Origin of the sequence: Bradyrhizobium zhengyangense (assembly GCF_022012435.1) — a bacterium.
GTDB classification, from domain to species: Bacteria; Pseudomonadota; Alphaproteobacteria; order Rhizobiales; family Xanthobacteraceae; genus Bradyrhizobium; species Bradyrhizobium zhengyangense.
The window spans coordinates 1,294,278-1,350,813 of sequence record NZ_JAKLUA010000001.1 but is presented as its reverse complement, the minus strand read 5'-3'; the positions used below and the strand labels follow the sequence as shown (position 1 = coordinate 1,350,813).

53 protein-coding genes and 1 pseudogene (2 of these 54 only partly in view) are annotated in these 56,536 nt (G+C 62.5%); 37 read left to right on the top strand and 17 right to left on the bottom strand.

The genetic code is table 11. From position 1 onward, the window contains the following. Positions 1-395 carry the start of a ferritin family protein gene (locus L6637_RS06585; RefSeq protein ID WP_237869668.1) on the bottom strand. The gene continues 481 nt to the left of window position 1, outside the view, so the window shows 395 of its 876 coding nt (coding positions 1-395); it begins with the start codon at positions 393-395; the stop codon falls past the left edge of the window. Positions 396-559: 164 nt separating this feature from the next. Here L6637_RS06585 and L6637_RS06580 point away from each other — a divergent pair, with 164 nt between their 5' ends. From L6637_RS06580 to L6637_RS06550, 7 genes are read left to right on the top strand one after another with little or no spacing between them, the layout of a single operon-like run. Then, a complete protein-coding gene (locus L6637_RS06580) occupies positions 560-2,821 on the top strand; it encodes a NosR/NirI family protein (RefSeq protein WP_237859425.1) in 2,262 nt (753 codons plus the stop codon). Between the two features lie 17 nt (positions 2,822-2,838). Continuing rightward, positions 2,839-4,788, top strand: coding sequence for a TAT-dependent nitrous-oxide reductase (nosZ, locus tag L6637_RS06575; protein ID WP_237858894.1), 1,950 nt, complete (start codon positions 2,839-2,841; stop codon positions 4,786-4,788). A gap of 13 nt (positions 4,789-4,801) precedes the next feature. Continuing rightward, entirely contained in the window at positions 4,802-6,163 is a 1,362-nt protein-coding gene (locus L6637_RS06570; protein WP_237858893.1) for a nitrous oxide reductase family maturation protein NosD, read from the top strand. After that, entirely contained in the window at positions 6,160-7,071 is a 912-nt protein-coding gene (locus L6637_RS06565) for an ABC transporter ATP-binding protein (RefSeq protein ID WP_237858892.1), read from the top strand. The genes L6637_RS06570 and L6637_RS06565 overlap by 4 nt, the downstream gene beginning before the upstream one ends. After that, entirely contained in the window at positions 7,068-7,895 is an 828-nt protein-coding gene (locus L6637_RS06560; protein WP_237858891.1) for an ABC transporter permease subunit, read from the top strand. The genes L6637_RS06565 and L6637_RS06560 overlap by 4 nt, the downstream gene beginning before the upstream one ends. A 20-nt stretch (positions 7,896-7,915) precedes the next feature. Further along, a complete protein-coding gene (locus L6637_RS06555; protein WP_377802685.1) occupies positions 7,916-8,443 on the top strand; it encodes a nitrous oxide reductase accessory protein NosL in 528 nt (175 codons plus the stop codon). A gap of 11 nt (positions 8,444-8,454) precedes the next feature. Then, on the top strand, positions 8,455-9,453 hold the full coding sequence (locus L6637_RS06550; RefSeq protein WP_237859423.1) for an FAD:protein FMN transferase: 999 nt from the start codon (positions 8,455-8,457) through the stop codon (positions 9,451-9,453). A gap of 58 nt (positions 9,454-9,511) precedes the next feature. Here the strand turns inward: L6637_RS06550 and L6637_RS06545 are convergent, their stop codons facing one another. Together L6637_RS06545 and L6637_RS06540 are read right to left on the bottom strand one after the other, a co-directional pair. Next, the gene (locus L6637_RS06545) at positions 9,512-10,387 is read right to left on the bottom strand and encodes a polysaccharide deacetylase family protein (RefSeq protein ID WP_237869667.1); all 876 of its coding nucleotides are present in this window, start codon (positions 10,385-10,387) and stop codon (positions 9,512-9,514) included. 5 nt (positions 10,388-10,392) lie between these two features. Continuing rightward, a complete protein-coding gene (locus L6637_RS06540) occupies positions 10,393-11,499 on the bottom strand; it encodes an LLM class flavin-dependent oxidoreductase (protein ID WP_237858886.1) in 1,107 nt (368 codons plus the stop codon). A gap of 171 nt (positions 11,500-11,670) precedes the next feature. Between L6637_RS06540 and L6637_RS06535 the strand changes: the two genes are divergently transcribed. The 8 genes from L6637_RS06535 (at position 11,671) to L6637_RS06500 (ending at position 20,184) form a co-directional block, all read left to right on the top strand. Then, a complete protein-coding gene (locus L6637_RS06535) occupies positions 11,671-12,552 on the top strand; it encodes an FAD binding domain-containing protein (protein ID WP_237858885.1) in 882 nt (293 codons plus the stop codon). After that, positions 12,549-13,034, top strand: a complete 486-nt coding sequence (locus tag L6637_RS06530) for a (2Fe-2S)-binding protein (protein WP_237858884.1) — start codon at positions 12,549-12,551, stop codon at positions 13,032-13,034. Before L6637_RS06535 ends, L6637_RS06530 begins: the two co-directional genes overlap by 4 nt. Continuing rightward, positions 13,031-15,424 carry a xanthine dehydrogenase family protein molybdopterin-binding subunit gene (locus L6637_RS06525; protein WP_237858883.1) on the top strand — a complete coding sequence of 798 codons (2,394 nt, stop codon included), beginning with the start codon at positions 13,031-13,033 and terminating at the stop codon, positions 15,422-15,424. Before L6637_RS06530 ends, L6637_RS06525 begins: the two co-directional genes overlap by 4 nt. Positions 15,425-15,488: 64 nt before the next feature. Then, on the top strand, positions 15,489-16,772 hold the full coding sequence (locus tag L6637_RS06520) for an amino acid ABC transporter substrate-binding protein (protein WP_237869666.1): 1,284 nt from the start codon (positions 15,489-15,491) through the stop codon (positions 16,770-16,772). Positions 16,773-16,882: 110 nt separating this feature from the next. Continuing rightward, positions 16,883-17,764: a branched-chain amino acid ABC transporter permease gene (locus tag L6637_RS06515; RefSeq protein ID WP_237869665.1), complete on the top strand. Its 882-nt coding sequence runs from the start codon at positions 16,883-16,885 to the stop codon at positions 17,762-17,764. Beyond that, positions 17,761-18,720: a branched-chain amino acid ABC transporter permease gene (locus L6637_RS06510; RefSeq protein WP_237858879.1), complete on the top strand. Its 960-nt coding sequence runs from the start codon at positions 17,761-17,763 to the stop codon at positions 18,718-18,720. Before L6637_RS06515 ends, L6637_RS06510 begins: the two co-directional genes overlap by 4 nt. Then, positions 18,717-19,457, top strand: coding sequence for an ABC transporter ATP-binding protein (locus tag L6637_RS06505; RefSeq protein WP_237858878.1), 741 nt, complete (start codon positions 18,717-18,719; stop codon positions 19,455-19,457). The genes L6637_RS06510 and L6637_RS06505 overlap by 4 nt, the downstream gene beginning before the upstream one ends. Continuing rightward, positions 19,447-20,184, top strand: a complete 738-nt coding sequence (locus L6637_RS06500; protein ID WP_237858877.1) for an ABC transporter ATP-binding protein — start codon at positions 19,447-19,449, stop codon at positions 20,182-20,184. The genes L6637_RS06505 and L6637_RS06500 overlap by 11 nt, the downstream gene beginning before the upstream one ends. 169 nt (positions 20,185-20,353) lie before the next feature. Here L6637_RS06500 and L6637_RS06495 read toward each other — a convergent pair whose 3' ends face one another. The 4 genes from L6637_RS06495 to L6637_RS06480 all read right to left on the bottom strand — a co-directional run bounded on the left by L6637_RS06495 (position 20,354) and on the right by L6637_RS06480 (position 26,091). Then, positions 20,354-22,894, bottom strand: a complete 2,541-nt coding sequence (locus L6637_RS06495; RefSeq protein ID WP_237858876.1) for a branched-chain amino acid ABC transporter ATP-binding protein/permease — start codon at positions 22,892-22,894, stop codon at positions 20,354-20,356. Continuing rightward, positions 22,891-23,766 (bottom strand): branched-chain amino acid ABC transporter permease, encoded by an 876-nt coding sequence (locus tag L6637_RS06490; protein ID WP_237858875.1) that lies wholly within the window; start codon positions 23,764-23,766, stop codon positions 22,891-22,893. The genes L6637_RS06495 and L6637_RS06490 overlap by 4 nt, the downstream gene beginning before the upstream one ends. A 27-nt stretch (positions 23,767-23,793) precedes the next feature. Continuing rightward, entirely contained in the window at positions 23,794-25,038 is a 1,245-nt protein-coding gene (locus tag L6637_RS06485; protein ID WP_237858874.1) for an ABC transporter substrate-binding protein, read from the bottom strand. Positions 25,039-25,179: 141 nt separating this feature from the next. Next, entirely contained in the window at positions 25,180-26,091 is a 912-nt protein-coding gene (locus L6637_RS06480; protein ID WP_237858873.1) for an IclR family transcriptional regulator, read from the bottom strand. Positions 26,092-26,319: 228 nt separating this feature from the next. On the opposite strand from L6637_RS06480, the gene L6637_RS06475 reads away from it, so the two are divergent. Genes L6637_RS06475 through L6637_RS06465 form a run of 3 tightly spaced genes read left to right on the top strand, consistent with a single transcriptional unit; the run spans position 26,320 to position 29,261 of the window. Further along, positions 26,320-28,119, top strand: a complete 1,800-nt coding sequence (locus L6637_RS06475; RefSeq protein WP_237858872.1) for a thiamine pyrophosphate-binding protein — start codon at positions 26,320-26,322, stop codon at positions 28,117-28,119. Positions 28,120-28,161: 42 nt separating this feature from the next. After that, entirely contained in the window at positions 28,162-28,866 is a 705-nt protein-coding gene (locus L6637_RS06470) for an SDR family oxidoreductase (protein ID WP_237858870.1), read from the top strand. An 11-nt stretch (positions 28,867-28,877) separates the two neighbouring features. Next, complete coding sequence (locus tag L6637_RS06465) at positions 28,878-29,261, top strand: cupin domain-containing protein (protein ID WP_237858869.1); 384 nt, start codon at positions 28,878-28,880, stop codon at positions 29,259-29,261. Positions 29,262-29,465: 204 nt separating this feature from the next. On the opposite strand, the gene L6637_RS06460 is transcribed toward L6637_RS06465, so the two are convergent. Further along, on the bottom strand, positions 29,466-30,131 hold the full coding sequence (locus tag L6637_RS06460) for an RraA family protein (protein ID WP_237858868.1): 666 nt from the start codon (positions 30,129-30,131) through the stop codon (positions 29,466-29,468). Positions 30,132-30,152: 21 nt separating this feature from the next. Then, complete coding sequence (locus tag L6637_RS06455; RefSeq protein ID WP_237858867.1) at positions 30,153-31,361, bottom strand: aspartate transaminase; 1,209 nt, start codon at positions 31,359-31,361, stop codon at positions 30,153-30,155. Between the two features lie 142 nt (positions 31,362-31,503). Between L6637_RS06455 and nac the strand changes: the two genes are divergently transcribed. The 12 genes from nac to L6637_RS06395 all read left to right on the top strand — a co-directional run bounded on the left by nac (position 31,504) and on the right by L6637_RS06395 (position 41,182). Further along, positions 31,504-32,442 (top strand): nitrogen assimilation transcriptional regulator NAC, encoded by a 939-nt coding sequence (nac, locus tag L6637_RS06450; protein WP_237858866.1) that lies wholly within the window; start codon positions 31,504-31,506, stop codon positions 32,440-32,442. A 112-nt stretch (positions 32,443-32,554) separates the two neighbouring features. Next, entirely contained in the window at positions 32,555-32,995 is a 441-nt protein-coding gene (locus tag L6637_RS06445; RefSeq protein ID WP_237858865.1) for an acetyl-CoA carboxylase biotin carboxyl carrier protein, read from the top strand. 4 nt (positions 32,996-32,999) lie between these two features. Continuing rightward, the gene (accC, locus tag L6637_RS06440) at positions 33,000-34,352 is read left to right on the top strand and encodes an acetyl-CoA carboxylase biotin carboxylase subunit (RefSeq protein WP_237858864.1); all 1,353 of its coding nucleotides are present in this window, start codon (positions 33,000-33,002) and stop codon (positions 34,350-34,352) included. Next, positions 34,349-35,008, top strand: coding sequence for a 5-oxoprolinase subunit PxpB (gene pxpB, locus L6637_RS06435; protein WP_237858862.1), 660 nt, complete (start codon positions 34,349-34,351; stop codon positions 35,006-35,008). The genes accC and pxpB overlap by 4 nt, the downstream gene beginning before the upstream one ends. Next, on the top strand, positions 35,005-35,991 hold the full coding sequence (locus tag L6637_RS06430) for a 5-oxoprolinase subunit C family protein (RefSeq protein ID WP_237858860.1): 987 nt from the start codon (positions 35,005-35,007) through the stop codon (positions 35,989-35,991). Before pxpB ends, L6637_RS06430 begins: the two co-directional genes overlap by 4 nt. Next, entirely contained in the window at positions 35,988-36,404 is a 417-nt protein-coding gene (locus tag L6637_RS06425) for a hypothetical protein (protein ID WP_237858858.1), read from the top strand. Before L6637_RS06430 ends, L6637_RS06425 begins: the two co-directional genes overlap by 4 nt. Next, complete coding sequence (locus tag L6637_RS06420) at positions 36,401-37,189, top strand: LamB/YcsF family protein (RefSeq protein ID WP_237858857.1); 789 nt, start codon at positions 36,401-36,403, stop codon at positions 37,187-37,189. Before L6637_RS06425 ends, L6637_RS06420 begins: the two co-directional genes overlap by 4 nt. An 89-nt stretch (positions 37,190-37,278) precedes the next feature. Beyond that, positions 37,279-38,046 (top strand): SDR family oxidoreductase, encoded by a 768-nt coding sequence (locus L6637_RS06415; RefSeq protein ID WP_237858856.1) that lies wholly within the window; start codon positions 37,279-37,281, stop codon positions 38,044-38,046. 14 nt (positions 38,047-38,060) lie between these two features. After that, positions 38,061-38,762 carry an amino acid ABC transporter permease gene (locus L6637_RS06410; RefSeq protein ID WP_237858855.1) on the top strand — a complete coding sequence of 234 codons (702 nt, stop codon included), beginning with the start codon at positions 38,061-38,063 and terminating at the stop codon, positions 38,760-38,762. 2 nt (positions 38,763-38,764) lie between these two features. After that, positions 38,765-39,523: an amino acid ABC transporter permease gene (locus L6637_RS06405; RefSeq protein WP_377802674.1), complete on the top strand. Its 759-nt coding sequence runs from the start codon at positions 38,765-38,767 to the stop codon at positions 39,521-39,523. Next, positions 39,520-40,296, top strand: coding sequence for an amino acid ABC transporter ATP-binding protein (locus L6637_RS06400; protein ID WP_377802673.1), 777 nt, complete (start codon positions 39,520-39,522; stop codon positions 40,294-40,296). The genes L6637_RS06405 and L6637_RS06400 overlap by 4 nt, the downstream gene beginning before the upstream one ends. 40 nt (positions 40,297-40,336) lie before the next feature. Further along, positions 40,337-41,182: an ABC transporter substrate-binding protein gene (locus L6637_RS06395; protein WP_237869664.1), complete on the top strand. Its 846-nt coding sequence runs from the start codon at positions 40,337-40,339 to the stop codon at positions 41,180-41,182. A gap of 49 nt (positions 41,183-41,231) precedes the next feature. Here the strand turns inward: L6637_RS06395 and L6637_RS06390 are convergent, their stop codons facing one another. Continuing rightward, the gene (locus tag L6637_RS06390) at positions 41,232-41,402 is read right to left on the bottom strand and encodes a hypothetical protein (protein ID WP_237858853.1); all 171 of its coding nucleotides are present in this window, start codon (positions 41,400-41,402) and stop codon (positions 41,232-41,234) included. A gap of 386 nt (positions 41,403-41,788) precedes the next feature. On the opposite strand from L6637_RS06390, the gene dusA reads away from it, so the two are divergent. Then, on the top strand, positions 41,789-42,784 hold the full coding sequence (dusA, locus tag L6637_RS06385) for a tRNA dihydrouridine(20/20a) synthase DusA (RefSeq protein WP_276575722.1): 996 nt from the start codon (positions 41,789-41,791) through the stop codon (positions 42,782-42,784). A gap of 4 nt (positions 42,785-42,788) precedes the next feature. Here dusA and L6637_RS06380 read toward each other — a convergent pair whose 3' ends face one another. The 6 genes and pseudogenes from L6637_RS06380 to L6637_RS06355 form a co-directional block, all read right to left on the bottom strand. Beyond that, the gene (locus L6637_RS06380) at positions 42,789-43,343 is read right to left on the bottom strand and encodes a TIGR02281 family clan AA aspartic protease (RefSeq protein ID WP_237869662.1); all 555 of its coding nucleotides are present in this window, start codon (positions 43,341-43,343) and stop codon (positions 42,789-42,791) included. 28 nt (positions 43,344-43,371) lie between these two features. Beyond that, positions 43,372-43,575 (bottom strand): DUF1289 domain-containing protein, encoded by a 204-nt coding sequence (locus L6637_RS06375; protein WP_237869660.1) that lies wholly within the window; start codon positions 43,573-43,575, stop codon positions 43,372-43,374. 45 nt (positions 43,576-43,620) lie between these two features. Beyond that, entirely contained in the window at positions 43,621-45,216 is a 1,596-nt protein-coding gene (locus tag L6637_RS06370) for a sensor histidine kinase (protein WP_237869659.1), read from the bottom strand. A 266-nt stretch (positions 45,217-45,482) separates the two neighbouring features. Beyond that, entirely contained in the window at positions 45,483-45,638 is a 156-nt protein-coding gene (locus tag L6637_RS06365) for a hypothetical protein (protein ID WP_237858845.1), read from the bottom strand. Positions 45,639-45,762: 124 nt separating this feature from the next. After that, positions 45,763-47,001, bottom strand: a complete 1,239-nt coding sequence (locus tag L6637_RS06360; protein WP_237858843.1) for a cation:proton antiporter — start codon at positions 46,999-47,001, stop codon at positions 45,763-45,765. Positions 47,002-47,193: 192 nt separating this feature from the next. Beyond that, positions 47,194-48,090: pseudogene (locus L6637_RS06355) on the bottom strand (NAD(P)-dependent oxidoreductase); the annotation flags it as partial. A gap of 165 nt (positions 48,091-48,255) precedes the next feature. Here L6637_RS06355 and L6637_RS06350 point away from each other — a divergent pair. From L6637_RS06350 to L6637_RS06335, 4 genes are all read left to right on the top strand, one after another. Continuing rightward, positions 48,256-48,693, top strand: a complete 438-nt coding sequence (locus L6637_RS06350) for a VOC family protein (RefSeq protein WP_237869655.1) — start codon at positions 48,256-48,258, stop codon at positions 48,691-48,693. Between the two features lie 108 nt (positions 48,694-48,801). Next, a complete protein-coding gene (locus L6637_RS06345) occupies positions 48,802-49,944 on the top strand; it encodes an Mrp/NBP35 family ATP-binding protein (protein ID WP_237858837.1) in 1,143 nt (380 codons plus the stop codon). A gap of 194 nt (positions 49,945-50,138) precedes the next feature. Beyond that, entirely contained in the window at positions 50,139-51,230 is a 1,092-nt protein-coding gene (locus L6637_RS06340; protein WP_237869653.1) for a TRAP transporter substrate-binding protein, read from the top strand. Between the two features lie 784 nt (positions 51,231-52,014). Next, positions 52,015-53,103, top strand: a complete 1,089-nt coding sequence (locus L6637_RS06335; RefSeq protein WP_237858835.1) for a TRAP transporter substrate-binding protein — start codon at positions 52,015-52,017, stop codon at positions 53,101-53,103. Positions 53,104-53,330: 227 nt separating this feature from the next. Here L6637_RS06335 and L6637_RS06330 read toward each other — a convergent pair whose 3' ends face one another. Then, positions 53,331-54,320: an alpha/beta hydrolase family protein gene (locus L6637_RS06330; RefSeq protein WP_237869651.1), complete on the bottom strand. Its 990-nt coding sequence runs from the start codon at positions 54,318-54,320 to the stop codon at positions 53,331-53,333. Between the two features lie 286 nt (positions 54,321-54,606). Between L6637_RS06330 and L6637_RS06325 the strand changes: the two genes are divergently transcribed. Further along, positions 54,607-55,281, top strand: a complete 675-nt coding sequence (locus L6637_RS06325; RefSeq protein WP_237858833.1) for a response regulator transcription factor — start codon at positions 54,607-54,609, stop codon at positions 55,279-55,281. Between the two features lies 1 nt (position 55,282). Further along, positions 55,283-56,536, top strand: the 5' portion of a protein-coding gene (locus tag L6637_RS06320; RefSeq protein WP_237869650.1) for a sensor histidine kinase. The gene runs 129 nt beyond the window's last position; 1,254 of the gene's 1,383 nt are visible here — the first part of the coding sequence; it begins with the start codon at positions 55,283-55,285; its stop codon lies off the right edge, out of view.

Sequence of the window (56,536 nt, the reverse complement as noted above, 5' to 3'; positions counted from 1 at the left end):
GCTGCAATATAAGTCCAAAATATGAAGGCACGTTCGCGGTGCCGGACCGCCAGGGCCCATGCGCCATAGGCGGCCGAGAGAAGCGAGTTCTCGATGTCTGAAAGCTCTTCCGCGAGAACCAGCTCCATCGGCATCCAGCGGAGATCGGCCTGAGCCGGCGCGCGTCCGATAGCCGCGATACAGGCTTTTTCGATTGCTTCGGCGCGTTCCTCTTCGCGTTGACTCAACGCTTCGAACACGCGACGGACGGGCGCGAAGGCCTCGTCGCTGGCTGCGGCGAGCTTGCCATAACGCTGCGCAGCTCTTTCGGTCAGTGTAAGTGCGATCGAATAGAGTTCGCCGATGTTCCGGACGGGAGCGGGCGGTTCTATTGCCAATAGGGGTTCGCTGCGCATCTTCAGTTCCAATCAGATTGTAAAGTTTGACCTGATCTGGATCGCGTCAGTTTGAGATAGCTCAAAATCGAGCCCAGTCGCGCTTGTTAGAAGGAGTGGGACTCAGAACAACGGCGTTCTGCTAACTGAAAGCAGCGCCCTTGCGTGAATTCTTCAACATCCGTCTGTTCTTAGGGTTTGCCTTGGCCATTGTTGGCTGGATCGGCTTCGGCTGTCCGGCTCACGCCGCTGGTAGGTTGAGCGACTATCTGTCGAAGGCGCAGCCGGGCGAACTGGTTCCCGGTGCGAACAGGCTGGGAGCGATGCAGGGCGATCCGGCGATCGCACCGGCATACAAAGATGACCTGCTTCTCGGGTTCGTCTACCTGAATTCGGACTTCGCCAACGCAATCGGGTATTCCGGCAAACCGATTCAGCTCCTGATCGGGATCAACCCGAGGGGTGTCCTGACCGGCCTGAAGCTGGTTGAGCACAAGGAGCCCATCGTCCTAGTGGGCATTCCGGAAAAGCGCATCCTGGAAGCCGTCAACAAATTGATCGGCACCGACATGGAACCTGTCGTGCGCGGGGCGGTCCCCGCGCCGCAGGTCGATATTGTGAGTGGCGCGACGGTCACTGTTCTGGTGATGGGGGACAGCATCGTCCGCTCCGCGACGAAGCTCATCAAGAGCGGTCGTCTCGGTACACAAGGCAATGCGCAGGCCGGCACTGCGCCCCAGTCTACCAAGACGATTGATCCCGGTAAGAGCGAGACCCGAGACTGGCAAGGCTTGCTCGGTGACGGCTCAGTTCGCCGCCTGACCATGACCCTTGCCGATGTCAACCAGGCCTTCGAGAAATCCGGCAACGCGGGCGCGGTGGCCCATCCCGAAGAGGGAGATCCTGGCAACATCTTCATCGACCTCTATGTTGCCGACGTCGCGGTGCCGACGATCGGCCGCAGCCTGCTCGGCAAAGATGGATACGAGCGCCTGACTGCAAGGCTCAAGCCGGGCCAGCAGGCTCTCGTCGTTGCTGGGACAGGCCGCTACTCCTTCAAGGGAGCCGCCTACGTGCGCGGTGGGATATTCGATCGGATCGAGTTGATCCAGGAGACCAACAGCACCCGATTTCGCGATCGCGACCACACCCGGCTGGGGAGCCTCGAAGCCGAGGGCGCACCCGACCTTCCGGAGATCGCCCTTTTCGTCGTGCCGGCTGAGTTCAATTTCGATCCAACCGAACCATGGACGCTGCAACTGCTCGTGCAGCGCGTGGTGGGCACGCGTGACAAGGCATGGGTAACCTTTGAACTGGGATATGCGCTGCCCGACGCCTACGTAAAGCGCGAGCCGGTGGCGCAACCGCCCGCCGCATCGCCGGCAAAGATACCGGAAGCGACTGCAAATCGGCGCGGTGCTGCTCCTCCGCCTGCCGAAGACGAGCCGCTGTGGATGAAGATCTGGCGAGGCAACATCGTCAAGATCGGCGTGACGGTCTTCGCGCTGGGCGCGCTCACGCTGATCTTCTTCTTTCAGAATCAACTCGTGCGGCGCCCAAACGTCTACACCTGGGTGCGCCGGGCCTACCTCGCGTTCATCCTGGTTTGGCTGGGCTGGTATGCGAATGCTCAGCTGTCGGTTGTCAACGTTCTGACGTTCGCCAATTCACTGTTGACAGGCTTCAGCTGGGAATACTTCCTCTCCGCACCGCTGATCTTCCTGCTGTGGTGCTCGGTCGCTGCCGGCCTTCTGTTCTGGGGGCGCGGTCCATTCTGTGGCTGGCTGTGTCCGTTCGGCGCGTTGCAGGAACTAATCAACAACGTCGCACAAGCGCTGAAGATACCGCAATATCGATTGCCATGGGGTCTTCATGAGCGGCTGTGGCCACTCAAGTACATCATCTTCCTCGCCCTTTTCGGCATGTCGTTGTATTCGACCGCATTCGCCGAGCAGCTTGCGGAGGTCGAGCCCTTCAAGACGGCGATCATCCTGAAGTTCGCGCGCGAATGGCCGTTCGTCATCTACGCCCTGACACTTCTGTCGGCCGGATTGTTCGTCGAGCGCTTTTTCTGCCGCTACATGTGCCCGCTTGGTGCGGCACTGGCGATTCCGGGGCGTATCCGCATGTTCGAATGGCTGCGCCGCTGGCCTGAATGCGGCTCGCCCTGTCAGCGCTGCGCCAACGACTGCCCGGTGCAGGCGATCCATCCTGAAGGGCATATCAACGTCAATGAATGCATCTACTGCATGCACTGCCAGGAACTCTACTTCGACGACCACCGCTGCCCGCACATGATCCAGGTGCGGCTGAAGCGCGAGAAGCGCGAAGCACTCTCGTCTCAGTCGATGCGCAGTGGCGGCAAAGGCCCGAGCACGATCATCACCGCGGGCGGCAAGCCGGTCGAGCTGCCGCGCGTGGAAGCTATCACCCCACCGCCAACTTGATGACCCAGGAGGCTATCATGAGTGAGAACAAGAATGGAAAATCCGTCAGCCGACGCACGTTGTTGGGGACCACGGCTGCGGCTGCCGGTGTAGGCATTGCAGGCGGGGTCGGCCTGTCGAGCGACGGCCGCGGCCTCGTTGCGGCTGCGGACGCGCAGACCAACGCGGCACCAAGGGCGCCGGCGGCGCGGACCGCGGTGCAAAAGACCGAGGTGGCGCCAGGCGAATTGGACGAATACTACGTGTTCTTTTCCAGCGGCCAATCCGGCGAAATGCGCATCGTTGGCTTGCCCTCGATGCGCGAACTGATGCGCGTTCCCGTGTTCAATCGCTGCAGCGCTACGGGATGGGGACTGACCAATGAAAGTCTGAAGGTGCTGACTGAAGGGTTGCAGCCAACGACCCGCGAATTGCTCAAGAACCGCGGCGGCACGTTCATGAACGGCGATCTGCATCACCCGCATATCTCGTTTACCGATGGTACCTATGACGGCCGATACGCCTTTATGAACGACAAGGCCAATACCCGGGTCGCGCGTGTGCGCCTTGACGTGATGAAGTGCGACAAAATCATTGAGCTGCCTAACCAGCATACCGTCCATGGTCTTCGAGTGCAAAAGTATCCCCGCACAGGATACGTGTTCTGCAACGGTGAGGACGGCGTACCGCTCCCGAACGACGGCAAGGTGCTCGACAAGCCGAAGGAATACCATGCGATCTTCACGGCTCTGGACGGCGATACCATGAAAGTGGCCTGGCAGGTGATCGTCGACGGCAATCTCGACAACGTCGATGCCGACTACCAGGGCAAATACGCATTCTCGACTTGCTACAATTCGGAGGAAGGCGTGAATCTGGCCGAGATGACGGCCAAGGAGCAGGATTGGGTCGTTATCTTCAACCTCAAGCGGATCGAAGAGGGCGTAAAAAAGGGCGACTTCAAGGAAATGAACGGCGTTCCGGTGCTCGATGGCCGCAAGGGCTCGCCCTACACGCGCTACGTCCCGGTCTCGAACAATCCGCACGGCATGAACACCGCGCCCGATGGTATCCATATCGTCGCGGCTGGAAAGCTGTCGCCGACCGTCACGGTGATGGACGTCCGGCTGTTCGATCAGTTGTTCGACGACAAGATCAAGCCGCGCGACGTCGTCGTGGCCGAACCAGAACTTGGCCTCGGACCACTGCATACCGCCTATGATGGCAAAGGCAACGCCTACACGACGCTGTTCCTCGACAGCCAAGTCTGCAAGTGGAACATCGACCTCGCAAAACGCGCCTTCAAGGGCGAGAAGGTCGATCCCATCATCCAGAAGCTCGACGTTCACTATCAGCCTGGTCACAACCACTCCTCCATGGGCCAGACCAAGGAAGCCGACGGAAAGTGGCTCATCTCCCTGAACAAGTTCTCCAAGGACCGCTTTCTCAATGTCGGTCCGCTGAAGCCGGAGAACGATCAGCTGATCGACATATCGGGTGACAAGATGATTCTCGTCCACGACGGTCCGAGCTTCGCCGAGCCGCACGATGCAACGATCGTTCATCGCTCCAAGATCAACCCGATCTCGATCTGGGACCGAGCCGATCCGATGTTCGCGGATGCGGTGAGGCAGGCGAAGGCCGACGGGGTCGATCTCGAAGCTGACTCCAAGGTGGTCCGCGACGGCAACAAGGTCCGTGTCTACATGACGTCGACCGCGCCCGCGTTCGGCCTCGAGACCTTCCAGGTCAAGCAGGGCGATCAGGTGACCGTCTATGTCACCAACATCGACGCCGTAGAGGACCTGACTCACGGCTTCTGCATCGTGAACTACGGCATCCAGATGGAGGTTGCGCCGATGGCGACAGCCTCGGTCTCGTTCACCGCGGATAGGCCCGGCGTGTACTGGTATTACTGCTCCTGGTTCTGTCATGCCATGCATATGGAGATGAAGGGCCGGATGTTTGTCGAACCCAAGATGGTCTGAACGAGGACAGAACGTGCGCCTCCTGCAACGACTCATTCCGGCGGCTATCGTTGCCGCCGGGGTTCTTGGTTCCGCCACCGCGGCGGAGCTGAAAGCTGTCGCGGACCAGCCGCTCCAGGCGGTGCTGGACCGCGCGCAGGAAGGCGACGTCGTCAAGCTAGAGCCCGGCCTTTACAAGGGTGGGATCACGATTGACCGTCGGCTCGTCTTGACTGGAGGATCTGATGCCGTACTCAGTGGTGTCGGTTCCGGCAATGTCATTACTGTGGCCGCACCGGAAGTCACCATCCGCGGCATCACCATCAGGGACTCCGGCCGCGATCTTCAGGCCATGAATTCAGGGATATTTCTCGAGAAGACCGCAGAGCGTGCGGTGATCGAAAACAACCGCCTGGAAGGAAACCTGTTCGGCATCTATGTTCACGGCGCAGCAGGCTCTCGCGTCGAGCGCAACGTCATCGAAGGATTGCGCGAGGGCCGCCGCAGCGAGAGCGGGAATGGCGTGTCGCTCTGGAACGCGCCTGACGTCACCATCGCGGAAAACACCTTCCGTTATGGCCGAGACGGCATCTTCACGATCAGCAGCCGCAAGGACCATTTCATCAACAACCGTTTCGAGCAGGTGCGCTTCGCGGTGCACTACATGTACACCAACGACAGCGAGGTCCTCGGCAACGTTTCCATCCGTAATACCGTGGGCTATGCCATCATGTATTCGAACCGACTGGTGATCCGGAACAACATCTCGGATCGCGACCGGGACTACGGGATACTGTTCAACTACGCCAACTACGCCGAGATCGACGGCAACCGAGTCGTTGGCGGACCGCTGGAAAATAATGTTGCAGTCAGCAGCGAAGGTGCGCCAGATGAAAAGGAGATGGTCCTCGACATAACGCCGACGCGTGACGTCCGCAGCGGGCCGGAAAAGTGTGTGTTCATCTACAACACCAACCACAACAAGTTCCGCAATAACTGGTTCGAACACTGCGGCATCGGCGTCCACTTCACCGCCGGCTCGGAAGGTAACGAGATTTCCGGCAATGCCTTCGTCGGCAATCGCAACCAGGTGAAATACGTCGGTACGCGCGATCTCGACTGGTCAAAGGGTGGTCGTGGCAATTACTGGAGCGACAACCCGGCGTTCGACCTGAACGGTGACGGGATTGCCGACACCGCTTATCGGCCCAATGATCTGGTCGATCGCGTGCTGTGGACGGCGCCGTCCGCCAAAGTCTTGATCAACAGCCCGGCGGTGCAGGTCTTGCGCTGGGCGCAGGCGCAGTTCCCGGCTCTTTATCCCGGCGGTGTCGTCGATAGCCATCCGCTGGTCGCGCCGCCACCGAAGCCCTCGCCCGAACGGAGTCCCAGATGACCGCTACCGTGTCGGTGACCGGTGTCGACAAAAGCTATCGCAACGTGCGTGCGCTCCGCGACGTCTCGTTCGCTCTCGTCCCCGGGCGGCTGAGTGCGCTTGTGGGCCACAATGGCGCTGGCAAGACCACGCTGATCAAATTGATGCTCGGTTTGATCCGCTCCGACCGCGGCGAAATTCGCGTGATGGGGCAGGATCCAGCGGCGGGCGAGTTTTCGGCACGCCAGCTTCTAGGCTATCTTCCTGAGAACGTCGCGTTCAACGCGGCCCTCACGGGGCGCGAGACGCTGGCGTTCTATGCGCGTCTGAAGCGGATCAGGCCGGCCTCGGCATGGGCGCTGCTCGACCGCGTCGGATTGAGTGATGCCGCCGATCGTCGTGTCGGAACCTATTCTAAGGGCATGCGGCAGCGATTAGGTCTGGCCCAAGCGCTGCTCGGGCAGCCACGCGTGCTGCTGCTCGATGAGCCGACCACGGGGCTCGATCCGGCACTGCGGCAGACATTTTACGAGATTCTGAGCGAATTGCGGGACGGGGGCGCCACCGTCCTGATTTCGTCTCATGCGCTCAACGAACTCGAAGATCGCGCGGAGCATGTTCTAATCATGAACCGCGGCCGGCTGGTCGTGCAAGGCACATTGGCGGAGCTTCGCTCGCTCTCGCAGTTGCCGATCCGGGTCTCGCTCGATCTAGCAGCCGGCACCGATAACGCAATTGCCGCTCCGATTGGGGACAAAACCATTTCAGCCGCGGGCCGCAGGACCGTGCTGGTGGCTGACGAAAAGGGGAAGATGGATCTGTTGCGCGCGGTTGCGAACGATCCTCGTGTCAAAGATATCGAAATTGCGGTGCCGACCCTCGATGATCTCTACGCACACTTTCTCAAGACGCAGGAGCGGGCCGCATGAGGACGGTCGCAATCATCGCTTTCAAGGAGATCCAGGAAGGCCTGCGGAACCGCTGGGTATTGGCGACCACGCTGCTACTGGCCGCTCTTGCCTTATCGCTGACGTTTCTCGGCAGCGCTCCGACCGGCAATGTAGGCGCCGGCGCCCTCGACGTGGTGGTTGTCAGCCTGTCCAGCCTGACGATCTTTCTGTTGCCGCTTATCGCACTTCTAATCTCGCACGATGCAGTGGTCGGCGAAATGGAGCGGGGCACGATGATCCTGCTGCTGAGCTACCCGGTAGGTCGCGGCCAGGTCATTCTCGGCAAATTCTGCGGCCATGTTCTGATCCTCGCCTTCGCGACGATCCTCGGTTACGGCGCGGCCGCAGCCGCGCTCGCGATCACCGGCGCCTCTGTACTAGCGGCAAGCTGGTACGCCTTCGCTTCGATGCTTGGAACATCGATCATGCTTGGGGCCGTATTCGTGGCGATAGGATATCTGATCAGCAGTCTGGTCCGTGACCGCGGCACCGCCGCGGGCCTGTCGGTCGGAATCTGGCTTTTGATGGTGTTGGTGTTCGACATGGCGCTGCTTGGCATCCTGGTGATCGACCAGGGACAGAGTATCTCGGCAACGGTCCTGGAATGGCTTCTGTTTCTCAATCCTACTGATCTTTATCGTCTGGCGAATCTCACCGGCTTCAATGTGAGCCAGTTTTCCGGCATGGCCGGGCTGTCTGGATCGGCGACTACCGGCATTACGGCGCTGTTGCTCGGGCTGCTGGTCTGGATCGTGGCGCCGCTCGGACTTGCGACAACCTTCTTCGCACGGAGGGAATTATGACCCGAAGATCCGTGGGTGCGATGATCGTCGCTGCGCTGCTTCTCGTTGGCTGCAATCGGGACGCGGGCAACACCAGCATGCCGGCACCATTCCCCCTGACCCGTGATGCGATGGGCGTCTTTTGCGGCATGAACCTGATGGAGCATCCCGGACCTAAGGGGCAGATCATCACGGCGGGTCGCATCGATCCGTTTTGGTTCACCTCCGTTCGCGATACCGTGGCGTTCACGTTGATGCCGGATCAGCCGCGTGACATCCGGGCGATCTACGTCTCGGACATGGGCCACGCGGCGAGTTGGGACGACCCCGGCGCGACGAACTGGATCGACGCGCGGAAAGCGTTTTTCGTGATCCAAAGCCACAAGCAAGGCGGCATGGGTGCGGCGGAGGCGGTGCCGTTCGGCAACCGTTCGGCAGCCGATGGGTTCGCTGCCGACAATGGTGGGCGAGTGGTGACGCTCGCTGAAATTCCTGGCGCCTACGTGCTGGGGAGTGACACAGTGGGCGGCTCCGTCGAACATGATCGCGGCGATGTCAGGCTCAACTGAGGATCTCGATGATGCACAATCCAGGTCTCACGCGGCGGCGGATGATAGCAATCACGGCGACGGCGCTCGGTTCGGCTTTCGTGAGCGGCTCCCGCACCGCTCGAGCAGGAGAGGCGGTCAGCTGGCACGGTTCGGCGCTCGGGGCTCAAGTCTCGATGGAGATATATCATCCGGACCGTGTCGAAGCCGCGCGATTGGTCGAAAGCTGTCTTCTCGACGTGCGCCGGCTGGAGCAGCAATTCAGCTTGTATCGTCAAGACTCCGCGATATGCACGCTCAACCGCACCGGCATTCTCGTCGCGCCGGATCCGGACATGGTAGCTTTGCTGGATGCGTCGTTGGCCTTTGGCGAGTTGACCGGCGGCGCATTCGATCCAACCGTTCAACCGCTATGGCGGCTCTATGCCGACCATTTTTCTTCGGAGCATTCGGATCCGAGCGGCCCGCCGCAGGAGAAGCTTGCTGAAGTGATGGCAAGGGTCGGCCACCGCGGGCTGCTGGTGAGGCCAGATCGCATTGCTCTGACGCAACGTGGCGCTGCGGTTACTCTGAACGGCATCGCGCAGGGATTTGCGACCGACAAAGTCGTCGAGAAACTGCGAATGGCGGGCTTGTCGACGACCCTCGTCAATATGGGAGAAATACGCGCAATCGGGCGGCGACCCGAGGGCGCGCCGTGGCGTGTTGGTCTCGCAGACCCGGACCGACCTGGCGCGCTCACTGAGACGATTGATCTCGTCGACCGCGCCGTCGCGACAACGGCCGGCGCTGGATTCCGGTTCGACATCGCCGGTCGGTTTACGCACCTCTTCGACCCAAAAACGGGATGCAGTCCGTCCCTCTATCGAACGGTCAGCGTGGTCGCGCCGAGCGCAACCGAAGCAGACGCCCTCTCGACCGCGTTTAGTCTGATGGCCATTCCTCGAATTATGGATATCGTCGCGGCCCGTCCGAATGTCCAGGCGCGCCTGATCGATGCAGATGGTCGTATGACCGTATGTGGCGCGTGAGACATCGTTTCAGGCCACGGAACGACCCCGGATCCGAGCCAGTCGAACTCGACCAGCGCTATGTCCTCGCCATCTCGGCGCGGTACCAGTCGCCGATTTCACTTGCGGTCATCAGGGCTACGCCATCATGGCGGATGACATGGTCGAGCAGCGCCTCCAGATATTTGATCCGGTGTGGCACGCCGGTGATGTAAGGATGGATCGAGATCGCCATCACCCGTGCATTCTCGGCGCCCTCGAGATAAAGGCGATCGAACTGGTCGGTGCAGCGTTTCAAAAACTGCTCGGACGGCAAATGCTGTAGCGCATGAATGACAATGTCGTTGGTCTCCACCGAATAGGGGATGGTTGTGATCGTGCCGTGTGGAGTGGCGATTTCCTGCGGCAGATCGTCGATCACCCAGTCCGCGACGTATTCGATGCCGTTAAGGCGGAGCAGGTCGAGCGTTGCCTCGGTCTCAGTGAGGCCCGGGCTCTCCCATGAGCGCGGCGGCTTGCCGGCGAACTTGGAGATGGTATCGACCGCACGCTTGATCGCGTTGGCCTGGTCGTCGAGCTTGTGCATCGGCCCCTGCAGGAAGCCATGGCCCATGAACTCGAAGCCTGCTTCCAGCGCGGCGCCGGCGATACGGGGGTAGGAGTTGCAGACATTGCCGTTGATGGCGAGCGTTACCGGGATATTACGCTCGGTGAGCGCCTTGAACTGGCGCCAGAAACCCGCGCGCATGCCGTATTCGTGCCAAGACCAGTTCGGCACATCGGGCAACAGCGGCTGCCCCATGGGTGGTGACAGCACAGTACGAGGCATGGCGTTTTCGATCCGCCATTCCTCGACATTGAGGATGACCCAGACGGCGAGCCGCTTACCGCCGGGCAACTTGAGTTTCGGGCGATCGACCTGCGCCAGATAGGGGATCCGATCGGTGATAGCCATTGCGCTCAACCTGCGGCGTCGCGGCTTCGGGCGCAGGCGGCGTTGACGCGCGGCATGACTTGCTCTGCCATCAGGATCATGGAGCGGCGGCCGAGCTCGCGGTCGCGCCAGTCCTTGCCGGCGTAGAGGAATGTGCCGAAGCTGCCGACTTCTTCCTGGAAATCCAGCAATTGATCGGCGACGCTCTCCGGTGTGCCGTAGATAATGAGTTTTTCGCAGATGCTCTCCAGCGTCACTTCGTCGTCGGGCTGGTCGCGCCGGGTCTTGAACAGCTCGATGCGCCCATTTCGCTTCAGCTTGGTAAAGAGCGAGCGATAGTAATAGACGTAAGGTCCATTCGGATCAGTGGCATAAGCCTTGGCGGTCGCGGCGTCCTTGGCGACGAAGACGCTTTTGGCCACGCGCCAGTTGGCGGGATCGGCCGGACGGCCGACGCGCTCGCAGCCCTCGATATATTTCGGCCAGTGGCTCTTCACCCAGGCCGGCATCAGGAAGTTGGCGGAAATCGGTTCCCAGCCGCGTGCTGCCGCTTCGGTGACGCCTTTGGAGAAGGGCGCGACGGCAGTGACCACGATCGGCGGATGCGGGCGCTGCAGTGGCTTTGCGATAAAGCCCTGGCCGATGTCCTCGATCAGGGTTTTTTCGACCGAGATGTTCCAGTATTTCCCCGCGAGATTATAGGGCGGCTTGCTGTCCCAGATCGCCAGCACCTGGTTGATCGCCTCTAAAAACATCGCATTGCGATCGGCCTCGAGATTACCGAACAGCTCGGCGTCCGACAGCAGGCCGCCCGGGCTGATGCCGAAGATCAGCCTGCCGTCAAGCATGTGGTCGAGCATCGCGATGGAGGCGGCGATTGCGGCCGGATGGCTGTTCGGCATGTTGACCGTGCCGGTGCCGAGCTTGATCTGCTTGGTGGCGGCGGCAAGCCAGGCGATGAAAGCGATGCAAGACGTGATGTTTTCGGCGCGATCGGTGACGTGCTCGCCGACATAGGCTTCCGAAAATCCGAGCTCATCTGCCAGCAGGAAGGCTTCCCGGTCCTCCTGCAAGGATTGCCGCCAATCCTTGTCCAGGGGATGGATCGGCATCGTGAAGAACCCGAGTTTCATGTTTCTGCGGCTCCCCGACATTCTTGTTTGGCGTGAGCGTGCGTCGGCAGCTCGAACAGGGCAAGTCCGAAAGTCGATAGGACTGCAAAATCAAGTAGCTTGACCTTTGTAAAGTCCGACCCTCTAATTCGTGAAAAGCAGAAGAGCAGGGCCGGGGAGGGACTTGCCTGAATGAAAGCCTCGGCTTTCGCATACGCACGCGCGACCAGTGTTGCTAATGCGCTGGAGCTGCTTGCCGTCCACGGTGAGAAGGCGAGGGTGCTTTCGGGCGGGCAAAGCCTGATTCCCGCAATGAATCTGCGGCTCGTCGCGCCGGAGGTGATTGTCGATATCGGCGGACTCGCCGAATTGCGCGGGATCGTGATCGAGGGCGAGACGCTCGTCATCGGCGCGCTGACCCGCCATGCCGACCTCCTAAAATCATCCGACATTGTGAAATGCGCGCCGCTTCTTGCCGCCGCGGTGGCGCATATCGCGCACCCCGCAATTCGCAACCGGGGGACCATTGGCGGCAGCCTTGCGCAAGCCGATCCCGCATCCGAGCTGCCCGCCTGCATGCTGACGCTGGGTGCCTCCATCGTGGTGCGCGGGCCCGGCGGCGAGCGGCGGATCGCCGCGGAGGAGTTTTTCAGAGGGATTTACGAGACGCAGCTCGCCCCGCAGGACCTGCTGGTCGCCGTAGAACTGCCGGTGGCCGACAGTGGCTCGGCGCATTTCTTCCAGGAGTTTGCCCGGCGGCACGGCGACTATGCGATCACGGGCCTTGCGGCGCAGGCTGTGCTGGAGGGCGACCGGTTCGCCGCCCTCCGGCTCGGCTATTTCGCTGTCGGCGACAGGCCCGTTCTGGCGGAGGCCGCTGGCAAACTGACTGGTGTTACCGTCACGCCGGCGCTACTGGCTGAGGCCTCCGATGCGCTTTCAGACGAGCTTGATCCGCATGAGGATCAGCAGGCGACGCCGGCCATGCGCCGGCATCTCGCACGAATATTGCTGACGCGGTGTATGGCTTCGCTGCTGAAACGTCCGGATCTCCAAATTGGAGGCGTTGCGTGACGGCTCCCGTAGCGATCTCGCTCTCGGTGAACGGCGAGCGCGTCGAAGCGCATGTCCTGCCGCGGCTCAACCTTGCGGATTTCCTGCGCGAGCATCTCAAACTGACGGGCACGCATCTCGGATGCGAGCATGGTGTGTGCGGCGCCTGCACGGTCCGCGTCGGCGGCGAGATCGTGCGTTCCTGTCTGATGCTGGCGGTGCAAGCGAACGACACCGTAGTCGAGACGATCGAGGGCTTGTCCGATTCCGGCGAGATCGCCGATCTGCAGGCGGCGTTTCGCGACCGCAATGCACTGCAGTGCGGCTTTTGCACGCCGGGCATGCTGATGGCGGCGCAGGATCTGTTGCGCGAGAAGCGGATGCCCGCACGCGACGAAATCCGTGAGCATCTTTCGGGCAATTACTGCCGCTGCACCGGTTACCAGGCTATCATCGACGCAGTCGAAACGACGGCGCAGATGCGGATGGAGCTGAAGGTATGAGCTCGATCCGCACCAATCCCGAAAGGCTGTCGGTGCTGGACCGGCCGAACTCCTATATCGGCAAGACGGTGCCGCGGCCGAATCTCGACCGGCTTCTGCAGGGACGCGGCAGCTATGTCAGCGATCTCGAGCTGCCGCGAATGGCGCATGTCGTGTTCCTGCGCTCGCCGCATGCACATGCGAAGATCGTAAACATCGATGTCGCCCCGGCCAAGCAGATGTCGGGCGTGATCGCGGTCGTGACGGGCGAGGAGCTTGCCGCCGTCATCACGCCTTGGGTCGGCGTTCTCTCGCATCTCAAGGGCCTGAAATCCGCGCCGCAATCGGCGATCGCCGTCGGTCGGGTCTGCTGGCAGGGTGAGGCGGTGGCGGCCATCGTGGCGACGAGCCGCGCGGCGGCCGAGGATGCCGCGGAACATGTTGCGGTCCAGTACGAGGAGCTCGAAGCTGCCACCGACATGCGCACGGCGCTGGATCCGGCGACACCGATCATTCATGCTTCGCTCGGCGACAATCTCGCGTTCGAGCGTATTCACGAGGCAGGCGCCGTGGATCAGGCCTTTGCCGAATCCGATGCGGTGGTGGAAGCCGATTTCGTCTTCGGCCGGCACACCGGCGTGACACTGGAGCCGCGGTCCGTCGTTGCCAGTTGGAATGCCGCCGAAGCGCGGCTCACGATCCATCAGGGCACCCAGGCCCCGCACATGGTGCAGAACATCGCGGCGCTGCATCTGGGGCTGCGGGATTCTCAGGTTCGCGTCGTCTGCAAGGATGTCGGCGGCTCCTTCGGCATCAAGGTGCACATCTACGCCGACGAGATGGCGACCTATGCGCTGGCGAAGATGCTACGTCGCCCCGTCAAATTCGTGGCTGATCGCGTCGAGAGCTTCAATACCGACATCCACGCCCGCGATCATCGCTGTAAGGGCAAGATCGGAATTAAGCGCGACGGTACCATCACGGCGTTCGAGATCGACGATTTGACCGGGATCGGTCCCTATTCGATGTATCCGCGCACCAGCGCCATCGAGGCCAACCAGGTCGTTAACCTCGTCGGCGGCCCCTACAGCAACAAGAATTATCGAGCGCGGGCGCGGGTGGTATTTCAGAACAAGAATGTGATGTGCCAGTACCGTGCGGTCGGCCATCCCATTGCCTGTTCGGTGACGGAGGGGCTGGTCGATCTTGCCGCGCTGGAAATCGGCATGGACCCGGTGGAGATCCGCCGCCGCAATCTGATCGCTGACGACGCTTACCCCTGTACCTCGCCATCGGGGCTGCGGTTCGAGCAGTTGTCGCATCACGCGTCGCTGACCAAGATCGTCGAGATGATGGACTACCAGGCGCTGCGGTCCGAGCAGGCCAGGTTGCGCAAGGACGGCATCTTTCGCGGCATCGGCATAGCGAGCTTCATTGAGGTGACCAATCCGAGCGCTGCGTTCTACGGGGTTGGCGGAGCCAGGATATCATCCCAGGACGGCGTCGCGGTGCGGTTAGATGCACAAGGCTCGGTGATCTGCCTGACTAGCATCACCGAACAGGGGCAGGGCTCGGAGTCGCTCACGGCGCAAATCGTGGGCAGTGTACTCGGCGTTTCCATGGACCGCGTCCGCGTCGTCCTCGGTGATACCGACATGACGCCTTACGGCGGCGGCACCTGGGCGTCGCGCGGTGCTGGCATTGGCGGCGAGGCGGCGTTGCAGGCGACAAAGGTCCTGCGCCAAAATATCCTCGATGTGGCCGCCGCCATCCTGCAAGCGAGCCCGGCCGAGCTCGATATCGTGAACAATGTAGTAGTTAGCGCTAGCGACGGTACGCCGCGCATCGATTTGAACGAGCTCGCGCGCATCGTCTATTTCCGTCCCGACACCTTGCCGCCAGGCATCCAGCCCGAACTGATGGCGACGAGGCACTTCGTTCCCCGGGAGTATCCGTTTGCCTTCACCAACGGCGTTCAGGCCGCCTGGGTCGAGGTCGATACCGACACCGGCTTCGTCAAATTGCTGAGGCATTGGGTGGTCGAGGATTGCGGCACCATCATCAACCCGCAACTGGTCGACGAGCAGATCAGGGGCGGAGTGGTGCAGGGGCTCGGCGCGGCGCTGTTTGAAAAATGCATCTATGACGATCGCGGACAGCTCACCAATGCCAACATGGCCGATTATCTGGTGCCGATGTCCGGCGAAATGCCCGATATCGACGTCGGCCATGTGGTCTCGCCGACGCGCGAGTCCGAGCTCGGCGCCAAGGGCGCGGGCGAGGCGGGCACCGCCGGGGCGGCAGCGGCGGTGACCAACGCGGTCAACGACGCGCTCACACCGTTCGAAACAATAATTACCGAGATTCCCCTGACACCGCAGGTTATCCTGACGGCTCTGAAGAAAATCTGACGAGGGGCGCTGCTGGCCAAACAAGATCACGCCAAACAACAATATACCAGGGAGGAAACTGCTTATGTCGAAGAAGGTGTCCAAGCCAGGATCGATCTCGCGTCGTCGCCTGTTGGCGTCCGCGGGTGCAGCGATTGCTGCTTCGCCGCTCGGTGCAAACCTGTTGCAGGCGCACGCGGCTCCGATCAAGATTGGCATGAGCATGCCGCAAACCGGTGGCCTCGCGGGCGGCGGCAAGGCGTCGCTGCTCGGCATCGAGATCTGGCGGGACGACGTCAACGCCAAAGGTGGGCTGCTTGGCGGCCGCAAGGTGGAGTTGGTGGTCTATGACGACAAGTCGAGCGCCTCGGAGACGCCAGCGATCTATTCGAAGCTGATCGATATCGACAAGGTCGATCTCTTGTTCGCGCCCTACGCGACGGTACCGACGGCGCCGATCATGCCGATGGTCAAACAGCGTGGGCTTCTGCTGATCGGCAACTTCTCTTTCCAGGTCAACAGCAAGGTCGGCCACGATATGTGGTTCAACAATGCCCCGTGGGGACCAGCTGACAGCTGGGCGACCTCGTATCTCGATATCGGCCAGAAGGCCGGCGGCAAATCCATGGCGCTGCTTTCGGCTGACCAGGAATTCGCGCAGAATCTGGCGAAGACCGCGCGCGAGGTCGCGACCAAGCGCAACTTGCCGATCGTGTTCGACCAGGCCTATCCGCCAAACACGGTTGAGTTTTCCAGCATCATCCGCGCGCTCAAGGCGACCAAGCCCGACATCGTTTACGTCGCGTCCTATCCGCCGGACTCGACCGGCGTCCTGCGTGCCGTCAACGAGATCGGCATCGGCGACAGCGTCAAGGTTTTCGGCGGCGGCATGGTCGGCCTTCAGTTTGGCGCCGTGATGGAGAATATGGGCTCGCTGCTCAACGGCGTTGTCAACTACAACACCTGGCTTCCCGAGAAAAGCATGTACTTTGAGGGAACCAAGGAGTTCTTCGACAAGTACACCAAGCGGGCTGTGGAAGCGAAGATCGACCCGCTCGGCTATTATCTGGCGCCGTTCGGCTATGCCAGCGGCCAGCTCACCGAGCAGGCCATCAGTGCCGTGGGATCGCTGGATCAAAAAGCACTCGCAAAGCATCTGCGCGAAAACACACACAAGACCATCGTCGGTCCGATCGCGTTTTCGGCCGATGGCGAGCGTAAGGAAACAGCAGTGCTGCAGGCTCAGTTCCGTGGCATCGTGGACAAGAACATCGAACAGTTTCGTAGCGCGGGCAAACAGGTGATCCTGTTTCCTGACAATCTAAAGTCCGGCGAGCTGGTGGCTCCGTTTGAGGCGGCGCGGACATAGGCGACGCATGTCGAGGCTGCCCGGGAAAATGTCGTCCCGGGCTCGTAAGTTCGAATACCAGCGCGGGCCGTTCGGGAGCGCTTCTTGAGCCGGGCTAAGGGGGACCGCAATTGTTTTCACTGGATCTGCTGCTCGATGCGGTGGTGATCGGGGTGCTGCTCGGCTGCTTTTACGGAGCGGTCAGCCTCGGGCTGTCCGTATCGTTTGGATTGCTCGATGTTCCCCATGTCGCGCATCCGGCGTTTCTGGTGCTGGCGTCCTATGCGGTGTATTTCCTAAACGAGAACTATGCGGTTGATCCACTGGTTGCCGGGCTGCTGATCACGCCGATATTCTTCCTGCTAGGGCTTGCGGCGTATCGCCTGTACTACGAGACGTTCGAGAAGCGGGGCAGCGACGCCAGCGTGCGCGGCATTGCCTTCTTCTTCGGCATCGCCTTCATCATCGAGGTGCTGATCATTCTGCAATTCGGCGTCGATCAACGCTCCGTCACCGCCAGCTATATCGGCAAGGCATGGCGGCTCAGTGATATCCGCGTTCCGTACCGGCTTCTCGTTGCCTTCGCTGTCGCGACTGCATTGACCATGTTGCTCACGTTATATCTGTCGCGGACCTTCATGGGCCGCGCCATCCGCGCGGTGGCGCAAGATCAGGAGGCGCTGCGGTTGATGGGCGCCAACCCGATCAAGGTCAAGCAATGGGCCTTCGGCATCGCCACGGCCGTGCTCGGGATCGCCGGTGCGTTGCTCATCATCGTCGCTCCTGTCGATCCGACGCTCGACCGCGCCTATATCGGACGAACATTCTGCGTCGTGGTGATGGCGGGGCTCGGCAGCCTCGGAGGCACACTCGTCGCCGCCATCATTCTGGGCGTTGCCGAGTCGATTGTCCTTACCCTGTTCGGCGCCTCCTGGGCTCCGGCGATATCCTTTGCGATGTTGCTCGGCATTCTGGCTGTACGGCCACAGGGCCTGTTTGGCAGGCGATCATGAAACGCAACGACATTGCTTTCTGGATCGGAGCGGTCGTCTTTCTCGCTGCCGTCCTTGTGATGACGCAGGTCGTCGCAAACCAATATCCGTTCTTCGCGGGCTACGTCATCCTGCAGTCCATCGCGCTCGCCGTCGCTTGGAGTATCCTTGGCGGTTATGCTGGGTATGTGAATTTCGGCACTAGCGCGTTTTACGGCGTTGGTGTCTATGCTTCGGTGTTTATGGTGAGTGCCTTTGGCGCGCCGCTTCCCCTTCAGATCCTGACGGGCGCCGCGGTCGGCGCGCTCATGGGGCTCGCGCTCGGTCTTCTGACGCTTCGCATGCAGGGCATCTTCTTCTCGATCGCGACGATTGCGTTGACGATCGTCATCGAGACGACGATCACGAACTGGCGATATGTCGGTGGAGCGGCGGGTATTCAGATCCAGCGGCCAGCGGTGACTTCGCCGTTCGACAGCTATGTGCAGATGCTATTCTTCGTCCAAGCCGTCCTCGTGGTCCTGGCGGTTGCGATCTCGCGCTACATCCAGAACTCGTGGATCGGCCGCGGCTTGCAGGCGCTCAGGGACGACGAACTTGCGGCCGAATGCTCGGGCGTGCCGACCTTGCGGTTGAAGCTGCTCGCCTGCGTGATCTCAGGGGCGCTGATGTGCGCCATCGGCGCCCCCGCTGCGATGTACCTGCAATACGCGGACCCCGGGTCGGCGTTCAATCTCAATTACTCCGTCACGACGTTGGCGATGTCGCTGATCGGTGGAACCGCGCATTGGGCAGGACCCATCATCGGTGCGATCCTGCTGGGCACGACGCAGCAAGTGCTGACCGTCACAATCTCGTCGGAAGTTAATTTGCTGGTGCTTGGCTTGATGCTGGTGCTGTTCGTCGTGGGCGCCCCGGAGGGTATCGTCGGCCTGATCAATAAGCTGCGCGGCCACCGAAAGGAGGGTGAGATATGACCCTCTCCGAGACCCAGGCGCCGCTGCTACGGATTTGCGCGCTCACGAAGCGCTTTGGCGGGTTCACAGCGCTCCACCGTGTCAGCGTCGATATTCGGCCCGGCGAGCGGTTCGGCCTGATCGGTCCGAATGGTTCGGGCAAGACAACCCTGATCAACTGCATTTCCGGGGCGTTTCGCACTGAACCCGGCACCATCCTGTTTCGCGATGAGGACATTACGCCGCTCCAGCCGCACCTGCGCACGCGCCGCGGGATTGCCCGCAGCTTCCAGATTCCGCGGCCGTTCCGGAGCATGACGGTTGCCGAAAATCTCATGGTCGCACTCGACTTCGCCGCGCACGAGCACGTGTCTGTGACGCAGCGCCGGGACACCATGATGTCGATCCTGGATCAAATGGGGCTAGGGTCGAAGGTCAACGTCTTGGCCACGCAGCTCAGTCAGGTGGAATTACGCAAGATGGAGCTCGCGCGTGCGATGGCAACGCACCCCAAGCTGCTGATTTCGGACGAGGCCATGGCGGGTCTTTCCAGCTCGGAAGTCGACGAGGTGTTGGACCTGCTGTTGAGCCTTGCAAGCCGGGACATCACCATCATCATGATTGAGCACATCATGCAGGCAGTGATGCGCTTCTCTGAGCGCGTCATGTGTCTTGATGCCGGCCGGATCATCGCAATCGGAGCGCCGTCCGAAGTCATGGCCGACAAACGGGTGCAGGAGGCCTATCTTGGCACTTAGCCTTGCCATCAATGACCTCGATGCGGGTTACGGCGCTGTGAAGGCGCTGCGCGGCGTTTCGCTCCATGTTGAGGCCGGCGAAACCGTTGCCTTGCTCGGCACCAACGGCAACGGCAAGAGCACGCTCATGAAGTGCATCGCGGGCCTGGTGCGGTCGCAACGTGGCGTCATCTCATTGACGATTGACGGAGCCGCGCACGATCTGTCCCGTCTTTCGACCGAAGACATCGTCGACCTCGGCGTAGCGATGGTTCCAGAAGGCCGGCGGTTGTTCCCTCGGTTGACCGTGCTGGAAAACCTGATGCTCGGTGCGTTCCGCAAGGCCGCCAGGCGCAATATAGACCGCAACCTGGCGGTCGCTTTCGAGACGTTTCCCGTTCTCAAGGAGCGGCAGGGGCAACTGGCGGGCACCATGTCGGGCGGGCAACAGCAGATGCTGGCGATTGCACGTGCCCTGATGTCATCACCACGGTTGTTATTGGTCGACGAACCTTCGGTGGGTCTCTCACCGCTCCTGGTCTCGCAGACGATCACCAAGATAGGTGAGCTCAATCAGCATCTCGGCCTGACGGTGCTGATGGCGGAGCAGAACTTCAATCAGGCGATCCGGATCGCCAGCCGTGGCTATATCATTGTCCATGGTGAGATCGTTGTGTCGGCCGGCTCGGTGGACGAATTGCGGGGCAACGATATCGTCAAGCGGCTCTATCTTAGCGGCGCCGCGTGATTGTTGCCTGATCGAGGCAAACTCACGCGCCGTTTTTGCGCGCAGCGTCGCGTCCCCGGCCCTACCACGCAGTAAAGTCGAAGGTGGGGTTCGATATGCGCCGGAATCAAGGGAAGATGAGGAGTTTGCGCAGCGGCAATTAGTGTCGAAGTCAACTAGGAGTAAGCCCTCACAGCCACAGGATTTGCTTGCGGTAGCTCAGATCGTTGAGCAGCGGCGCAGCGGGGCCCTGGTGGAACACCGCGCCGTGTTCCAGCGCGAAGACGCGGTCGGCTAGTGCGAGCACGAGATCGAGATTGTGCTCGACGATCACAATCGACATCTGTCGGCGGAGCTGGTCGAAAACTTTGAACAGCTCCAGCGTCACCGCAGGGGCTAGCCCCTCGAACGGCTCGTCGAGCAGCAGCAGGCGCACATTGCCGGACATCGCACGGGCGACCGCGACCATCTGCTGCTCGCCGCCGGAGAGATAGTCGGCTCCAATATTCATCCGTTCCTTGAGACGTGGGAAATACTGCAGGATCTGCTCTTCGTCCCAGACCACGCCATCACTGCCGTCGGTTTTGCGCGCGAGGCGCCCAAGCGCGAGGTTTTCGCGCACCGTCATGCCGGCGAACAGGCCGCGCCCCTGCGGTACATAGCCGACGCCGCGACGGGCGATGTCAGGTGCGGGGAGGCTGGCAATGTCGTCGCCACGATAGGCGATGCTACCGGTCGCCGCCGGCACGAGGCCGGCAATGGTCTTCAGGAGCGTTGATTTGCCCGCGCCATTGCGCCCGAGCAGTGCGACGATCTCGCCTTCGCGCACGTCGAGCGCAGCGTCGTTGAGGATGTGGCTCTTGCCGTAGAACGTGTTGACGCGATCGAGCCGCAGCACGGTTGCGCGGTCGCTGTCAGGCGTGTCACCGCGCCGATGTTCGACGGCTGGAATGCCCTTGCCGGTATAGATCTCCTGCACCCGCCGATCGGCCCTGACCGCGCCGGGGCAGTCGGACATCAGGACCTCGCCCTGGTTCATCACGGTGACCACCTGCGAGAAGCCGAGCACACGATCGATGTCGTGCTCGACGATCAGCACGGGGATGTTAGCTGCGATGTTCTTGACGAGGTTCGACACCCGCTCGCGTTCGGCTGCGGCAAGGCCGGCGAGCGGTTCGTCGAGCAGCAACACCTGCGGCTTCGAGCCGAGCGCGATGCCGAGATCAACCAGCCGCTGCCCGCCGTAAGAGAGCTCGCCGCCCTCGATCTCTTCGATGCCTTCGAGGCCGAGGAATTTGACCAGCGCCGCGGTCTCCGCGTGAATATCTCCGTAGGCATCGACATCGTTCCAGATGTCAAACTGCATGGCGCGCCGTGCTTGCAGCGACAGGCGAAGGTTTTCGTAGATCGAGAGCCCGCGGAACAGATTGGTGATCTGAAACGAGCGCGCCAGCCCCTGATGACAGATAAGGTTCGCTGGCACCCCGGCGATGTCGCGCCCCTGAAGACGAATCGTGCCCTGGTCCGGTGCGTAAAGCCCGGAGACCAGGTTGAACAGCGTCGTCTTGCCGGCGCCGTTCGGCCCAATCAGTGCGTGGATTTCGCCGGCGGCGACTTTGAGGCTGGCATTCTCCACGGCGCGGATGCCGCCGAACTTTCGCGAGACGTGGCTGACCTCCAGCACCGTTCCCGTCAACGTATCCGGCCGCAGGAAGTCGGGCAGCGGCAGGCCGTCATAGATCTTGCGTCGGCTCATCGCGGCCGTCTCCTCGGCAGGCGGACGCACGCGTCGCATGATCAACGCGCCGATGCCGACGAGGCCGCCGGGCGAATACATCACGAAGGCCACGAAGGTGAGGCCGAACCAGAACAGCCAGTCCGACGTCCAGATCGAGAACAATTCTCGGAACAGGATGAAGAACACAGCGCCGAGCGCGGGGCCGAGCAGGCTACGCATGCCGCCGATCACGACCATCGCCAACAGCTCTCCGGCGAACGGTACCGAGACGGCTTCGGCGGAGACCAGATAGTTCAAGAACGCGATTAGCGCACCAGCGAGGCCCGTGACGACCGCCGAGACGACAAACACCACGAGCTTGTAATGCTCGACGGGATAGCCTTGAAAGTTCGCGCGCAACTGGTTCTCGCGGATCGCAACCAGCACATGCCCGAACGGCGAGCGCACCAGACGCATCAGGACGTAGAGCACCGCGAGGCCGGTTGCCGCGACCATGATGTAGTAGTTGAGCGCGCTGTCAAAGCCGACTGGTCCGATGCCGCCGCGCTGCAGCCCGCCGAGCCCGTCCTCGCCGCCGGTAAGGCTCGTCCAGCGGAAGGCGGTGGTGTAGACGAGCGCTGCGAGCGCCAGCGTCAGCAGCGAGAAATAGACGCCACGCCGGCGCAGGATCAGGACGCCCGTCACGGTGGATGCGATGGCGACGACGACCATCGATCCCAACAGCGGCAGCCAGATCTCGCCGGGGAAGAAACGCAACTGAATCAACCCGGCCGCATAGGCGCCGACGCCGAACCAGGCACTGTGGCCGAACGAGACGAGGCCGGTATAGCCGATGCAGAGATTGAGCCCCATCGTGGCGACGGCGAGGCCAAGCATCCAGGTACCGGTGTTGAGTGACAGGTCGAGCGCGCGCAGCAGGAACGGCAGCGCGATGACCGCGGCGGTCGCGATCAGCAGCGGCCTCAGCCGGTCGATGGTCGAGGCATTCCTCATTCGAACTTCTCGATGCGTTCGCCGAGCAGCCCCCGCGGCCGAACCAACAGCACCAGGAACATCAGGATGTAGATCGAGGCTTCACCCGCGGCCGGCTCAAAGTGGATGGCGATACCGCGCACGACGCCGACGAGGAGCGCGGCGATGAGCACGCCCCAGAAACTGCCGAGCCCGCCGATCACGACGACGACAAAGGCTATGGTCATGATCTCGGCGCCCATCGCAGGGTGTACCGTCGTGATCGGCGCGAAGAACGCGCCGCCGAGCGCGGCAAGCCCGACGCCGAGCATCACGATCGCGGTCATGTAGGGCTGAAGGCGAATGCCGAGCGCCGCGACCATGTCCGGCCGCTGGATGCCGGCGCGCACGACACGTCCGAACGAAGTCTTGTGCAACAGCAGCCAGACGCCGACCATGATCGCCGCAACTACGCCGAGGATCAGCAGCCGATAGCGCGAGAACAGGAAGTCGCCGACGATCACCGAGCCGCGAAAGCCCTGCGGGATCTCGGTCGAGACGGGCGCCGCGCCCCAGATCATGCGGATCGCCTGTTCCGCGACCATCGCAAGGCCGAAGGTTACGAGCAGGCTGAGAATCGGGTCGGCCGTGTAGAAGCGGCGCAGGATGAAGCGTTCAAAGAGAATGCCGAGCAGGGCGACCGCGAGCGGCGAGATCGCTAAGGAGGGACCGAAGCCGAGACGCTTCGTCAGCTCGACGCAGATGTAAGCGCCGAGCGCATAGAAGGCGCCATGCGCGAGGTTGACGATGCCGCCAACGGAGAAGATCAGCGACAGCCCCAGCGCGATGAGCAAGTAATAGCCTCCGAGCACGAGGCCATTCACCACCTGTTCCAGCAAGAACTCGAACTGCATGTTGCGTCCTTGCCGCGCGCGGGCGCGTCAGGCCTTCATCTCGCAGGGGTTCTGTTCCTTCGTCGGGTAGATCGTCTCCAGCGGATCGTTGGCCGCCGGAACCGCATCGCCCAGCACCAGCATGTCCCACTGGTCCTTCATCTGGTCTTTCGGCTTGACCGTGAACGGATAGGCCTCCTGCACCAGCTGGTGATCCCAGGAGCGGAAGTAGGCCTTGCGCGCCTTGCCGATGTCGAACTGCGCCTGCTTCTCGAAATAGGCGATCAGCTCGTCGCTCGCGGTCGACTTTGTCGAGTTGATCGCTTCCGCCAGCAGCTTGAGCGTGATGTAGTCGATCCAGGCATGGTTCTCCGGCGGCTTGCCGTACTTCTTGGTGAAGGAAGCGACGAAGGCCTTCGACGCCGGATTGTCGAGCGTGTGATACCAGACCGTCGGCCAGGTGCCGCTGAGATTACCCGCGCCCGCGGCCCAGGCATCGCCGGTGTTGAGATTGAATCCGACCAGCGGGTAAGGGAAGCCGAACTCGGCATATTGCTTGACGAGGTTCGTCACCTGGTTGCCGGCGAGATTGCAGCAGACCACGTCGGGTTTGGCCTGCCGTACTTTCAGCAGATACGGGCTGAAATCGGTGACATCCGTCGCGATCAGCTCGTCGCCGATCAAGTTCGCATCGTGCGTACTGAAGAATATCTTTGCAGCCTTCAGAAGATCGTGCCCGAAAATATAGTCCGCCGTGAGTGTGAAGAACTTCTTTCCCTTCACCATGCCCTGTTGCGACAGGGCCGTGCCGACCGCGTTCACCATCACGGTGTTCGGGATGTCGCAGTGGAACGAGTATTTGTTGCAGCTCTTGCCCCGCAGCGCGTCCGAGCGCGCGCCGGTCGAGAAGAACACCTTCTTGTTGCGCTCGGCCACCTGCATGATGGTCAGCGAGGATGCGGACGAAATCTCCCCCAGCAAGACCACCGCACCGTCCTGCTCCAGCATGCGCTGCGCCTTGGTCGCGGCGGTCGCGGGGTTGATCGAGTCTTCCGAGAGGAGGTCGATTGGCTTGCCCAGGATGCCGCCGGACGCGTTGATCTCTTCCGCCGCGAGCTTCACTCCTAGCTGCGCGTAGCTGCCGATCACGCCGAGGAATCCGGTGAGCGGCGTCAGGTGCCCGATCCGGATCTTCTCGGCCTCGGCCCGCACGATTGCGGGAAACCCAAGTGTGGCGGCGCCTGCAAAGGCAGCGCCCGTCCTTAGCAATGTCCGTCGGTTCGTGCGGATCATCTCTATCTCCTCCCGGGTGCATCGCGCGCCTCCCTTCAAAACCGGGTATCCGGTATTGTGAGAGACCTTTTTCTAATGCGGGAGGATAATCCCGAACGCCATTGCCGGTGTCAACCGGCAAAATCGCCGCTTGTGCGCGTCTCAGGCCTTTTTCGTGAACGCCTTGTGCGCTTGATCCTTGGCGCCGAATTCGGCTGAGAGGCGGTCGGCCGCGGCCTGCACGATTTGCGCGCCGGCGTGCAGCGCCTGGTTGGAGAGGCGCCAGATCGGGCCGGATATGCCGAGCGCGCCGATGACCTGCCCGGTGAAATCGGTCACGGGCACGGCGACGCAGCGCACTTCCGGGTTGAACTCGCCGTCGTCGAAGGCAACGCCGGTGCGCTGCACTTCGGCAATCTCGCGCATCAGTGCTCCGACGTCGCTGATTGATTTCGGTGTCGACGGTTTCAGTTCCACGCGATCGATAAAGCGCTTGAGCTGCTCGGGGCGGAGCGAGGCCAGAATGATCTTGCCGAGCGCGGTGCAATGGGCGGGCCGGACCACGCCGACACGATCGGCAAGCTGGAACGCGCCGGGGCCGCTGGTGCGCGCGATGACAACCACCGCATCGCCCATCCGCACGGCAAAATGCCCGCTTTCGCCGGTCTGACGTGATAGCTCCTCCAGCACGGGCATTGCGACATTGACCATCTCGATCTCGTCAAGCGCGGATGCTGCGAGCGCAAACAAGGGACGACCGATGCGGTAGCGCTTGTTGTCTTTCTCCTGGCGGAGGTAGCCGAGCGACACCAGCGTCTTGGCGAGATGAAAGGTGGTGGAGTTGTGCAGGCCGACCAGCTTGCTCAGCTCTGCAAGTCCAATTCCTTCGCGATGCCGCGCCACCTCTTCGAGGATCGAGAAGGCGCGGCCTAGCGATTGAACGCCGCCGGCACGCTGCTTGTCCTCGGCCTCGCCGTCGCCATCCGCTTTGGGGGCGGGGACCAGCTTGGCAATCGCGGCCTTGCGCGGGCTTGCGGGCTTCTCGCCGGTCGTTGGCTTGATACGCGATCTCAAGGACTGAGCTCCCTCTGGTGAGTCGTCTTGGCTCCGTTCCTGCGACAGTAGCACGCAACCGGCGCGGTCGTCGGCGCGGAGCTTCGCGCTTCCTCGATGAACAGCCTATCACAATATAAATTGACGTATAGCATTATGAGAAATAGGCTGCCCGCGGCCCCATGATGACCGGCCGCGTTCTCCGCATCGGTACACAAGAAGTCGACGGGCCGAGAGGGAGACCGGTTGATGTCGCGAAATATGCTCAATGGCGCCCAGGTCATTGTCGATTATCTGATCCAGGAGAAGGTGCCGCAGGTGTTCGGGCTGTGCGGCCACGGCAACATCCAGTTCATCGACGCGCTGTACGAGCGCTCATCCGACATCAAGACGATCTCCGTGCACCACGAGAGCGTCGCCGGCTTCATGGCCGACGTTTATTACCGCGTCTCCGGCCGGCCAACCGCGACCTTCACATCCTGCGGGCCGGGCTCGGCGAACCTACCGATTTCGCTCGCAAACGCCTTCCTCGATTCCGTGCCGTTCATGGCGATCACCGGCAACGTCCCGACCAGCCAGTTCAATCGCGGTGCGTTCCAGGAGATGTACCGGCACTACCAGGCCGACTTTCCTTCCACCGTGAAGACGATCTGCAAGAAGGTGTTCCAGCCAACCCGCGGCGAAATGGTGCCGCTGGCGGTGCGACAAGCTTGGAAGACCATGATCACAGGACGTCCGGGCCCCGTTGTGGTCGACGTGCCCTTCGACGTCTTCATGGAATCAGCAGCTGAAGAAGCGCCAAAAGCGATCGAGTGGAACGCCAACATCTCCAGCCGCTGCGGCGCCGATCCGGAAGGCGTCGAGAAGGCGGTCGATATGCTGCTGACCGCTGAGCGGCCGGTCATGCTTGTGGGGCAGGGCGTGCGCTATGGCGGCGCGGCGGGGGAGCTGCGCAGGCTGGCCGAGCGGCTCCAGATTCCCGTTGCCGCGTCCGCGAGCGGCCTCGGTGCGCTCGACGTCAATCATCCGCTCGCGCTCGGCCTCGTCGCCCGCGCCGGGCATTACCAGGCCAATCACGCGACACGGCAGGCCGACGTGCTGCTCGCACTCGGCGTCCGCTTCGACGATCGCACCTCGAGCTCGTGGATTCCCGGCTATTCCTTCACGATCCCGCCGACGCGATTGATCCACGTCGACATCGATCCCGAAGAGATCGCTCGCAATTATCCTGTCGCGCTCGGGCTCATGGCCGATGTCCGTACCTTCCTGCGGCAGGTGCATGCCGAACTCGATCGCCGCGACAATCTTTTCAAGAAGGCGGATGCGCGCAAAAAGTGGCTGGCACAGATCGACGGCTATCGCAAGGACTGGGACAAGTTCGTCGCGCCCGGGTTCTCCGACGACACCACGCCAATCAACCCGCAGCGCGCGGCGGCCGAGATTGACAAGGCGCTGCCGGAGGATGCCATCCTCGTTTCCGACATCGGGGTGCATCACAACTGGCTGCTTGGATTCTGCAAGCCGAAGCGGCCGGATTCGTTGATCGGTTCGATGGGCTTTGGCCCGATGGGCTTTGGCGTCGCCGGCGTGATGGGCGCGAAGTTCGCGGCGCCCGATCGTCCCTGCGTGTCTGTCTGCGGCGACGGCGCCTTCTTCATGCATGCCAACGTGCTGGGAACGGCGGTCGAATACAATCTGCCTGTAGTCTGGGTGGTCTGGAACAATTACGCCTATGCCTCGATCCGCGGGCTTCAGCGCGGCTATCTCGGCGGGCGCGAACTGGCAACCGACTTCAAGCATCCGGAGACTGGCGAGCGCTACAATCCGGATTTTGCCGCGATGGCACGCTCCTGCGGCGTCGAAGGCGTACGGGTTGATCGCGCTGCCGACATAGGCGAGGCCATTCGCAAGGGAATCGCCGCAAACCGGCCCTATCTGATCGATGTCGACATCGCCGCCGACGTCAATCCTGCTGGCGCCGGTGTCTGGGAATTGCCGGGCCTCGGCCAGAGCAAAGCGGGCATCGGCACGCGCTTTCAGCCGGGCTGAGCTTGGTTCGCAAAGCAATCAATAAAATATCGGGAGATGGGAATGACGCTCGCAGGCAAGAAGGTCGTCGTGATCGGCGGATCCTCAGGCATCGGCCTCGCTACGGCGGAGCTTGTAAAGAGGGAAGGCGCGGAAGTCATCGTTGCCTCGCGCAGCGCCGCGAAGCTTAATCCGGTCGCCGAGCGGCTGAGGGTGACGGCGATCCTGACCGATGTTACCAGCGATCAAAGCGTGGCCGAGCTGTTCAAGCGCACGGGCCCCGTCGATCACGTCGTGCTGACGGCCGCGCAGCTCCGTACCGGACCGTTCAAGACGGTCGCGATGGAGGATGTGCGCGCGACCATGGAAGGAAAATTCTGGGGCGCCTGGCGCGTCGCGCGCGAGGCCGAGATCCGGCCGGGTGGTTCCCTGACGCTGGTGACCGGTTTTCTGAGCGTCCGGCCGCGCCCGAACTCGGCGATCATCAGCGCGGCCAATGGCGCGCTGGAGTCGCTGGCCCGTGCCCTGGCGCTTGAGCTTGCGCCGGTGCGCGTCAACGCAGTCTCGCCGGGTGTGATCGATACCCCGATCCGGGCTGCAATGCCGGAGGCGGCCCGGAAGGAGATGCTGGCCAAGACAGCGGCCGCGCTTCCGGTTGGCCGCGTCGGAATGGCCGAGGACATTGCCCGGCAGATTGCGAGCTTCATGGCGAACGGCTTCGCAACGGGCTCGATCGTCTATATCGATGGCGGCGCGCTGGTGAATTAGGGAGAAGGAACATGGCCGAAGACAGCAGCGGCGCCTTCATCCGCAACATCGCGGAAGTGCCCTGGCGCGAGTTTCCCAATCATTTTGGCGGAGCGCTGTCGAAACCGCTGGTGATGCCGGAGACCGCGGGCTCGCGCCGCATCGATTACCGCATCTCAATGTACCAACCGATGGCCTATGTAGCGCGGCATCATCACAAGGTGCAGGAGCAGGTCTATCACGTGCTCGATGGCGAGGGACTGATGGAGATCGCCGGCAAGAATCATGTCGTGCGCAAGCACGACGTGATCTTCTTGCCGCCCGGCGTCGAGCACGCGATCTCGAATTCCGGCCTAACGGACCTGGTATTTCTGGTAGTTACCTCGCCCGTTACCGACGGTGAGGGGCCAATCTGACAACCGGGAGTGAACGCGTTTCCGGAACACGGACGGGCCCTTGCTCAACAAGGCTGCCGTCGACACAAAGCGAACCACCTTTGATGAGATCAACAAGAATCTCATCATGTCCAATGTGAGCAGATTCCAACTGGTAACGCGAAGGGGACTCAAAGCAACGGCTCGAATGGTGCCCTGCTGGGAAGGTGCAACGGCTTGTGGTGCTCAGTTCGCGCAACGTGCCTCGAGCGCATCGACGAAGGCGCGATCCCATCGGCCCTCACGGATTGCGTGGATGGTGCCGTGCTCCTTTTGCTCCTGAGCCAATGCTTTCTCGATGACCGTTGCAGCCAGGGACGGTGGGAAAGCGAGAAGGCCGTCCTGATCCCCTACGATGATGTCGCCCGCGTTCACGGGCATGCCGCCGACGGTGATCGGGACGTTGATCGCTCCGGGACCATCTTTGTAGGGACCACGATGGGTGACGCCGCGAGCGTACACGGGAAAAGTGCGCTGACGGATTTCCGCAACGTCGCGAATGGCGCCGTCGAGCACCATGCCGGCAAGCCCGAGCGAGGCCGCGCCGAGTGTCATGATGCCGCCGACCAGTGCGTTGGAGATATCACCGCCGGCATCGACAACCATCACGTCGCCGGGACGACAGAAGTCGTAGGCGCGCAGGATGGCGAGGTTGTCGCCGCCGCGCGTCTTCACCGTTACGGCAGTGCCCACCATCGGCGCCGGCGCGTGATAGGGAATCAGCCCGATGCTGCCGCAATTGCGGTGCAACTGATCGCTGAGCAGGGCGACCGGGATGGCCCGCAGTTTTGTGATTACCGCGGAATCGACTTGCGGAGCCGAGGGGTTCTTTACAATGCCGGTGTTTGACATGAAATGCTTTCGATCGGGGTGTTAGCGGAGTTCGGAAACAGCGTGAGCGATGCGGTTGGTGCCGTCGTCGAGCACATCGAGCGAGGCGGCGATCGAGATGCGGAAGTATGGCGACAACCCATAGGCGCTGCCTTGGACCACGGCAACGCCAACGCTTTCGAGCAGGTACATGGCGACGTCGCCGTCGGTTTCGAGGCGCGCACCCGCCGGAGTGCTTCGACCGATCAAGGCAGCGCAATTGACGTAGAGGTAGAACGCCCCGTCGGGCGGCAGGCAGCTCAAGCCCTCGATCTGGTTGATGCGCGTCAGCATGCGGTCACGGCGGGTACGGTACATCGCGACGCTTTCGGAAACGAAGCTCTGATCGCCGTTGAGCGCTTCGACAGCAGCGGCTTGGCTGATCGAGCAAGCGTTGCCGGCTGCCTGCGACAGCAGCGTGTTCAGCGCACCGATGAGGTCGGAGGGCCCGGCGATCCAGCCGATCCGCCAGCCGGTCATCGCGTAGGTCTTCGACACGCCGTTGACCGCAAGCACGCGGTCCGCCAGCTCGGGCGCAGCGTTCAGCAAATGCGGCGTTGCGCGACCGTCGAAGCGGATGTGTTCATAGATATCATCGGTCATGACCAGCATGTGGGGATGCCGTGCGAGGACGTCGGCCAGCTTGCGATATTCCGCCGCTGAGTAGCTTGCGCCTGTCGGATTCGACGGCGAGTTGATGATCAGCCATCGCGTCTTGTCCGTGATTGCAGCTTCGAGCTGCGCCGGCGAGATCTTGAAGCCTTGACTTTCCGGGCACGCGACAATCTTTGGAACGCCGTCGCAGGCGATCACCATATCGGGGTACGACACCCAGTAGGGTGCCGGGATGATCACTTCGTCGCCGGCCTCGATCGTCGCCTCCAGCGCGCTGTAGATGCCGCTCTTGCAACCGTTGGTGACGATGATGTCGGAAGGTGAGTAGACGAGATTGTTCTCGCGCTTCAGTTTCGCGGCGATCGCCTGGCGCAAATCGACGGAACCGGCCAGCATCGTGTATCGGGTTGCGCCCTTGTCCATTGCCTTTGAGGCCGCGGCGCGAATGTTCGCAGGCGTATCGAAATCCGGCTCGCCAACGACGAGGCTGACGATGTTCTTGCCTTCCCGTTTCAGCGCCGTTGCCCGATCGGCTGCCGCCGAGCTCGGCGAAGGCTTGATGCGCCTCACGCGCGCGGAAATGCGAGGATGGTTCATAGAGATTGACCCTAGCTAAGCGAGGTGCGACGCTAGAGGCAGAGCCGGGCGCTGGCCAACACGAGTTCAATCTGGCCTGATAGGCATATCTTATGGATACTCTTCTCCCGGTCCGGAGCAGAAGGTAGTCTGAGGAGACGACATGAATCTCAGGCGACTGCAGTATTTCGTGAAAATCGTCGACGTCGGGAGTCTGACGCAAGCCGCCGATGTTCTGCATGTGGCGCAGCCGGCGCTCAGTCAGCAACTCGCGACTTTGGAAGGCGAGGTGCGTCAGCAGCTTCTGGTGCGCACCAAGAGCGGCGTCGTGCCGACCGAGGCCGGCAAGGTGCTATATCGCCACGCCCAGCTCATCCTCCGGCAATGCGACCAGGCGCTCGCCGACATGAATGCGGCCGCGAAGAACATCTCCGGCGCTGTGGCCGTGGGACTCGCGCCAGGGACTGCCGCGGCAGGACTGGCCCTGCCGCTGCTGCGCGCGGTGCGGGCGCGGCACCCCGGCATTCTGCTCTATTTGAACGAGACCTATGGCACTACGCTTTCCGAGCTCGTCATGAATGGCCGCATGGACCTGGCCGTTCTTTACGGCGGCAAGACCGCCGTCCACGGCCTCGCATTCCAGCCGCTGCTGCGAGAGCCGCTTTACCTCGTCGGCCGCAGCAGCATGATAGCGCCGCCGGCCGAAGTGCCGCTCGCGATGCTTGTGGACACCGACCTTTACCTCGCGCGTCCCTACAATGTCGTCCGCAAGATGGTGAACGACGCTTTCGCGGCTATCGGCAAGGTGCCGAAGGTTGTGGCGGAAATCGAATCCGCCAGCACACTGACCGCTGTGATTTCCGACGGGCTTGGCGCCACCATCCTGCCCGAATCGATGGCTCGGCAGGTCGCTTCGTCCTGCGATGCCTGGCAATCCTGCATCATCGATCCGGTGATCGAGGCGCCGCTGGCGCTGTGCCAGTCCGATCATTTGCCGCTCTCCGAACCGGCCCAGGCGATCAAGGAAATCCTGCTGGAGCTTGTTGCCGGTCTGCCGGGAAACCTCATTGCGCGTGAAGAGCGCTCTCAAAAGGCGTCATAGCGCTCCCTTATAGGGGCAAAGCCAATCCGTCTTGGTCGGCAGGAATCGATAGCGCTAGCGTCGAGGTCGGCGTTGCATGTGCAAGGCCACGATCCCGTATGGGTGGCGGAACATGGATGTGGACCGGATCAAGTCCCTGATCGATGCGATGACTGCGTCTGATCTGAACGAGATGGAATTCAGCGAAGGCGGCTGGTCGCTCAGGCTGGTCCGTCGGGCGCCGCCGAACGATATGGTTCGTGCACCGGTCAACACCGCCCCATCCACACACGCCAGACAGCGGCCAACTCGCACCGAGCCCGATGCAGTGCCGAACAGAGAGGCGAACGTCGCAGCGCCCCTGTTCGGAATTGTCCATCTGCAGCCGGCGCCGGATGCGCGGGTCTTCGTTTCGGTAGGTCAGGTTGTGACGGCAGGAACACCGCTCTGTATCATCGAGGCGATGAAGATGTTTCACGAGGTTCGGGCCGAACAAGACGGCACGGTGTCGGCGATCCTGGTCGCATCCGGTGAGGAAGTCCAGGCCGGACAAGAACTGATGCGGTTCGCGTGACCCCATGTTCAAATCGGTTCTCATAGCCAACCGGGGAGAGATCGCCCTGCGCATCCAGCGGGCGTGCCGGCGTCTCGGGCTGCGAACAATCGTGGTCCATTCCGAGCCCGATCGGGAGGCGCTGTATGTGCGTCATGCCGACCAGGCGCTATGTATCGGGCCCGCCGCGACAGCTCAGAGCTACCTGAACCAGAAGGCGATCTTGTTTGCGGCCGAGGTCAGCGGCGCCGAGGCGGTCCATCCCGGCTACGGATTTCTGTCCGAAAATGCCGGCTTTGCCGAGCAAGTTGAGGCTGCTGGCCTAACATTCATCGGTCCGACCGCCGCGAGCATGCGCGTGATGGGTGACAAGATCGCGGCCAAGCGCGCCATGAGAGCGGCGGGCGTTCCGTGCGTCCCCGGTCCCGATGCAGCCCTGACTGAGGATCTCGATGCCGTGCGCGCGGCGGCGCGTGAGATCGGGTATCCCGTGATCCTGAAGGCCGCGGGCGGCGGGGGCGGTCGCGGCATGCGGGTGGTGGAGAGTGAGGGCGGCTTGCGTGACGCGCTGCTCCTGACCCGGGAAGAAGCGCGGCGGGCGTTCGGCAACAGCGAAATCTATGTCGAGAAATTCCTGGGTCGCCCGCGCCATGTCGAGATCCAGGTGATCGCAGATACGCATGGTGACGCGGTCTGGCTCGGCAGCCGCGATTGCTCGCTGCAGCGGCGACATCAGAAGGTGATCGAGGAGGCGCCAGCGCCGCTAATCGGGGATGCGCGAGTCCGTGAAATCGGCGAGCGCTGCGCGGAGGCTTGTCGCCAGATCGGCTATCGCGGCGTCGGCACGTTCGAATTTCTGGTCGAAGATGACGCGTTCTATTTCATCGAGATGAATACGCGCCTCCAGGTAGAGCATCCTGTTACCGAGATGACCACCGGGATCGATCTTGTCGAGGCTCAGATCCGTGTGGCGCAGGGTGGAAGGTTGCCGTTCAGGCAGGATGACATCGCCTGTCACGGTCATGCCTTCGAGTGCCGTATCAATGCCGAAGACCCGGACAACTTCGTGCCTTCACCCGGCGTGATTGACACCTGGCAGATGCCAGGCGGGCCTGGCGTGCGCATCGACAGTCACGCAAGTGCCGGTTACCGCGTTTCGTCGTATTACGACTCACTACTCGGCAAGCTTATCGTCCACGGCGCGACGCGCGACGTGGCGTTGGCGCGGTTGCAGGTGGCGCTCGACGAGGCTCGGATCGAGGGGATTGCAACGAACCTGCCGCTGCACCGGCGCCTGGTCGCCGATCCCGAATTCATCCGCGGTGGGGTTAGTATCCACCATCTCGAGACGAAACTTCGCCGGAGTGGGCAGCCATGACGGCGGATCGTCCTCGCACGAGCCTGCTCGGGACGACGGCGCTGCTGTTCGAGGCGCCCGGCGAGACCACGCTTGAAACGCAGCGGCGGATCTGGGCCGTGGCCCACGAGGCTGCCGGATTTCCCGGCGTGCGCGAGGCTGTGCCAGGCATGAACAACCTCATGCTGGTCTTTGTCGAGCCGCCACGGCGGCCGGAGGAAATCGAACAAAGACTTCTCGAACTCTGGAACGTCGTCGCGCCACTTCCGATCGCCGGGCGCTGCATCGATCTCCCCGTTGCCTATGGTGGCGAAGCCGGACCGCATATGGCCGATGTTATCGAGCACACCGGCATGAGCGTCGATGAGATCGTCGAACGCCACAGCGCGCCAACCTACATCGTGTTCGCGCTCGGAAGTCACCCCGGCTACTGCTACCTCGGCGGCATGGACGCGCGCATCGCGACGCCGCGTCGCAAGGTACCGGTGCTGAAGATTCCGCGTGGAGCCGTGTCGATCGGCGGTAGTCAGACCGGCGTGTCCGCTTCCGACGGACCCAGCGGATGGAACACGATCGGCAGCACACAGATCGCATTCTTCGATGTAAATCGCAGCCCGCCCGCGCTGCTTCAGCCAGGCGATAGCATCCGCTTCAAGGTTGCCCGGGTGCTGCGATGATCAAGATTTTGTCAGTAGGCGCGCTTGCGACGGTCCAGGATCTCGGTCGTACCGGTGGGCTCAGTCTCGGCGTCGGGACATCGGGCGCCATGGATCCGCTCGCGCTTGCCGCAGGCAACATCCTGCTGCGTAACCAGGAGAACACCGCGGCTGTTGAGGTCCCGGTTTTTCCCTTCAAGGTTCGTTTCGAGCGCTCGACTGTTTTTGCCGTCACAGGCGCCGATTGTGCAGGACGGCTTGATGAGGCGCCGGTGTTGCCGTGGTGGGCGCATCGCGCCGAAGCGGGACAGGTGCTGTCGCTTTCGCATCCTAAGCAGACGACATGGCGGGCGACCCGCGCCTATTTGTGCATCGCCGATGGCGTTGACGTGCCGGCCGTGCTCGGTTCGCGCAGCACGCAGTTGAGAGGCTCGTTTGGTGGCTACGAGGGGCGGCCCCTCCGCGATGGCGACGAACTGCCGACCGGCCGTTCGAATGGCCGAGCCGTGCCCGGCTTCGGTCTGGTTCCGCCCGGGCTGGCGCTCCCGCTCGAGGCTGACGGCGTCCCCGCCGTTCGCGTGTTACCGGCCGCCGAGTACGACTGCTTCACCAATTCATCGCAGGATGCATTGTGGTCGACGGGCTGGAAGATCACCGCGCAGAGCGACCGCTATGGCTACAGGCTCTCCGGTCGTGAGCTCAACCCACTGCGTCCGCTGGAATTGCGCTCGCATGGCATCGTGCCTGGCGTCATTCAGGTGCCCCATGGTGGCCAGCCCATCATCCAGATGCGCGATGCACAGCCCTCCGGCGGTTATCCCAAAATCGGCACGGTGATCGAGGCAGATCTCTGGCGTCTCGGCCAGGCCCCCATCGGGAGCAACGTTCGCTTCATCCGCTGTAGCTGGGATGAAGCGCTGGGCGCCTCGGCGGATATTCGCCGCTGGCTCGCAAACAGCCGCCGTCTCGTCGAGCTTCACTGCGGCGAGAGGGGAGGCCGATGAGCAATCCTCTCGATCACGTCGACCAGTTGGGCGCCTGGCTCAAGGACGCCAATCTCGCGCTGCTTGAGCTGCGCGGTCCGAGCGCGACGTTGCGCCTGGTGAACGATGGCGCATCGGTACGCGTTGTCGAAGGCGAGGAATCGCCGTCCGTCGACGCGCCGTCGATGACCGTCCGCGCTCCATCGCCGGGCATCTTTCTCGATCGTCACCCGCTTCACGAACGCGCAATCGCTTTGGTCGCCGATGTCCGGGCTGGCGATCCTCTCGGCTTCCTGCAAATCGGGCCTCTACTTTTAGCCGTGCCCGCGCCCCGGGCAGGAACGCTGACAGATGTGTTAGTCGCGCACGGCACGATCGTTGGCTACGGCACGCCGCTGTTCGTACTACAGCCTATCGAAGGTGAGGCATCATGAAGATCGATCTCAACGCCGATATGGGCGAAGGTTTTGGTTCGTGGCCGATGGGCAACGACGAGGCGCTGCTCGACCTTGTATCTTCGGCCAACGTCGCGTGCGGCTTTCATGCCGGCGATCCGCTGATCATGCAGCGCACGGCGGAGCGCGCCAAGGCGCGCGGCGTCGACCTTGGGGCTCATGTCGGCTTTCCGGACCGTCAGGGATTTGGCCGGCGCGTGATGCAGATCGACACCACCGAGCTCGTCGCAATGGTCACCTACCAGCTCGGCGCGCTCGATGGCATCGCGCGGGCCGTCGGGCATCGCGTCACGCATATGAGCTTTCACGGAGCGCTGGGCAACATGGCCGCTGCCGACACCGATCTTGCCCGGCCATTGGTTCGCGCGGTCGCCGCGTTCGATCCCAATCTCCTGATCGTTTCCTCGAACAGCCGCGCGATCGAGGGTGCGGCGGCGCAGTGCGGTATCAGGGTCGCCACGACGTTCCTGGCTGACCGGGCCTATGACGACGAGGGCCTGCTGGTGTCTCGGGCAAAGCCTGGTGCGGTCATTCACGATGCCGGGGCGGTCGCCGAGCGCGTCGAGCGTCTGCTCCGTGACGGAGTGGTCATTGCCGCCAGCGGAAAGGCGCTCGCGATGCCGGTCAAATCGATCCTGCTACATGGGGATACCCAGGGCGCTGTCGAACTGGCCCGGGGGATTCGGGCCTCGATCGAGGCCACCGGCGGGGAGATTGTGCCGGTTTCCCGGCTCGTGGCGGGCTCCGGCGGAGCGGGTGGGTGATCATAAGGGGACCTTATCCCACCACAGTTAATCCGTCTTGGCGGGGAAGTTGCGCGATCGTTTAGCGTGTTGAGAAGGTGAGGGACCAGATGCCATTCTCCGATTACAGGACTGCTCTTGTTACCGGCGCCTCGTCAGGCATCGGTCTGGCGGTCGTCGAGCGCCTGGTGCGTGAGGGCCTGAAGGTTCATGCGCTCGCACGGAGCGCGGATGCGCTGAAGGCCTTGGCCGATCGCACCGGCTGCATCCCGCACGCGATGGATGTCAGGGATATTGCGGCTATCACCAAGCTTGCTCACGGCATCGAAGTCGACGTGCTCGTCAACAGCGCTGGTGTCGATCGGCCGAAGAAATTTCTCCAGGCGGATGCGGAGGACATCGATCTCCTGGTCGACGTCAACCTGCGTGCAATCCTGCATCTTTGCCGCCTGCTCGTGCCGGGAATGGCTCAGCGCGATCGCGGTCACGTAGTGAACGTCACGTCGATTGCCGGCGCTTACAACTTCGCGGGCAATTCGAGCTATCACGCGACCAAGGCGGCCGTCAGCATGCTGACCAGTCAGCTCAGGGTCGATTGCTTCGGCAAACGCGTGCGCGTCACCGAGATCTGCCCAGGCCGGGTTGCAACTGATATCTTCGCCCATGTCCACGGCGACAGCGCTGAAACACGCGCGAACTTTATCGAAGGCTTCGAACTGCCCGAGGCAAAGGACATTGCCGACGCGATCGCGTTTGCGATTGCGGCTCCGGTAGCGGTGAATGTGGGTTACATCGAAATCACACCGACCTTGCAGGTGCCGGGTGGCTTGTCGACCAGGCGCCCCGGGGGTTCCTCAGAACCCTTTCTCCCGACCTAGATGAGCGGCGCGCGATGAAGGGTTTCGACCTCATGGCCGTCCTGCTCAATCCGGAGTTCAGCCGGATGCTGGTCCATGGGGTGAAGATGACCTTCATCATCTTTGTCGGCTCATGGCTGCTGGCAATGAGTCTTGGGATGATACTCCTCGCGGTCCGGATGCTGCCGAGCCGGATCGCCAGCGCTTTTGTCGCGATCTACGTCTCCTACCACCGCAACGTGCCGACGCTGGTGCAGCTCATGCTCTGGTATTTCGGCATTTCGAGCCTGCTGCCGGACTCAGTTCAGATATGGCTCGGCGATCACAATGGCGAAGCGGTGTTCGCGGTCGTTGCTCTGGGGTTGTGCCAGGCTGCCTATTTCAGCGAAGATCAGCGGTCCGGTCTGCGTGCCGTGCCGAGGGGGCAGTGGGAAGCCGCCCGTGCCTTGGGGCATGGCTACGTCGGAGCCATGGCCTACATCCTGCTGCCACAAGCCGTCCGCAACGCGATGCCGGCGCTGGTGAACCATACGGTCTCGTTGTTCAAGAACTCCAGCCTTGCGATGGCGATCGGCGTCGCCGAGCTGACCCACGCCGTCAAGGAGGTTGAGAACCAGAGTTTTCGTCCGTTCGAGACTTACCTGATTGCCACGATCGTTTACCTCGTCTGCTCGCTGCTCCTGATGTGGCTTGGTCACTATCTCGAGCAGCGGAGCCGCATGGCCGGAGCGGTCTGATCATGTCGCTGCTCCCAAGCATGATCGAGATCGTCAGGGATAACTGGCTGTTGCTGCTCGTCGGTCAGTACCCGAACGGCCCGCTTGGCGGCATCGCGGCGACCCTCATCCTCTCAGTCCTCGGCATTGCCTTGGCATTTCCGCTGAGTGTCGCGATGGCGCTGGCCAGCCTGTCGCCGTGGCGCGCGCTGCGCTGGCCTGTCATGGCCATGGTCTACATCACTCGCGGCGTGCCGCTGCTGCTGATCATCCTGTGGGTCTATTTCGTGCTGCCGCTTTTGATCGGGCATAGCGTGCCGGCGTTCGCGACCATGCTGGTCACACTGGTCGGCTATGAAGCCGCATTCCTGAGCGAGATCGTGCGTGCCGGCATTCATGCGCTGCCGAAAGGTCAGATGGACGCCGCCCGCGCGCTCGGACACAGCCGTCTCGGCGCGATGCGCTACGTGATCCTGCCGCAAGCGCTATTCAACATGATTCCGAGCATCCTCAGCCAGTTCGTCTCGACCGTCAAGGAGACCACGCTCGGATACATCATCAACGTCCCGGAGCTTACCTTTGCGGCCGGCCAGATCAACAACCGCTTGCTGACCAAGCCGTTCGAAGTCTACTTCATCCTTGCCATCAGCTATTTCATCGTTTGCTGGACCTTGACGCAGGCCATCAACATGGTCGAGCGGCGGATTACCGCGCGCCGAACCGCAGGCGTGGCTGCCGCGTCCGCGCTGCCTGCCACAGCCGCAAGCGCATCAGGGGCATGACCATGTCGCATGAAACGCCATCCCGGGATGCCGATCCGATGATCGAGTTCGTCGCCGTGCATAAATTCTTTGGTTCGCTGGCCGCGCTGACCGACGTCAACGCCGAGGTGAACAGGGGCGAGGTGGTAGTGGTCTGCGGGCCGTCTGGCTCGGGCAAGTCGACGCTCATCCGGACCGTCAACAGGCTCGAGGAAATCCAGTCGGGCTCGGTGCTGTTCGAGGGCAAGGACGTTCATGCCAAGCTGGGTGGCACGGCGCTGAACCGGCTGCGAAGCCGCATCGGATTTGTTTTCCAGAGCTTCAACTTGTTTCCGCATCTGAGTGCGCTCGACAACGTCATGCTTTCGCCGATGAAGGTGAACGGCGTCAGGCGCAGTGACGCGCGCGAAACGGCGCTTCGGCTGCTCGACCGCGTCGGGCTCTCGGCCAAGGCGCAGAACTACCCGGCCCAGCTATCCGGTGGACAGCAGCAGCGCGTGGCGATCGCGCGCGCGCTCGCCATGGAGCCGCCGGCGATGCTGTTCGACGAACCGACCAGCGCGCTCGATCCCGAGATGGTGGGCGAGGTGCTTTCCGTCATGCGTGGGCTTGCGCGTGATGGAATGACCATGATGTGCGTGACCCACGAGATGAACTTCGCGCGCGATGTCGCCGATCGCGTCTGGTTCATGGACGCCGGAAGGGTGCTCGAGACGGGAGCTCCGGTCGACTTCTTCCGCTCACCACAACATCCACGTGCGCAGCGCTTTCTGTCGGATCTACACAGCCGGTGACCACACTGACTTGATGTGACCAACTTTGAGGAGAACAGAAATGTCCTTCAAGAACCGTTCAATCGGCCTGGTGGCCGCGATCGCGGGCCTTGCCGGGATCGCGTCGGCGGCGTGCGCCGACCAGCTGTCGGACATCACCCAGCGCAAGGAGCTGCGGTGCGGAACTTTTGCGGACGTGCCGCCGTTTGCGGCTCCGGATGCCAAGACACGTGAGATGGTCGGCTTTGACGTCGACCTCTGCAAGGCCATCGCCCAACGCTGGGGCGTTGCCGCAAAGGTCACTCCGCTCTCGGTCGAGGCGCGCGTGCCCGAAGTCAAGCTCGGGCACGTCGACATCACGGTGGCGAACCTCGCCTACACGCTGGGCCGCGCCGAGCAGATCCAGTTTTCAGATCCGTACTATATCGCCAAGGAGATGCTGGCAGTGAAGGCGAGCGATCCCGGGACCGCCAAGGCCGACTTTAGGGGTAAGCGGCTGGCTTCGACTAAAGGATCGACGTCGGAACTCGCGATCAAGATGAACGAATCTGACCCGCTGACCTTCGTCGATACTGGTTCGGCCTTCATGGCAGTTCAACAGAACAAGGCGGTTGGAATGGTGGCGAATACCATGACCATCACCAAACTCGTGAACCAGTCCAAGGAGGCCGGGCAGCCGCTAAAGATGATCGAGGAGCCCATGGTGCTGCAGCCGATCGGCGTCGGTATGAAGAAGGACGAGCCGGCGCTGCTCGCGAAGGTCAACGAGACCCTACTCGCGATGGACCAGGCCGGCGAGATCAATCAGCTCTGGGACAAGTGGCTCGGTCCGAGCACCGAGTTTAAGATGACCCGTACCGACAAGGTCGTGCCGCTCAGCCAGCTGCAGTTCACGCCGCTTCCATGATTTGTGAGCTGGCGCCATTCACGTCGACTAGAGCAAATTCTATCCTGAGCTAGGCTTTCAGCGGTCTGCTCTTTCGCTGGGCGAGCGTACGATTGAACGCGACGTCGGAGCGATCGATGTCCTCGCGCACAATGCGGGCTTGCAGTTCGGACGCTGGGGCGACGTCGACGATCTGATCGGTGTCGCCACTGCTGTGGGGCGGGACGGCGTCGTTCGTCAATGGACGCACGATCCATCGCGACGAGGAAAACGGCCTTGAGCATAACTCAAGTGTTCAGACCGACCGGGTGCAGAATCGATTGCAGTCATTGACTGTTCGCACCACAAGCGCCAGTTATCGGATCGCCCCGGGTCAATCGGTCGTGTGATCCAATTTCATCATGTCGTCACTCGCCCTCTGTTGAGGCGTTTCAGTCAACACCGCCGTACGTGTGCACTCGACTTCGCTCGCCGTTTTGTGCTCTGAGAATGCAAACTGCGCGTCTTGGCCTTCACGCGGGGTAAGAGTTTGGATCAAAGTCAAAATGTGACACGCTCGTCCAAACTCGATTTTCCCATCGGTCCAACACGTGATAGGATCGGATGGTATCAAGATAGATCAATGAAATGAATGGTTTACGCTGGAAGTTTTCTTGTGCCCCCATGATGGATTGGACGGACCGGCACTGCCGGGTGTTCCACCGTCACCTGACAAAACGGGCGCTGCTTTATACGGAGATGCTGACGACCGGTGCCATCATTCATGGCGATCGGGAGCGGCTGCTCGGCTTTGACGCGAGCGAGCATCCGGTGGCGCTTCAGCTGGGCGGGTCGGATCCAGCCGAGCTCGCGAAGGCGGCGCGGATCGGCGAACAGTTCGGCTACGACGAGATCAATCTCAATGTCGGTTGCCCATCCGACCGCGTGAAGGATGGCCGCTTCGGCGCCTGCCTGATGGCGGAGCCTGAGCTCGTTGCGAGGTGCGTCGACGCGATGAAGCGCGCGGTCTCCATTCCCGTTACGGTGAAATGCCGCATCGGCATCGATGACCAGGATCCCGAAGTCGCGCTGGATACGCTCGCGCGTGCCGTCGTGGCTGCCGGCTGCGACGCGCTGATCGTGCATGCGCGAAAAGCGTGGCTGAACGGTCTGTCGCCAAAGGAAAACCGCGATATCCCGCCGCTCGATTATGGTCGCGTCTATCGGCTCAAGCATGCGATGCCGGATGTGCCAGTCATCATCAATGGCGGCGTCCTGAGTATCGAGGAGGCGAAAGCGCATCTTGCGCATGTCGATGGCGTGATGCTCGGCCGGGCAGCCTATCAGGAGCCGTGGCGGCTGCTCTCGGTCGACAGCGATGTCTTTGGCGAGGCTGCGCCGCACGCGACGATGCAGGACGCGTTCGAGGCGATGATGCCTTATATCGAGGCGCAGCTCGCGCGCGGCGCGCGGCTGCACGCCATGACCCGGCATTTCGTCGGCGCCTTCCACGCGGTGCCGGGCGCGCGGGCCTTCCGTCGCCATCTTGCCGAACAAGGTGTCAGGCCGGGGGCTGGCGTCGACGTCCTGCGCGATGCGATCGCTCGCGTCAGTGCTGACGCGCAGGCAGAGGCGGCTGCCTAGGGCCTCAATCCACCGCCGTGCGCGCGCGCCGATGGCTGCCTTGCAGCTCTGGATAGCCCGTCAGCATGAGCTTGTCCGCGCGCACGCCCCAGCTCTCCAGGCGATCGAGGAAGCTCATGCCGAGCAAATTCGTCTTCATCTGCCCGCGCTGCACGACGAGTGCCGGCACCGATTTCTCGACGAGATGGCCGACGGCGAGACGATCGAGCGTCAGCCGGGCCGCCTTGGTGTGGCCGCTGGCGGTTTCGAGGTCGACGTCGTATTCGAGCATCTCGAGTGGCAGGCCGATCGCTTTTGCGGTCTCCCAGGTCAACACCACGGAGGTGGCGCCGGTGTCGATCACCATTGGCGTTGCCACGCCGTTGATCTTGGCGCGCAGCGCAAACTCGCCGCCCTGGCCGCGCTGGATTTGCACTTCTGGCGCGGGCGAGGCGGCCTGCCCACGGAACATGTATGAGACCTTGTGACTCGCGCGTGCAATCTGGTCGGGATCGCCATAGGCGACCACGGCGCCCGCTGTGCCGGCCAGCAAGATGAGAACGAGCAGGAGGCGGATCATCGCGCGCCTCCGACGGCGCGGACACCGGTCAGGCGCGTCTCGGCGATCCCGCCGGTGGCGCAAGGCCAGCGTCCGCCATGCGCGCCGGCAACAGCGCCATAACCGCGAGCCGTTCGACGCTCTCCATGGCGTGCCAGCGTGCGATCTCCGACAAGGTCCGGCCGCAGCCGAAGCACAGCTTGGTTTTGGGATCGATCATGCAGACGGCGAGGCACGGCGTTTCTTTGCTCATACGGACATAGTGAAGGAATATCGGGCATGTCGGCAAGCATGTGTTTTACGAGCCCGTGCCCGCGCTCATGATCGGTCTGTGGCGCGGCCGGCGCTTCTCGTCGGGAACGGCGGAACTGTCCGGCTGCAGTGGCGGCGAATCCTCCGACAGCGGCGCCAGCGCACTCATCACGCGCTCGGGCGGGAAGGTGACGATCACTTCGGTGCCGATGCGCAGTTTCGACTTCAGCGTGAAGGTGCCGCCATGCAGATCGATCAGGTTCTTCGCGATGGGCAGGCCGAGGCCCGCGCCCTGTTCGGCCGATTTGATCGAGTTGGAGCCCTGGCCGAACGAGGCAAGCACGACCGGGATCTCGTCTTCGGGGATGCCTGGGCCGGAATCCTTCACGGATAGGTATTGCCCGCCCGAGGCGGTCCAGCCGGCCTTGAGCCAGATCTCGCCGCCCTGCGGAGTGAACTTGATCGAGTTGGAAAGCAGGTTGAGCACGACCTGGCGGATCGCGCGCTCGTCGGCCCAGAGCCGCGGCATGGCCTGCTCGAACACTTCGTGAATGGTGATACCGCGGCTCGAGGCACGCAGTTTCATCAGATGATGGCAGTCGGCGACGATGCCGACCAGCGACACCGCTTCCTCGTTCAATTCGTAGCGGCCGGCCTCGATCCGCGACAGATCGAGGATCTCGTTGATGAGGTTGAGCAGGTGCACGCCGGAATTATGAATGTCGGCGGAATATTCTTTGTAGACCGGTACCGCATGCGCGCCAAAGATCTCGCTCTTCATGACTTCGGAGAAGCCGAGAATGGCGTTCAGCGGTGTGCGCAGCTCGTGGCTCATTTGCGCGAGGAAACGCGATTTGGCGACGTTGGCGGATTCGGCGCGGTGGCGTGCCTCGTCCGAGATCGCCTTGGCCTGTTCGAGCTCGCCGATCAGCGCGTCCTTCTCGGCCCGCGCCTCCAGCGTCGCGAAGGTCGATGAGTGAAGACGATGCGCCAGCAGCACGAAATAGCCTTCGGCCGCGAGCGCGAGTGCGGCCAGGATGTAATTGTCCAGCGAGCCGGTCATTGCAAAGCTCAGCGCCATGGCGACCGCAACCGGCGCTGTGGCGGCGAGTGCTGCGATCGGCAGATTGGCGGCAAGCATGCTCGACACTGCGATCACCAGCAGCATCAGGAACATCATCAGCGTTTCCGTTACCATGTCGAGCACGGGATGGATCAGGATCGCCATCCAGCACAGGCCATAGAGCAGGTCGAGCACGACGAAACGTGTCCGCCAGGCGCGCGTTGCCGCCGGGGAGGCAGGTTCAGCCAGGAAGCGGCGGCAGCTGCGGATCATCGCCGCATGCAGGCAGATCATGCCAGCGGTCCAGGCGGCGGCGGGGATCGGCTGCATCCACAGTCCGAACAGCACACCGGTCGCGACCACCAGCAGCATCACGACATAGGAGGCCGACAGCCGCGTCTGGGCATATTGGCGCAACAGCTCGGCGTCGAAGGCCGGCCGGGTTCCGCTGGTCGACGTTAACTTATCGCGTGCTTCGCGGACCCGCTGCGACGCAGCCCGTCGGCTGCTCGCTGATGGAGCGCTGACCGGTTCGGCCGGAAGCTGCACTACCTCAGGCTTTTCAGCGGGGTTACTCATCAAGCAACAACGATTCCTGCCCGCGTCGGACGCGGGCCTTCTGCATTGTCTATCTCTGGCAAGAAATCCTTAAGAGGTGACTTAAGGAGCTAAAGAATTACGTTAACGGGAGGTTAACTCGGCGGTCGGCACTTGCCAGATCGGTTTCGCCCTGCGCGACGGCGGTCATGCGTGCGTGGCTCCGGTAGGCTACCGAGCGGAGAATGCAGGCTCGCAGTGGAAAATCAAGCAGAGCAAGCTTAGGCGCCAACAGAAAGAGTCTTGGCTCAGAAGCCGATCTCGAGGGCAAGCCCGATCGCGAGGAGTAATGACAGGCAAACCACCGGAGAATAGGGCCGGCTTGCGCTCGTGGCCCAGCTCCGCGCGTGCCCGAGATAGTGACGTTTGCTGGCCGGTTCCGGATCGATAGCAGCGGTTTCCATGACAGATCTCGAAATTCGTTGGCTGCCGGAAAGGTGCTCTCAATCGCATTCAAATTCGAGATGGAGTAGCAACCAGTGATATAAATGGGCCATAAGTGCCCGCCGATTGCGCAGCCGATCACTGCTAGTCCTTTTCCAGGAGGCCGAGCCTGCGTCCAAGCCATTCCGTCGTCGGCGCCTGGATCAAGATTGTGATCAGGATGATCACGAAGGTTACGGAAGCGATCAGCTCGGCGCCCGGTGCTTTAGTGCCGAGCAGGAGACCGGCGAGTGCGGCCGGGATGACGCCGGTCTCGCGGGTCCAGCACATGAAGATGAGTTCGCGCACGTTCCAGCGTGCGCGGCGGTCGGGCAAGGCGCAGAGGAACACCGTCATCGGGCGTGCCACGAACATCAGAGCAAGCGCGACCGCCACTCCGCCTTTCCAGTGCTGGCCCATCTGGGCAAAGTCGAGCTGGGCGCCGAGCAGGGTGAAAATGAACAGGCGCATGATGAAGGCGGTCGTGAACACGAAATCGTTGAGCTTCTGCGCCTCGCCCGGCTCCATTCGGAAGCCCAGGGCTTCCTTGTTGCCGAGCACGATGCCGAAAACGAACACGGCCATAAAGCCCGATGCCTGCAGGCCGCTTGCGGCAAAATAGGCGGCGATCACGGCAACAAGCGTCACGACCGGCGCATACTCTGCGAGCATCGCCCAGCGCTCATGCGCGATCAGTAGTGCAGCCAGATAACCGAGGGCAACGCCGGCGGCGATTCCGATCGCGGCCTGTTTGACGAGGTCGAACAGCGCGCCGATCGGCGAAAATACGCCGCTCCCCATTGCTAGCCCGAGCACCGAAAAGGTGAAGATCGCGGCCATGGCGTCGTTGAACGCGGACTCGCTCATCACGGTCTGCGCAATACGATCGCGAATTCGGATCTGGCGAAAGATCGGCATGAGCGTCGCCGGATCGGTCGACGCAACCGTTGCCCCCAGCAGCAGCGCCAGCACCGGCGGAATGCCGAACACGAGATGCGCGGCAAGTCCGGTGATAGTTGCCGTGATCAGGACGCCGATCGTTGCCAACGTCACGATGGTGATCCACACCCGCTTAATGACATCGAGCCGCAGTGCCGCTCCGCCGTCGAACAGGATGTAGCTTGCTCCAAACAGCAGTATGATCTGGTTCAGTGCCGAGTCCGCGGGGATGTCGATCAATTTGAGCGCGCGTGGCCCCATCGCGATTCCAGCGAGCAGGAAGAGCGCGATATCCGGAATCCGGATTTTCTGCGCCAGCAGTCCGATGACGGTACCGACCGCTAGGATCAGCCCGCAACTCAACAGCGTGTGCTTGGCGATCTCGACTGAGGCCGACGTATCCACCTGGCAATTCCGAAATGTTTGAGATTTGGCCGAGTTCGGTGCCCCGCCGGCCTGTTTCGCTCGTTGCGACGTTACCTGCCATCGCGTGGCCCAAAAAGCGAAAACGAACGCTCGGGCGAGTTTGCCGCAGGTCACCGCCACAACGTAGATTGTGGCGATGACGCTCAGCTTGGGACGATCGTCCGTCAGTCGTCAGCGATTGAGACGCGCGAGCAGGCTCGACGTATCCCAGCGCTTGCCGCCCATCTTCTCGACCTCAGCATAGAACTGGTCGACCAGCGCGGTGACCGGCAGGTTGGCGCCGTTGCGGCGGGCTTCGGCGAGCGCGATCGAGAGGTCCTTGCGCATCCATTCGACCGCGAAGCCGAAATCGTACTTGCCCTCGTTCATGGTCTTGTAGCGGTTTTCCATCTGCCAGGACTGCGCCGCGCCCTTGGAAATGGTCTCGATCACGGCCGCGACGTCGAGGCCGCTCTTCTTGGCGAAGTGGATGCCTTCCGAGAGGCCCTGTACGAGTCCGGCGATGCAGATCTGGTTGACCATCTTGGTCAGCTGGCCGCTCCCGGCGGGCCCGAGCAGCTTGCACATCCGTGCATAGGCGCCGGAGATGATCGGCTCGGCGCCGGCATAGTCATCCGGCGCGCCGCCGCACATCACCGTCAGCACGCCGTTCTCGGCGCCGGCCTGGCCGCCGGAGACGGGGGCGTCAATGAACTTGAAGCCGGCCTTGGTCGCGGCCGCGTCGAGCTCGCGTGCGACTTCGGCAGAGGCGGTGGTGTGGTCGACGAAAATCGCACCCTTCTTCATGCCGGCGAATGCACCGTCGGGGCCGATCGTGACCGCGCGCAGATCGTTGTCATTGCCGACGCAGCACATCACGAAGTCCTGGCCCTCGGCTGCAGCCTTCGGGGTCGGTGCCGTCTTGCCGCCGAACTTGTCCGCCCACTCCTTCGCCTTGGCGGCGGTGCGGTTGTAGACGGTGACCTCATGGCCCCCTTTTTTCACGAGGTGTCCGGCCATGGGGAAGCCCATCACGCCGAGACCGAGGAAAGCGACTTTAGCCATGTGTGTGTCCGTAGCTTGAGTTTTACGGTTGCAGCCGGGCGAGGGGCGCCAGCCGGGGTCCTTGAGGTTCCGCCCAAGGGCGGCCGGGCGCACCATAAACCCTTAAGGGCTGAGGGCAACGGCTTCGTTTGGCCGCCCCCTGTGCTAGGATGGCGGGACTAAAGGACTTCAAAACAAGGGAGCGAAACAATGGGCGGCGTGAGCGTTGGTGTCCTCGATCATTTCAACATCCGGACCCGGAATCTGGCCGAGACGGTCCGCTTCTATGAGGACGTGCTGGGCCTGGAGAAAGGCACCCGGCCGAATTTCGCCTTCCCGGGGGCCTGGATGTACAGCGAGGGCAAGCCGGTGGTGCACCTCGTCGATATTTCCCCGACCTCCGAGCCGCAAAAGCCGGATTCCGGCGTGGTCCACCACGTCGCCTTCGCCAGCCGGGGCTTCGACGGCATGAAGCAGCGCCTGACGTCCAGGGGCATGAAATTCGACTCCCGTCAGGTGCCAGGCGGCGAGCTCTGGCAGATCTTCGTCCACGACCCCAACGGGGTCATGATCGAGCTCAATTACGAGGCGGCGCAGGAGCAGGGGGCAGCCCCGGCCGAGATGGCTGACGATATCGGCAGGCAGTAGCCTTTTGGCCGTTTCCGCTCTAATGGGGCATCCTGATATCTTGAGCATGATCTGGTCGGAAAACCGCTTCACACTTTTCCGGATCATGCTCCCTCTAGGAGATGCGCTTTGAGCGTGACGCAGCAACAGGTCCTCGACAGCCTCGCCAAGATCAAGTCGCCCCGCGGGGTCGCGCTCACCAATGCCAATGTGCTGAGCGCGATCAGCGCCTCCGACGGCAAGGTGCTCTTCTCGATCAACGTCGATGCCGCCGAAGCGCGGGCCTGGGAATCGGTCCGGGCCGAGGCCGAGGCCGCCGTGCGGGCCATTCCCGGCGTCACCACGGTGATGGTCGCCCTGACCGCCGAGCGCAAGCCCGGCAGCACGCCTCCACCGCCCCCGCAGCCGAGCCGTGGCACACCAGGCGTGCAGCCGGTCCACGCCCACAAGCCGCCGCCACAGGGCGGCGCCCAATCGCCGATGGCGCGGCAGTCCGAGATTCCGGGCGTCGCTGCCGTGATCGCGGTCGCCTCCGGCAAGGGCGGCGTCGGCAAGTCGACCACCGCGCTCAACCTGGCGCTGGGCCTGCGCGACCTCGGTCTCAAGGTCGGGCTGCTCGATGCCGACATTTACGGTCCTTCTGTGCCGCGGCTGACCGGGCTGCACGAGAAGCCGGAGCTCGACGGCGAGCGCAAGATGATTCCGCTCCGGCGCTTCGGCCTCGCCATCATGTCGATCGGCTTCCTGGTCGAGGAAGAGACCGCGATGATCTGGCGCGGCCCGATGGTGATGTCGGCGGTGACGCAGATGCTGCGCGACGTCGCATGGGGCACGCTTGACGTACTCGTCGTCGACATGCCGCCGGGCACGGGCGATGCGCAGCTCACGCTGGCGCAGAACGTGCCGCTGAAGGGCGCCGTGATTGTCTCGACTCCGCAGGACCTGTCGCTGATCGACGCGCGGCGGGGGCTCGCAATGTTCAGGAAGGTCAACGTGCCCGTGCTGGGCATCGTCGAGAACATGAGCTACTTCCAGTGCCCGCATTGCGGCACAAAATCCGACATCTTCGGCCACGGCGGCGCGCGCCACGAGGCCGAGAAGCTCGGGGTACCGTTCCTGGGCGAGATCCCGCTGCACATGGCGATTCGCGCCACATCCGACGCCGGCAATCCCGTCGTGGACAGCGAACCCGATGGCCCGCATGCGGCGATCTATCGCGCCATTGCGGGACAGGTCCGGGACCAGCTCAAGGGCGCGGTTTCCGCAGCCTGACGCGGATCATCTGGGGACATGCGACTTTCGTCGCCCCCTGTCATGCCAATGTCGCGTTCCGTGGCAGGGGCTTCCGTGTTAAACGCCACGGCACAAAGCCCCTTCGGTTCGACGCGGATTGAGATCGCCTCGCCGGAATGAGCGGCGACAAAGAGGAAGTTCGGGGACACGCCCCAGCAAGGAGAGACCTGAAGATGAAGCGTCGTGATTTTCTGAAAGTGTCGGCAGCAGGCGCGGCGGCATCAGCCGCGGTAGCCTCGCCGGCGATTGCGCAGTCCTCGCCCGAGATCAAGTGGCGCATGACGTCGAGCTTCCCGAAATCGCTCGACACCATCTATGGCGGTGGCGAGCAGGTGGCGAAGTACGTCGCCGAGATGACCGACAACAAGTTCCAGATCCAGGTGTTCGCGGCCGGCGAAATCGTTCCCGGCCTGCAGGCGCTCGATGCGACCTCGAACGGCACGGTCGAGATGTGCCACACCGTGTCCTACTACTACGTCGGCAAGGACCCGACCTGGGCAATCTACGCCTCGGTGCCGTTCGGTCTCAACGCGCGCCAGCAGAACTCCTGGTGGTACCAGGGCGGCGGCGAGCAACTCGGCAATGAGTTCTTCAAGAAGTCGAACGTGATCGGCTTTGCCTGCGGCAACACCGGCACCCAGATGGGCGGTTGGTTCCGCAAGGAGATCAAGACCGTTGCGGATCTCTCCGGCCTGAAATTCCGCATCGGCGGCATCGCCGGCCAGGTGCTTCAGAAGGTCGGCGTGGTGCCGCAGCAGCTCGCCGGCGGCGACATCTATCCGGCGCTCGAGAAGGGCACCATCGACGCGGCCGAGTGGGTCGGCCCGTACGATGACGAGAAGCTCGGCTTCGCCAAGGTCGCGAAGTACTACTACTACCCGGGTTTCTGGGAAGGCGGTCCGATGGTCCACGCCTTCACCAACCTCGACAAGTGGAATTCGCTGCCGAAGAACTACCAGGCGATCCTCACCAACGCGATGGCCAACGCCAACAGCTGGATGGCCGCGCGCTACGACATGCAGAACCCGTCGGCGCTGAAGCGTCTGGTCGCCGGCGGCACGCAGCTCCGTCCCTTCACCAACGAAGTGCTGGAAGCCTGCCTGAAGGCGACCAACGAGCTGTGGGCCGAGCTGTCGGCCAAGAACGCCGACTTCAAGAAGTCGATCGACGCCATGCAGGCCTATCGCTCCGACGAATATCTGTGGTGGCAGGTCGCCGAGTACACCTACGACAGCTTCATGATCCGCTCGCGCACCCGCGGCTGATCGTCGGCTCAAGCTGTCAGACGGAATGGCCCGGCCTCGTTCGCGAGGCCGGGCTTTTTCGTGCGCGAAGCGGCAGGCGCACGCGAAATCCGAAAACAACCCCATGCACAGTAGAAATTGGGGGAGGGCGTGCCAACCGCTCAGCATTCGCGGAAGCCGTTTGACTCGTCGGGCAAAACAGGAGCAAAATGCAATAATCGTATAATCCGAAATTGGCGACGCGGCGGCTATCCGATAGGCGAGGCGAGAGGATCAGCGCGTGCGATACTGGGTCAAACGAATTCGCCTCAAGTCGGGAGAGATTGTGACTGAGCGGGAGCTAGATCCCGACGAGAACTATTCTTTGGATGTCGCGCCCGTGGTGGGTGACGTGATCAACGTTCGCTGTCCCGGCAGGGATTTCGACGCGAAAGTCGTTTGGGGCCATTGGCCCGGAAGAACTCATCCCGCCGGGACAATTGTGCCGCTTCGCGTGGAAGAAATTTAGCAAGATGGTAAGACGGCGCGCAGGCGGCTGATAATTCGGGCAAAACACAGCCGTGAATCCATAATCGCTTAATCCGAATTGTGCTGTGGCGCAAAATTTTTGAAGCGATGAGCATAAGGGCGTATCGTCTACGGCTTAAGTCGTAAGACCAACGACCCGACCTCGCTCCGCGAGGCCGGGCCCATTTTTCCATGCCGCAGTGCGATGACGATGGCATTCGCATCGCCCTTGCGCCATTCTAGGCCTCAAGCCTCGGCAAGAAGGCCCACAATCACTGATACATCAGGGCAGGAAATCATGAAGAGACGAGACTTTATCAAGGTCACGGGGCTTGCTGCGGCCGGTGCCGCCACGCTCGCTTCTCCCGCGATCGCGCAGTCGATGCCGGAGATCAAATGGCGCATGCCGACGAGCTGGCCGAAATCGCTCGACACGCTCTACGGCGGCGCCGAGCTGATGTGCAAGATGGTTGCGGAGGCGACCGACAACAAATTTCAGATCCAGCCTTTCGCAGCCGGCGAGATCGTGCCGGGCCTCCAGGTGCTCGACGCCGTGCAGAACGCCACCTGCGAGATCGGCCACACCGCGTCCTACTATTATTTCGGCAAGGACCCGACCTTCACCTTCGGCTCGTCGGTGCCATTCGGTCCGAACATGCGCGTCAACCAGGCCTGGTACATGCTGGGTGGGGGCAAGGAAATCCTCAACGACTTCTACAAGAGCTACAACGTCACCTCGCTGCTCGCCGGCAATACCGGCTGCCAGATGGGCGGCTGGTTCAGGAAGGAGGTCAACACCGTCGACGATCTCCAGGGCCTGAAATTTCGCATCGGCGGCTTCGCCGGCCGCGTGCTGCTGAAGCTTGGCGTCGTACCGCAACAGCTTGCCGGTGGTGACATCTATCCGGCGCTCGAGAAGGGCACTATCGATGGCGCCGAATGGGTCGGCCCCTATGACGACGAGAAGCTCGGCTTCTACAAGATCGCGCCGCACTATTACTATCCCGGCTGGTGGGAAGGCGGTCCGATGCTGCTCGCTTTCGTCAATCTCGACAAATGGAACGCGCTGCCGAAATATTACCAGAGCGTACTCACGCAGGCAGGCCATTACTCCAACAACTACATGATGGCGCGCTACGATCAGGCCAATCCGCTGGCGTTGAAGAAGCTGCTTGCCAACGGCACCAAGCTGCATGCCTTCTCGCCGCCGATCATGGACGCCTGCTACAAGGCGGCGAAAGAGCTGCACGACGAGGTCTCGGCGACCAATCCCAACTTCAAGAAGGTCTACGAGTCCCTCACCAAATTCTCCAACGACAGCTATGCCTGGTTCCAGGTCGCCGAAGTCGGCTACGACATCTTCATGGCGCGACACTCGCAGAGCTGAGCGCGGCGTCCCGCGTGAGGGAAAGCCCCGGAGCAAACGCTCCGGGGCTTTTGCTCGAGGGCACCCACGCGAGAGGCCAACCTCTGAGCGCAATCCCCTTCCGGAGCGAAGACACGTCGCGCCCACGCGCTTCGTAAGAGCGCCGGGGAGGTGGTTATTGGTGGTGAACGCTCGAGCTGTGTGGGATGGCGTGTCAGGCAATCTCGCATAAGCGGCTGCGCTACACGTCAGTCCTTCAGGTGCGCCCGGAAGAACGCCAATGCGGCGGCGTTGAGCTGCGCATGAAACGCGACGCGATCAAATCCCGGCCTGTCGGTGCAGATGTTGGGGCGCCTCTTCGCCAGATCCTCCGTGCAGGGCGGAAGGAAGACGAAATGACCGGCATTTTGCACCAGATGATAGTCGGGCCTGGCCGGAAGATCGCGCATGATCGTTGAGACATAATCCAGAGTGACTTCGCCGCCGGTCCGGTCCTCTCCGCTCAGTGCAGAGGCCCAGAGCTGCACCGGGATGTTCACCTCTTTCAGGCCGTCAGGGTCGAACAGCGGGCCGAACGCCGGGTCGGCAATGACGAGCGCCTTGATGCGCGGATCGTGAGTGAAGGCCAGCGCCGGGATCTCGTTGCGTCGCAGTTGTGCACAATCCGGTTTGGGCGAGCTCTCTGGGCAGAAGGCGATCATCTTGCGCAGATCGGGATTGCCGCCCGCGGCGACCAGGCCGGTGTAGCCGCCGCGTGAAAAGCCGAAGAAGCCGATATGTTCGGGTGCGAGCTTCGCATGATCAGGCCATGCGGTCAGCATGTAGTCGATCACGCGCTTGATGTCGGTCGGGCGCTCGGTGAATGCGGCGAGCGTGTCGGCACGGCTCATGTCGCCGCCACCGGTATCGACGGGATGGCTGAGCGCGATAACGACGAAGTCGCGGTCAGCAAGCGTCTCGGCCGTATCATGGTGGCCGGTGAAGCCTCCGCCATAGCCATGCGAAATGACGATCAGAGGTAGCTTGTCACCTGAGATCGCGCAGTTCTCCGTCGCAGGCAATGTCGACGTGCGAAGCTTGACCTCGCCGACAGGCTCGCGACAGGGCGACCACACGGCCGCCTGGATCGCCGGAAAGCCTGATACGGCCGGAACCTCGATGAGGCGAAAGCCGGCGGCATGGGCCAGGGTGGCGATCAGACAAAAAACGGATGCGAGCGCGAACTTCAGAATAGACATGTGCTGCTCCCGCGCTTGGTCCGCCACGACCGCATCACCGTGACGGCAACTTGGCCTTGCCTCCCTTCATGGCAGCGGCAGGCGGATCCGCCAACACACATTCCCGCCAGACTGGCGTAGTGTACTGCGCCGGCCAGACCAGGGTGATCTGGCCGAGCACGGGTCGGCAGCAGCGCGTCCACCTCGCGAGCGCCATTTTTCGCTGGCCCAATCCGCCGATTGGTGGAAGAGATCGGCAATCGCCGCGTACGCGCGGTCGGAAATGCCGGAAGTTTGGATTCACTGCATGCGCCTTCTGATCGTCGAGGACAACGCCGAGTTGTCGCGGCTCGTGGCCAACGGGCTGGCAGCGGCCGGCTATGAGAGCGATATCGTCGGTAGTGCCGAGGAGGCTCGCGAGGCGGTGCACAATGTCAGCTATGCCGCGATGATCCTGGACCTCGGCCTGCCCGACGGCGACGGCCTGTCGGTGCTGCGCGAGCTGCGACGGCAGATGGAGCCGCTGCCGGTGCTGGTGCTGACCGCGCGCGGCGGCTTGCAGGACCGCGTCAACGGCCTGCGCAGCGGCGCCGACGACTATCTGGCAAAGCCGTTCGCGATGGAGGAGCTGGTGGCGCGGCTGGAGGCGATCCTGCGCCGTCCGGGGCAATTGCTCGGCCGTTCATTGCGGCTTGCCAATCTCGTCTACGACACCGAGAGCCGCCAGATCTTCGTCGACGACAAGCCGCGGATCATCTCCTCGCGCGAGACCTCCGTGCTGGAGATCCTGCTGCGCCGGCAGGGGCGGGTGGTGCCGAAGAAGAACGTCGAAGATCACATCTTCGGGATCGAGGGCGAGGTCGCCTCCAACGCGGTGGAGGTCTATGTCTCCCGGCTGCGCAAGCAGCTCACCGAACATGGCGCCAAGGTCGTGATCCACACCATTCGTGGCGTCGGCTACATGATGGCCGAGGAGAAATAACGTGGCCCGGCTCGGATTCCAGATCAGGTCCCTGACCGGATCCAAAATCCGGGCGCCGTCGTTCAAATCGCTGATCTCGCGCATCGTGTTCTTGCACATCATCGCGGTCGCTGTGGTGGCGATCTTCCTGCCGCTGGTCCTGTTCTGGCTGCTGAATTCCGAGATCGACCAGTTGCATCGAGCGGCGATGCGGACCCAGGCCGAGACGCTCGCCGAACGCATCGTTGTCCAGCCCGACGGCAAGGTGACGTTCAATCTGCCGGAGAGTCTGCGAGGCCTCTATTCGGAAGCCTATGGCCGCTATCAGTACGATATCCGCGATGACAACGGCCACCTGCTGTTCTCCTCGCACAAGAAGACGGGTGATGCGAGGTCGGACACGATCTCGGGTGCCGAAGTGACGCAGACGATCGACAGCGCCACCTTCCACATCAGGGTCGGGGAAGACCTGTCCCATCGCGACGTCATCACCGACGACATCGTGTCCAACTTCTTCCGCCGGGTCGGGTGGATCACCATTCCCATTCTTCTGATCCTGCTCGCCATCGACATTTTCATCTTCCGCCGCGCGATCGCGCCGCTCTGGAAGGCCTCGGAAGAGGCCAGCAATATCGGCCCGTCGCGCACGGACGTCCGTCTGCCCACGGAGCAGATTCCGCGCGAGATCATGCCGCTCGTCACCGCCGTCAACCAGGCGCTCGACCGCCTCGAGGACGGCTTTCGCGTGCAGCGCCGGTTCACGGCCGACGCAGCCCATCAGCTGCGCACGCCGCTCGCGATCCTGCGCACGCGGATCGAGACGCTCGGCAACAGTGCGGTCAGGCAACTCCTGCATGACGATATCGAAGGCATGAGCCGGATCGTCACCCAGCTCCTGGAGATCGCCGAGCTCGACACGCTGGTGCTCGATCCCGGCGAGACCGCCGACTTGCGCGCCGTCTGCGCCGAGGTGGTCGGTGCGATTGCGCCCCTGGCGATTGCGCAGCACAAGGACATCGCGCTCAAAGGCGCCGAGGCGCCTGTGCTCATCCACGGCAATTCCGAGATGCTCCAGCGCGCGGTCTTCAACCTCGCCGAAAACGCCATCAAGTTCACTGCGAAGGAGACGTCCGTCGACGTCGAGGTGGGCGACGACGGTTCGGTGCGCGTGCGCGATTGCGGCCCCGGCGTGACCGAAGAGGAGCGTGAGCTGATCTTCCAGCGCTTCTGGCGCAGGGATCGCCAGCGCAGCGACGGTGCGGGCCTCGGCCTCTCG

Excerpts from the sequence above, each read along its gene's own strand:
- nosZ (WP_237858894.1), top strand. The coding sequence starts at position 2,839 with ATGAGTGAGAACAAGAATGGAAAATCCGTCAGCCGACGCACGTTGTTG.
- L6637_RS06565 (WP_237858892.1), top strand. The coding sequence starts at position 6,160 with ATGACCGCTACCGTGTCGGTGACCGGTGTCGACAAAAGCTATCGCAAC.
- L6637_RS06560 (WP_237858891.1), top strand. The coding sequence starts at position 7,068 with ATGAGGACGGTCGCAATCATCGCTTTCAAGGAGATCCAGGAAGGCCTG.
- L6637_RS06555 (WP_377802685.1), top strand. The coding sequence starts at position 7,916 with ATGATCGTCGCTGCGCTGCTTCTCGTTGGCTGCAATCGGGACGCGGGC.
- L6637_RS06550 (WP_237859423.1), top strand. The coding sequence starts at position 8,455 with ATGCACAATCCAGGTCTCACGCGGCGGCGGATGATAGCAATCACGGCG.
- L6637_RS06545 (WP_237869667.1), bottom strand. The coding sequence starts at position 10,387 with ATGGCTATCACCGATCGGATCCCCTATCTGGCGCAGGTCGATCGCCCG.
- L6637_RS06540 (WP_237858886.1), bottom strand. The coding sequence starts at position 11,499 with ATGAAACTCGGGTTCTTCACGATGCCGATCCATCCCCTGGACAAGGAT.
- L6637_RS06535 (WP_237858885.1), top strand. The coding sequence starts at position 11,671 with ATGAAAGCCTCGGCTTTCGCATACGCACGCGCGACCAGTGTTGCTAAT.
- L6637_RS06525 (WP_237858883.1), top strand. The coding sequence starts at position 13,031 with ATGAGCTCGATCCGCACCAATCCCGAAAGGCTGTCGGTGCTGGACCGG.
- L6637_RS06520 (WP_237869666.1), top strand. The coding sequence starts at position 15,489 with ATGTCGAAGAAGGTGTCCAAGCCAGGATCGATCTCGCGTCGTCGCCTG.
- L6637_RS06510 (WP_237858879.1), top strand. The coding sequence starts at position 17,761 with ATGAAACGCAACGACATTGCTTTCTGGATCGGAGCGGTCGTCTTTCTC.
- L6637_RS06505 (WP_237858878.1), top strand. The coding sequence starts at position 18,717 with ATGACCCTCTCCGAGACCCAGGCGCCGCTGCTACGGATTTGCGCGCTC.
- L6637_RS06495 (WP_237858876.1), bottom strand. The coding sequence starts at position 22,894 with ATGAGGAATGCCTCGACCATCGACCGGCTGAGGCCGCTGCTGATCGCG.
- L6637_RS06490 (WP_237858875.1), bottom strand. The coding sequence starts at position 23,766 with ATGCAGTTCGAGTTCTTGCTGGAACAGGTGGTGAATGGCCTCGTGCTC.
- L6637_RS06485 (WP_237858874.1), bottom strand. The coding sequence starts at position 25,038 with ATGATCCGCACGAACCGACGGACATTGCTAAGGACGGGCGCTGCCTTT.
- L6637_RS06475 (WP_237858872.1), top strand. The coding sequence starts at position 26,320 with ATGTCGCGAAATATGCTCAATGGCGCCCAGGTCATTGTCGATTATCTG.
- L6637_RS06470 (WP_237858870.1), top strand. The coding sequence starts at position 28,162 with ATGACGCTCGCAGGCAAGAAGGTCGTCGTGATCGGCGGATCCTCAGGC.
- L6637_RS06465 (WP_237858869.1), top strand. The coding sequence starts at position 28,878 with ATGGCCGAAGACAGCAGCGGCGCCTTCATCCGCAACATCGCGGAAGTG.
- L6637_RS06460 (WP_237858868.1), bottom strand. The coding sequence starts at position 30,131 with ATGTCAAACACCGGCATTGTAAAGAACCCCTCGGCTCCGCAAGTCGAT.
- L6637_RS06455 (WP_237858867.1), bottom strand. The coding sequence starts at position 31,361 with ATGAACCATCCTCGCATTTCCGCGCGCGTGAGGCGCATCAAGCCTTCG.
- nac (WP_237858866.1), top strand. The coding sequence starts at position 31,504 with ATGAATCTCAGGCGACTGCAGTATTTCGTGAAAATCGTCGACGTCGGG.
- L6637_RS06445 (WP_237858865.1), top strand. The coding sequence starts at position 32,555 with ATGGATGTGGACCGGATCAAGTCCCTGATCGATGCGATGACTGCGTCT.
- accC (WP_237858864.1), top strand. The coding sequence starts at position 33,000 with ATGTTCAAATCGGTTCTCATAGCCAACCGGGGAGAGATCGCCCTGCGC.
- pxpB (WP_237858862.1), top strand. The coding sequence starts at position 34,349 with ATGACGGCGGATCGTCCTCGCACGAGCCTGCTCGGGACGACGGCGCTG.
- L6637_RS06430 (WP_237858860.1), top strand. The coding sequence starts at position 35,005 with ATGATCAAGATTTTGTCAGTAGGCGCGCTTGCGACGGTCCAGGATCTC.
- L6637_RS06425 (WP_237858858.1), top strand. The coding sequence starts at position 35,988 with ATGAGCAATCCTCTCGATCACGTCGACCAGTTGGGCGCCTGGCTCAAG.
- L6637_RS06420 (WP_237858857.1), top strand. The coding sequence starts at position 36,401 with ATGAAGATCGATCTCAACGCCGATATGGGCGAAGGTTTTGGTTCGTGG.
- L6637_RS06415 (WP_237858856.1), top strand. The coding sequence starts at position 37,279 with ATGCCATTCTCCGATTACAGGACTGCTCTTGTTACCGGCGCCTCGTCA.
- L6637_RS06410 (WP_237858855.1), top strand. The coding sequence starts at position 38,061 with ATGAAGGGTTTCGACCTCATGGCCGTCCTGCTCAATCCGGAGTTCAGC.
- L6637_RS06405 (WP_377802674.1), top strand. The coding sequence starts at position 38,765 with ATGTCGCTGCTCCCAAGCATGATCGAGATCGTCAGGGATAACTGGCTG.
- L6637_RS06400 (WP_377802673.1), top strand. The coding sequence starts at position 39,520 with ATGACCATGTCGCATGAAACGCCATCCCGGGATGCCGATCCGATGATC.
- L6637_RS06395 (WP_237869664.1), top strand. The coding sequence starts at position 40,337 with ATGTCCTTCAAGAACCGTTCAATCGGCCTGGTGGCCGCGATCGCGGGC.
- dusA (WP_276575722.1), top strand. The coding sequence starts at position 41,789 with ATGAATGGTTTACGCTGGAAGTTTTCTTGTGCCCCCATGATGGATTGG.
- L6637_RS06380 (WP_237869662.1), bottom strand. The coding sequence starts at position 43,343 with ATGATCCGCCTCCTGCTCGTTCTCATCTTGCTGGCCGGCACAGCGGGC.
- L6637_RS06375 (WP_237869660.1), bottom strand. The coding sequence starts at position 43,575 with ATGAGCAAAGAAACGCCGTGCCTCGCCGTCTGCATGATCGATCCCAAA.
- L6637_RS06370 (WP_237869659.1), bottom strand. The coding sequence starts at position 45,216 with ATGAGTAACCCCGCTGAAAAGCCTGAGGTAGTGCAGCTTCCGGCCGAA.
- L6637_RS06365 (WP_237858845.1), bottom strand. The coding sequence starts at position 45,638 with ATGGAAACCGCTGCTATCGATCCGGAACCGGCCAGCAAACGTCACTAT.
- L6637_RS06350 (WP_237869655.1), top strand. The coding sequence starts at position 48,256 with ATGGGCGGCGTGAGCGTTGGTGTCCTCGATCATTTCAACATCCGGACC.
- L6637_RS06340 (WP_237869653.1), top strand. The coding sequence starts at position 50,139 with ATGAAGCGTCGTGATTTTCTGAAAGTGTCGGCAGCAGGCGCGGCGGCA.
- L6637_RS06335 (WP_237858835.1), top strand. The coding sequence starts at position 52,015 with ATGAAGAGACGAGACTTTATCAAGGTCACGGGGCTTGCTGCGGCCGGT.
- L6637_RS06330 (WP_237869651.1), bottom strand. The coding sequence starts at position 54,320 with ATGTCTATTCTGAAGTTCGCGCTCGCATCCGTTTTTTGTCTGATCGCC.
- L6637_RS06325 (WP_237858833.1), top strand. The coding sequence starts at position 54,607 with ATGCGCCTTCTGATCGTCGAGGACAACGCCGAGTTGTCGCGGCTCGTG.